Source organism: Streptococcus parasanguinis (genome assembly GCF_901875555.1).
In the GTDB taxonomy this organism is placed as follows: domain Bacteria; phylum Bacillota; class Bacilli; order Lactobacillales; family Streptococcaceae; genus Streptococcus; species Streptococcus parasanguinis_H.
Window position 1 is genome coordinate 1 of sequence record NZ_CABFMD010000002.1, and the last position, 57,550, is coordinate 57,550.

Genomic DNA, 57,550 nt, shown 5'->3' on the forward strand with positions numbered 1-57,550 from the left:
TACCAGCTGTACCGAACTCTAGGTTGGTATAGAAGGCATCTTCTTTGGTTTTTTCATCCATTGCGACCAACTCATCACGAAGGTAAGCTGGTAATGCAGCAAAGTCGAGCCATTTTTGGTAGTTTTCTTGATAGGTCATGCAAGCGTCTCCTTTTTGCTTATAATTTAATCGCTTACATTATAGCAAATTTTTTCAGAAAATTCTAGCGATAATTGTAAATCTTTTCAAAAAAAAGAGGCATTCAACCATCGAAAAAGCCAAGACAGATCTGTCTTGGCTTGGAAGATTATTTTAATTTTTCAAGTGATGGAACAACTGCACTGGTAATGAGTACTGTCGCAATGACTTCGATCAGGGAGTTGGTAGAGACAATCAAGGCTAGGAAATGTTGAATCCCACCACCGAAGCTTTTTCCGAAGAAGAAATAAATCCCACTTAGAACGAAAATAGTATTGGTCATGGAACCGACAATTCCAGCGATCATAAGTCCTGTACGATTGCGGATCCAGCGATAGACGAAATAAGGGGTGACCCCGATAAGAATCCGAGGGCCTATGGCAATGAGAAGGGAGTAGAGATTCCCATGAGGGACAAAGGGACTAAAGAGATAGCTGGCTGGTGTTATAACCAGGGTGTTCATGGTGAGGCTAAAGAGTCCCATGAGGAGTCCTAAGATAGCTCCAGTTCGTGGACCGTATATGATAGAGGCGATCACGACAGGAATATGAACCAAGGTTGGTTGAATGCCTGATGGAACAAATTGCAGAATGAAGGACGTCACAAAGTGAATGGTGATCATTACTGCAAAAAAGATGGCGATTCGCGAAATAGAAGATGACTTTCTCATAAACAATTCTCCTTAACAGTTTCTACAATAGTTTCTACAGACGCTAGAGCTCCAGAACCTTTATCCCCACAAGCAAGAACAGTATCACGCGGCTGGATAATCTGGTAACCGTAGTCTTGTAAGAGTTTTAGATTTCGTTGGGTGGCAGGATGTTCTAGCATTTTTGTATTCATAGCAGGGGCTAGTAATTTTTTTGTTCCTAGAGGCAAAGCTAGAGCTGTGCTTGTGACCATATTATCTGCAAGTCCAATGGCCAATTTGGCAATAGTATTGGCGCTGGCAGGGGCGACCAAAAAAAGATCGGTCTCTTTTCCGATGTCGATGTGTTCGATCCTTTTAGGATCGTCTTCCAGCAAAACATCTAGTCCAACTGGTTTTTTTGAAAGAACTTGTAAGGTCAAAGGGGTGATAAATTTTTGGGCTGCAGATGTCATCAAGACCTTGACCTCAAGGCCTAATTTGGTCAATTGACTAGTAATATCTGCTGCTTTATAGGCAGAGATACTGCCGGTAACAGCTAAGGTGATCTGTGTCATAAATTTCCTTTACTCGATTGAATCTAAGACCATTTCTGCAATTTCAGATTTGGTAGAAGCCTGTAGAACTTGATCATTCGTCACTAAATAAGCTTGATGCTGACCATTTTGGATCTGTGTAAGATCATTGGCAACGATCATGCTGGCACGGTTCCTCAACAGACTCTCACGCGCCACTTGAATCAACTTTTCAGTAGGAACTGCAACCAAGAGTTTAAAACCAATCAGTTGAATAGCGGGATTCCATTCTTTTACGAGGGAGATGATCTTTGGTGTTTTCTTTAAAAAGAGAACCTGGTAGTCATCTTTTGAAGAAATTTTGGTCTCCTGATTTTCTTGGTGGAGAAAGGTCGTTAGATCTCGCGCTTTTGCGACTTCATCAAGTCCTGTCATGTAAACCGGTGTGTAATCTGAAACGGCCATGGCGTGGATCAAGACCTGATGTTGCGGAACCTCCTGTTTCATTCGAGTGAGTAGCTCTTCGACATTCCTGATCAACGAGATTCGAAGATCTGGATGAGGTGCAGGCTTCAGAGCAGTAGGCGTAGTGATCAGGGTAACATGGTGGCCTTTTGCCAAAGCGGTCTCCGCAAGAACTTTTCCCAAAGATCCAGTCGAATGATTGGTGATCGAACGAACGCTATCAATGGCTTCACTGGTCCCGCCAGATGTGATTAAAATATGCATACGCCTATTTTACACAAAAAGGATACGTAAGTAAAGATTTGAACGGCCTTTTGGATATTAAGATGGAAAAAAGCCCCTTTGTCGCTATCAAAATAGTTAGGTGCTCCTTGTATTAAGTGGTACATTTAGAAGGACTAATCAATAAAAAGCGAACAAAAAATTCAAAATTTATAAAAAGAATGTTATTTTCGCGAATTTTAGGTATAATGGAGGTATCAAATAAAGAGGAGTATCCCCTAATGAAAACAGATATCGAGATTGCTCAAAGTATTGAATTAAAACCAATTGTGGACGTCGTTGAAAAAATCGGTTTGGATAGTGACGATTTGGAATTGTACGGGAAATACAAGGCGAAATTAAGTTTTGATAAGATTCGTGAAGTTGAGAAAAATCCTGTAGGGAAGCTCATTTTGGTGACAGCTATCAACCCAACCCCAGCTGGTGAAGGAAAATCAACTATTACCATCGGTTTAGCGGATGCTTTGAATAAAATCGGCAAGAAAACCATGATTGCCATTCGCGAACCTTCCTTAGGTCCGGTTATGGGGATCAAGGGAGGAGCTGCTGGAGGTGGCTATGCCCAAGTTCTTCCAATGGAAGATATTAACCTTCATTTCACAGGGGATATGCATGCCATTACAACGGCTAATAATGCCCTTGCAGCTTTGATTGACAATCATTTGCATCAAGGAAATGAACTAGGAATTGACCAACGTCGCATTATCTGGAAACGGGTCGTGGACTTGAATGACCGTGCTCTTCGTCATGTGACGGTCGGTCTTGGAAGCCCCCTAAATGGGATCCCGCGGGAAGATGGATTTGATATCACCGTTGCTTCTGAAATTATGGCCATTCTTTGCTTGGCAACAGATATCGAAGACTTGAAACGTCGCTTGGCTAATATCGTTATCGGTTACCGCTATGATCGCACGCCAGTCTATGTCCGTGACTTGGAAGTAGAGGGCGCCCTTGCCTTACTTTTGAAAGATGCGATCAAGCCAAACTTGGTTCAGACCATCTATGGAACTCCTGCCTTTGTTCACGGTGGTCCATTTGCCAATATTGCCCATGGATGTAATTCTGTATTAGCAACGACGACAGCTCTTCATTTAGCAGACTATACGATTACAGAAGCAGGATTTGGTGCTGACCTTGGTGCTGAAAAATTCTTGGACATTAAAACTCCAAACTTACCTACTTCACCAGATGCTGTCGTCATTGTTGCAACCCTTCGTGCTCTTAAGATGAATGGAGGAGTTAGCAAAGATTCTCTTGCACAAGAAAATGTAGAAGCTGTACGAGCTGGATTTGCTAACTTGAAACGCCACGTTGAAAATATTCGCAAGTTCGGTATTCCTGCTGTAGTGGCCATCAACGAATTTGTCACTGATACAGAAGCAGAAATTGCTGCCCTGAAAGAATTGTGTGACGAAATCAACGTGCCAGTTGAGTTGGCTAGTGTATGGGCCAATGGTGCTGATGGCGGGGTAGAGCTAGCTGAAACACTGGTCAAGACCATTGAAACAAGTCCAGCAAACTATACACGTCTCTATGACAACAACCTTTCTGTGGAAGAAAAAATCGAAACCATCGTTACTGAAATCTATCGTGGAGTCAAGGTGAACTTTGAGAAGAAAGCTAAGACCCAAATTGCCCAAATCGTCAAAAATGGTTGGGATAAACTTCCAATTTGTATGGCTAAAACTCAGTACAGTTTCTCAGACAACCCAAATGCTTTGGGAGCTCCTGAGAACTTTGAAATTACCATTCGTGAAGTGGTACCAAAACTCGGTGCAGGCTTTATCGTTGCTCTTACAGGTGATGTGATGACCATGCCAGGACTTCCAAAACGTCCAGCTGCTTTAAATATGGATGTGGCGGCTGACGGAACTGCGGTTGGTTTATTCTAATTGCTTTCTATCAAAAAACAACTTCTGTTCAACTGAGCGGAAGTTGTTTTGTTCTTGTTTAAAAAATTGTTATTAGGCAAGGAGTTGGTGCTTGATCTTGCGATAGGTTACGAATAGCTGCAAAGTCATAGGGATCCAAATAAGGGGCTCACAGAAGATAACCCCCATGTAGCCGGTGTACGGAATAATGAAAACAACGAAGAAAATTTTACCAAACAATTCAATGAAACTAGATGTGAGAGGCGTCAACTTTTTGCCCATACCCTGTAGGGCATTTCTCAGGATAATGAGACTCGCTAAAATAGGGTAAAAACAAGAGCTGATCTGAAGGTATAGACTAGCATTTGCAATGAGATCTGGATTTGACGAGCCAGAAATAAAGCTGGTTAAAGACGGACTTGTAAAGAATAGAAGAGCAGCAACTAAGACAGACCAACCCCAAGAAAGAAGGTTGGTAATGGTAATGCCTTTTTTGATCCGCTGGAATTGCTCTGCGCCAAAATTCTGCGAGATAAAGGTTGTGATACTTGAGGCAATCGCTGTAATCGGTAAAACGGCAAAGGACATGATGCGACGGGCTGCGACCTGGGCACTGATAATGGTTGTTCCAAGCTGATTAATAGCGGATTGGAGGATCACCGTACCGATCGAAACGATGGAAGTCATGAGGCCCATGGCAAGGCCCTGACTTAGTAAATCCTGATAAAGCTCCTTGTCCCAAACAAAATCTTTGCGATGTGGAAGAAGAAAAGGGACCTTCTTACGAATATAGAGGATACAAAGAAGGGCCGAAATACCTTGAGCGATGATGGTCGCAATCCCTGCTGACTGGACGCCCCAATGAAGTTGGGTGATAAAGTAGAGGTCAAGAAAAATATTTAAAACCGCAGCGATCATCAAAAAATATAGAGCTGCTAAGCTATCGCCCACAGCGCGAAGAAGTCCTGCACAAAGGTTGTAGGCAAAGGTGACTGCCACGCAGTTGACGATGGTTGAAATATAGAGATAGGCTTGCGCAATAATACTAGAAGGGGTTCCTAAAAACTCAAGCAAGGGATAGAGTCCAAAATAACCAAGAAGCATGACCACTAAGCTCAAACCTACCCCAATCAGCGCTGTAGCTGCGACTGACTTTCGTAATTGATCCAAGCGATTGGCCCCGTAATTACGAGCGATGATAATTCCCATTCCGTTTCCCACACCAAGGGCAAAGCCGATGATCAAATCAAAAATTGCAGCAGTAGACCCTACAGCTGCCAAAGATTTGGAGCCTAAAAAATGGCCGACAATCATGACGTCTGAAGCATTGTAGAGTTGCTGGAAAATATTGGATAAAAGAATCGGAAAGGCAAAACTCAAAATGGCAGGCAAAATCGGACCGTGAATTAGGTCCACACGTTGAATTCTTTTCATAGTGTCATTATATCAACTTTGTCTAGCAGCGACAAGCCTTGATTCTTGAATGCCCTTACATTTTTTGGTATAATCAAAGAAGAAATGGAGGCTTTATGAGCTTAACAAGTCAGTTGATCACTCCGGATTTTCCGGATTTAGACAAGGTCGAACGCTTAAATATCGAAGCTTTCCCCGAAGAAGAACGAATTCCTTTGGATGAATACCTGCGCTACACTCACAATGAAGATGCGCACTTCTTTGCTTTTTACAATGAGGAGGAATTCGTTGGATTTGCATTTGCAATTTCAAACGCCAAGGCTTTTTATGTCAGTTTTTTCGCCATCATGCCACATTTACGTAGTCATGGTTATGGTAAGGAGATCATTGACAAACTGGTCGAATTTTATGAACGAACCATGCTGTTAGAGGTCGAGCGTTTGGATGAAGAATGTGACAATCTAGAGCAACGAAAGGCTCGAATGGACTTCTATCATCGAAATGGCTTCAAAACGGCCAATGCATTCTTAGAATACGATGGTCTCAGCTTTGAAATTCTTTATCGTGGCGATCATTTTGATGAAGAGGCTTATCGCGATATTTTCCATAAACTTCAGGAAGAAAATTACTTTGACTTCCGTATTAAATACCGACGATTTAGTGATCACTAGAAAAAGATGGAGAATCTCTACGTAAAACTAGAATCTCCATTTTTATTTAATTTTGATGTGAGTACCTCAAGAAGTATGCACATTAGTTGCATCGGTTCCATAATTTTGATAAAGTAAAACTTATTACTTTTTAAGGAGAACACATGTTACGAAAAGGTTCCCTGACAGGTTTATTACTGTTTGGTATTTTTTTTGGTGCTGGAAACTTAATTTTTCCACCAGCTCTAGGAGCATTGTCTGGACATCAATTTTGGCCAGCTATTGCTGGATTTGTCTTATCAGGAGTAGGGATTGCGATTATCACTTTGATTATTGGGACGCTCAATCCTAAAGGGTATATCCATGAGATTTCACGAAAAATTGCTCCTTGGTTTGCCATCGTTTATCTGGTAGCCTTGTATCTGTCTATTGGTCCATTCTTTGCTATTCCAAGAACAGCAACTGTTTCCTACGAAGTTGGAATCGCCCCCTTGTTAGGAAAAGCCAATGGAGGACTTGGTCTCTTCATTTTTACCTTGATTTATTTCTGTTTGGCCTATTTGATTGCCTTATATCCTTCTAAAATCCTAGATAGTATTGGTCGGATTTTAACACCTGCCTTTGCTATCTTGATCGTTGTACTCGTTGTCCTTGGTGCTCTCAAGTACAGCGGACACTCGCCTCAAGTGGCAGCAGATGCCTACCAAGCATCTGCCTTTGGGCAAGGTTTCCTTGAAGGGTATAACACCTTGGATGCCCTGGCTTCAGTAGCCTTTAGCGTCATCGCAGTGACTACTCTTAATCAACTTGGTTTCACCAGTAAAAAAGAATACATTAAAACGATCTGGATTGTTGGCATTGTTGTAGCCATTGGCTTTAGTGTTTTGTACATTGGCTTGGGTTACCTTGGAAATCACTTCCCTATTCCAGCAGAAGTGATGGCTTCCGATGCCAATAAGGGTGTTTATGTCCTCTCAGAAGCAACCAAGGCTATCTTTGGCCCAGTTGCTCAAATTTTCCTTGCAGGGATGGTGACGGTGACTTGCTTTACAACAACAGCCGGTTTGATCGTTTCAACAGGGGAATTCTTCCATCATACCTTCCCTAAGATTTCTTATAAGGTCTATGCAACTCTCTTTACCTTGATTGGATTCTCCATTGCCAATCTTGGTTTGAGTGCCATTATTGCCTATTCAGTGCCTGTCTTGATGATTCTCTATCCTATTACCATTACCGTTGTGTTGATTGTGATTGTGAATAAATTTGTGGCTCTTTCAAAACCAGGGATGCAATTGACGATTTTTTTGGCCAGCTTGGTATCTGTTGCCAGTGTTCTAGCAAGTACCTTTAAAATTTCTCTATTAGAAAAGGGAATTGCTTTACTGCCTTTTGCAGCTCAATCTCTTCCATGGTTGGTGCCAGTAGCCATAGGGATTCTTTTATCGTTTGTATTACCCAATAAACAAACTGCAGAAGAATAAGTCATGATATAAGCTCTAAAGTTTTGTGCCTTAGAGTTTTTTTGAAACTAGTATCCAATTCCAAATTTTAGTAAAAAAACGTAGCGGAAATTTTTATTTTAGGTCAGTCAATGCTAAACTAAATGTAGCATATCAATATACGGAGTTGCCTATGAATCAACTATTTTTTTCACTGATAGTTTTTCTAGCGGGTATTCTGTCTTTCTTTTCTCCCTGTGTCTTTCCTTTGCTACCGGTATATATTGGGATCTTGCTAGGAAGTGATCAGGAAAAGGCTATCCGATTGTTCGGAAAAAGATTTCGCTGGCATGGCTTGCTGAAAACCCTTTGTTTTATTGCTGGTATTTCTGTTATTTTCCTCCTCATTGGTTTTGGAGCGGGCTTGCTTGGAAAGATTATGTACACCAATTGGTTCCGTTACCTGATGGGAGCCCTTATCATTGGACTGGGTCTTCATCAGATGGAAGTTTTTCACTTTCATTTTCTTGAAAAGCAAAAATCAGTAGATTTTGGAGCCAACAAACAGAAGAATGAGTTGTTTTCAGCATTTCTCCTTGGCCTTGGATTTAGTTTTGGTTGGACCCCTTGTATCGGTCCGGTATTGGGATCAGTTCTTGCTTTAGCAGCATCAGATGGGCAGGATGCTCTTATGGGAGCTGTTTATCTCTTTGTTTATACATTGGGAATGGCCCTTCCCTTCTTACTTTTGGCCTTAGCATCTAGTCTGGTCCTACCTTACTTTAATCGTCTCAAACCCCATTTGTTGTTGCTGAAGAAAATCGGCGGAGCCATCATTATTCTGATGGGAATTCTCTTACTCTTGGGACAATTGAACAGTTTGTCATCTATCTTTTCATAAAATGATCGGAGGTTTAACACATGATGAAAGGTATTAAATACGCTTGTTTCTCAGTACTTTCTCTAACTTTGCTGGCAGCTTGTTCCATGAATCAATCTAGTGAGAGTAGTATGAGCAATCAGCCGACAATGAATACAACAACGAATAAGAATCCTTTGGTGGGAAAAGACGCCAGTGACTTTGAGTTAAAGGATATGAAGGGGAATACGGTCAAACTTTCAGACTACAAAGGGAAGAAGGTTTATTTGAAATTTTGGGCAACCTGGTGTGGTCCTTGCCGGCAAAGTATGCCCGAATTAGAGAAATTAGTCAAGGATACGGATAGAGACTTTGAAATTCTGACCATTATGGCACCAGGACTCCAAGGTGAAAAAACTGAAGAAGAATTCGTCAAATGGTTTGATCAACAAGATTACAAGTCAGTGCCTGTCTTATACAATCCAAATGGTTCTGCATTTGCAGATTATCAGGTTCGCTCCATTCCTACAGAAGTCTTTATAGACAGTCATGGGAAAATTGGACATGTACAATTAGGGGCTATTTCAAACGAAGATGCTAAGAAGATTATCAAAGAGTTCCAATAAAAAAATGAAGCACGGAGCTTCATTTTTTTTTTAGTTTCTTAGTTGCTTGCACCCGAAGTTGCATCAGCATCTCCGTGGCCTCCGTCACCATGCCCTCCGGCATCTGAAGCACCCGAAGTTGCATCAGCATCACCGTGACCACCAGCAGGAGCATATGGTCCGCTACCACCTACAAGGCGTTGCCCGGTTGTTTGAAGGTACCAGTCTAACCATGGTTTGAAGTTGAAGACAATCTCATTGATCCCTGCATAAGAGCCATCTTCATAGTACATAGCTTGGTAGTTGTGAGTATTGATCACCCCTTCAGGTGAGCCTGGGACAATGGTACGCACATATTCTTGGTTTCCGTTACGAAGGGTACCGATCACCCACTCAACGTTCTTCATACGAGCTGGTGGAAGGGATCCGTGAACAGTTGACATCCGGCTACCAGATTGAGGTGGAACCCGTTTGGCAAACATGGTATCAGGGTCCTGATGGGCATTGTTGTAGTATAGGAATTGGTTGTTATCATCGGCATAAGTCAATTCAAATGGCATGGCCTTCAAGAACATGTCGATTTGATTGACAGTCAGGATACCATGGTCTAGTTTGACATACGTATCGCCAGATACAGCACCGGTAATTTCAGCAACTTTTTCAACCCATTCTGGATCGTCAGGATCGACCTCTGTAACAGTCGTTGCGATTGGTTTTCCGCATTCCAAGTCTTCTGGTTCAATTGGTTTTGGTTTTTTCAATTTCGATACAACCTCTACGTATTTGATAAAATTATCCAAGCAGGTTTCAAGGAATTTGACGGTCCCCTCGTTGATGATATTGCCTTGATCATCAAAAGCTTCCTTGGCTTTGCCAAGAAGGAATTCGTTACCCGGAAGGGTGTAGGCATTAACACCTGGAGCATCCAAGATCTTACGTAGGTGAACCTGAGCGCGTGATGTTCCTTGATCGTAATAAGAAGCACCGACGATCATAACAGGTTTGTTTTCAAATGGATGCACCTCGAAAGAGAGCCATTCAAGGACAGACTTGAGTGCTGCAGAAATCGTATGGTTATGCTCTGGCGTAGCGATAATCACCCCGTCTGCACGATTAATTTTATTGTATAAGAGACGCAATTGGAAACTTTCGTCCCATTTTTCATCTTGGTTAAACATTGGAACTTCGTCGATTTCTAGAACTTCCAATTCAAATTTGAGTTTAAATTTGCGTTGAATGAATTCCAAGAGTTTTCGGTTATAAGATTGATCATAATTTGATCCTACAAGTCCAACAAATTTCATTCTTTTCAGTCTCCTATCTTACAAGTTTTCCCAGTTAAATTCTTCAGCATCTTTGCGAAGTAATTCATGAGCATTACGCAGTTTGTCAGTAATCTTTACAAACAGACGGAAATCGTCAAAGATGGCATCTAATTTCTGAATGATGTCCAAATCTACCAAATCTCCATAGTTGTCAAATGCTTGCAAAGAATGTGAAAGTAAGAATTCGTCAGGAAGGACGTTTGCTTTAATTTCTGGAGCATTTAAGATTTGACGAAGTTGTAGTTGGGCGCGTGATGATCCTAAAGTACCATATGATGCACCAGTGATCATAACCGGTTTGTTTAACAATGGAAAGACTCCGTAAGAAAGCCATGCTAGAGCACTCATCAAGACTGCTGGAATGGAGTGGTCATATTCTGGAGTACCAATAATCACTCCATCAGCCTCTTCGATTTTGGCAACAATTTCCAAAACAGCTTCAGGAACTTGTTTGTCAGCTGGTTTATTAAAGACAGGAATATCTTTGATTTCAACTAATTCAATCTCAGCTTTATCAGCAAAATGTTTTTGCATATATTGAAGTAGTTTACGGTTTGTAGAACGTTTTGAGTTTGTTCCAACGATCGCAATAAGTTTAGTCATGTAAGATCCTTTCTGATAGCGAAATTATAAATAAGTTTGAAGCCCATTGGTATAGGCAATCTTGCCTGATTGCGATACCAAAAGAGCATCGATACCAGGCAGTGAGTTAACAATGTCTAAAATGGAAGCTGGTGCTTCCCCAAACAGCCGTGTGGTCCAGATTTCTCCATCTACAGATCGATCGGAAATAATAGTGATACTGGCCAAATCTGTCTCGACTGGATAGCCTGTCTGACTATCAAAAATATGGTGAAATGACTGACCATCGACTTCTAAATGGCGCTCATAGATCCCTGAGGTAACCACAGACTTGTTTTCAATCGATAGAACCAGTAGATGCTGACCTCTCGATTCAACAGGGTTTTGAATACCAATCCGCCAAGGCCGTTGTTTAATAGGGTGTTGACCTAGTGTAAGTATATTGCCACCTAAATCAATCAAAGCATCACAGATACCTTTCTCTCTTAGAAAAGTAGCAATCAAATCAGCACTATAGCCTTTTGCTAAAGCACCTAAATCGATCTTCATTCCAGGACGCTTTAGAAAAACTGTTTGGCTTTCTTGGTCTAGTTGAATCTGTTCGGGATCAATTTTTAAGAGAGCTTGCTCGATTTCTTCTGATTCAGGCCGTCTGGCGTCAGAAAATCCTATCCGCCAGGTCTGTACAAGAGGACCAATCGCTATGTTCATATGGCTATCTTTTGCTTGGCTATGTATCGTTCCTAATGTAATCAGTTCAAAAAGTTCTGGATGGACCTGAACAGGTCTAATACCAGCCTGATGATTGACTACCATCAGTTCGGAACTAGTATCATTTGCACTAAAGCGATGTTCATAGGTACGGAGAAGTTCAAAGCATTGGGCTAGGATTTGCTCCGCCTGTGGGTGAAAGATCGAAACGGTGATGGTGGTCCCCATCAAACGTTCGGATCGACTGCTTAGTTCCACTAAAAATCTATCCTTTCCAATTTTCACTTACTTACAGTATATCAGAAAGATACCGTTTTCACAATCCTTTCAAGCAAATTATTTGACATTTATTGAAGAATGTGAAAATTTGATTTAAAAAAATTGAAAAAAAAATCACAAATACTGAGCAAATCCATTGTAAACGATACCATTATTATGATATACTCAAGAGGTAAATTAAATTAAAGGTAGGATTTATTCTATGAGTAAAATCGTTGTCGTAGGGGCGAACCATGCCGGAACAGCTTGTATAAACACTATGTTAGATAATTTTGGAATTGAAAATGAAATTGTAGTTTTTGACCAAAACTCTAACATTTCATTCCTTGGTTGCGGGATGGCACTTTGGATCGGTGAACAAATCGATGGTCCAGAAGGTCTTTTCTACTCTGACAAAGAAAAATTGGAAGCAAAAGGTGCAAAAGTCTACATGAACTCTCCTGTTCTTTCAATTGATTATGACAACAAAGTGGTGACAGCAGAAGTTGACGGTGAAGAACACAAAGAAAACTATGAAAAATTGATCTTTGCGACTGGCTCTACACCGATCATTCCTCCGATCAAAGGAGTAGAAATCGTTCCTGGTAACCGCGAGTTCAAAGCAACTCTTGAAAATCTTCAATTTGTTAAATTGTACCAAAACGCTGAAGAAGTCATCGAAAAATTGAAAGATAACAGCAAACACTTGAACCGCATCGCCGTAGTTGGTGGTGGTTACATCGGTGTTGAGCTTGCTGAAGCTTTCGAACGTCTTGGTAAAGACGTTGTCTTGGTGGATATCGTGGACACTGTCTTGAACGGCTACTATGACAAAGACTTTACAGACATCATGGCGAAAAACTTGGAAGACCACAACATCCGTTTGGCACTTGGACAAACTGTTCAAGCAGTTGAAGGAGATGGTAAGGTAGAACGTCTTGTAACCGATAAAGAAACCTTCGATGTAGATATGGTCATCTTGGCTGTTGGTTTCCGTCCAAATACAGCTCTTGCAGATGGTAAGATTGAACTCTTCCGCAACGGTGCCTTCCTTGTCGATAAGAAACAAGAAACGTCACTTCCAGGTGTCTACGCAGTAGGTGACTGTGCGACGATCTATGACAATGCACGTGGTGAAATGAGCTACATCGCTCTTGCATCTAATGCGGTTCGTTCAGGTATTGTCGGTGCTTACAATGCGACTGGTCATGAATTGGAAGGAATCGGTGTTCAAGGTTCTAACGGGATCTCTATCTACGGCCTTCACATGGTTTCAACTGGTTTGACACTTGAAAAAGCAAAAGCTGCCGGCTTTAATGCCACTGAAACAGGCTTCAACGATCTTCAAAAACCAGAATTTATCAAACATGATAACTATGAAGTAGGTATTAAGATTGTCTACGATAGAGACACTCGCCACATCCTTGGAGCTCAAATGGTATCACGTGATAGCGCCATCTCAATGGCCATCCACATGTTCTCACTTGCAATTCAAGAACACGTGACGATTGATAAATTGGCTTTGACGGACTTGTTCTTCTTGCCACACTTCAACAAACCATACAATTACATCACTATGGCAGCTTTATCTGCTGAATAATGAATAAATGAAAAACAAAGCTAGCGCTGCTAGTTTTGTTTTTTTCTACTTTTCCATGTATTCAGAGGCAGTGAAATAAGGTATAATGAATAGGATAAGAGTTTGAAGGAGTTTAGGAATGTCCGTAAAAGAAGAAGCTATCAAAAATGAATTTCAATTTGCCTCTAGCTCAATTGTAGCGCATGTTGTTCGAGGAGTTCTTGTTGGAATCATTGTGGGCTGTGTTGTCTCGAGTTTTCGCTTTTTAATTGAACATATTTTTCATCTGGTGCAAGGTCTGTACAAAGCCATGCCTTCTCAACCTTTTTATCTTCTGATGATGGTGCTGGGGTATGGCTTGATTGTCCTTCTGGCTGGTCGCCTGATTCGTACCAATAAAGATATCAAAGGGTCTGGGATTCCACAAGTAGAAGCAGAACTCAAGGGGTTGCTTGCTGTCAGTTGGTGGAATAACTTGTGGAAGAAGTACATTCTGGGCGTCTTAGCTATCGGTAGTGGACTACTTTTAGGACGTGAGGGGCCTAGTATTCAATTAGGAGCTATGGGAGGAAAAGGTGTCGCTCGTCATTTACAGGTTAGTCCTGTTGAAGAGCGCTCCTTGATTGCAAGTGGTGCGGCTGCAGGACTTGCGGCAGCCTTTAATGCCCCTATTGCTGGACTCTTATTTGTCGTGGAAGAAGTCTACCATCATTTTTCCCGCTTCTTTTGGATTACGACTCTGGCAGCAAGCCTGACCGCAAATTTCATTTCTCTAAATGTGTTTGGCCAAACTCCTGTCCTTCACATGCCACAAAATATTCCGCCCCTCCATCTGTCTCAATATTGGATTTATCTCTTTCTAGGAGTCTTTTTAGGGGCTGCAGGGTATGTTTATGAAGTAGTGGTCCTCAATATTGGACGTTTTTACCGCCTACTCGAACAGCTCTTTCATGTCCCTTCGCATTATTCTTCTTTATTTGCCTTTCTCTTCATCCTTCCGATCGGCTACTTTCTACCACAAATTCTTGGTGGAGGAAATCAATTGGTGATTGATTTGGCACGCTTACCTTATCCTGTATTGACCATCGTGTTTTATTTTGTTCTTCGATTTATCTGGAGTATGCTAAGTTATGGTAGTGGCCTTCCGGGTGGGATTTTCTTGCCTATTCTTGCTTTGGGTTCTCTTTTAGGAGCCATTGTTGGAACCTTTCTTCAAGAAATTGGGTTTATCAGCTCTAATCAATTGCCTCTCTTTATTATCCTGGGGATGAGTGGGTATTTTGGGGCTATTTCAAAAGCCCCACTGACAGCCATGATTCTTGTAACAGAGATGGTGGGGGATATTCGTAGCCTGATGCCACTGGGTATGGTCACCTTGCTCGCCTACATGATCATGGATCTTCTCCATGGTGCGCCCGTCTATGAAGCCATGCTGGAGCAATTACTGCCAGATAAAGCGTCAGAAGAAGGAGACTTGACTATCATTGAAATTCCGGTCTCTGAAAAACTTGCTGGGAAGCAAGTTCATGAACTTGAGTTGCCACATGATATCTTGATCACTGCGCAAATGCGTAGTGGAAAGAGTTATACTGTGAATGGCGCAACCCGCTTGTACCTAGGAGATAGTATCTTTGTGGTCGTAAAAGAATCTGAAATCGGACGGGTCAAGGATCTCCTTTTGTAAATAAAGTCATTTCTCCGCGTTTATTTTCTATTATTAAATTTTCAGACAATTATTGAAAAATGAGAAAAATTCTGGTAAAATAAGATCGAGATTGAACAAGGAGAAACTTTTCATGAAAAAATATAGTCTACTCTTATTGAGTGTTGCTCTTTTAGCGGGGTGTGCGAACTCTACTGGCAAGCAGTCCAGTCGAAAGACGCAAACCAGCTCAACAGTGAAGTTGTCAAAAGCTGACCAGAAGACCTTGGACAATGCGACAGCTGAATACAAAGACTTTGTCCAAATGCAAATTGACCAATTGCTCAAGGATTCTGAAAGTTTTCGTGATACATTAAAATCTGGAAATTTGGAGGAAGCGAAAAAACAATACCCATTGATCCGCATGGCCTACGAACGCTCAGAACCGATTGCTGAAACCTTTGGGGAGTCTGATGTGAAGATCGACTACCGTTTGGTGGACTATGTGGATGAAAAGAAATCAGAAGACGGCTGGTCTGGCTTCCACCGGATTGAGCGTATCCTTTGGGAAAACAATACTACAGATGGCACAGACAAATATGCAGACCAACTGGTGAACGATATCAAGGAGTTGAAAGCTAAGATCGCAACCGTTGATGTGACTCCTGATGTGATGCTAACTGGGGCGGTAGACCTGCTTAATGAAGTGGCAACGCAAAAGATTACAGGTGAAGAGGAAGTGTTCTCTCATACAGATCTTTACGACTTCCGTGCTAATATTGAAGGGGCTGAAAAGATCTTCTCTCTCTTTAAACCCTTGATTGAGAAAAAAGATGCTAAGTTGGTTAAAACCTTGGAAGCAGAATTCAAACATGTCAATGCTTTGTTGGATAAGTACATGACCGATGATTCAAATTATAAGTCTTACACAGATTTGACCAAGGACGATACCAAAGAATTGGCAGAAGCGGTTACCAAACTTGGGGAACCTTTGTCTCAAATGGGTGTGATTTTAGATGGGAAATAAGGAAAATGGCTGACGAAAAATTTTTAGATAAAAAAATGGACCGTCGTGAATTTCTTAAAAAAGCAGGTATTGGAGGGGCTGGTCTAGCGCTGGGTCTCTCTGGTGCATCTGCTTTTTTCGCTAATCAAGACAGTTCCAGTAAAAAAGCTTATGACGGTGATGAAGACATCTCCTTTTATGGCAAGCACCAAGCAGGGATTACGACGGCCATGCAGAAGGCTTGCTACTTGGTGGTGTTAGATCTTCACACGACGGACAAAAAAGAAGTCATCCAGCTCTTTAAAGACTGGACCGATTATAGTAGTAAATTAGTCGAAGGGCAGTTGGTTCAAAAAAATGGTGCCAATGGGTTCTTACCACCAAAAGATACAGGAGAAACTGTCGGACTGAACCCCTATCGCTTGAGCCTGACGTTTGGTGTCTCTGCTAACTTTCTCAAGAAATTAGGTTTGGAATCTAAACGTCCCAAGCTCTTTCGTGATTTGCCTCCATTTCCAAAGGAGCAGTTGCAGGACAAATACACTGGTGGTGACATCGTCATTCAGGCCTGTGCCGACGATGAGCAAGTAGCCTTTCATGCGGTCCGAAATCTCATCCGCAAAGGTCGTAATAGCATCACTATGAAGTGGAGCAAGTCCGGTTTTGCGGCGATTGGTGACAGGAAAGAAACACCGCGCAACCTCTTTGGTTTCAAGGATGGAACAGCAAATGTCACGACTGAGAAGGACTTTGATAAGGTCGTCTGGACTGACAGTAAGGACTGGATGAAGGGTGGTTCCTACATGGCTCTTCGTCTAGTCCAAATGCACTTAGAAACTTGGGACCGGACCAATTTGCAGGAGCAGGAAAATACCTTTGGTCGCTACAAGGAGTCAGGCGCTCCATTTGGGAAAACCAACGAATTTGATGAAGTAGATTTATCTAAACTACCAGTCGATTCACATGTCCGCTTGGCAAAAGAGCTAAATCTCCCTATTTTACGGCGGTCTTATTCCTATTCGGATGGAATCGATGAGAGAACGGGGCAATTTGATGCAGGCTTGATTTTTATCGCTTTTCAAAAAGATCCAAACAGTTTTGTTAAAATCCAAACCAATTTGGGTGCAGTCGATAAAATGAACGAGTACATCACCCATATCGGAAGTGGACTCTTTGCTTGCTTTGCAGGCGTAGAGAAAGGAGGTTACCTTGGTCAAGCACTCTTTGAATAAACTCTTGATCTTATTAGGCCTTCTTGCCTTGTTCTGGACTTATCCAGTGGCTGCAGAATCTTATAGCGATCTCTTTATCAAGATCACAGATGCAACAACCGCTGTAGAAAATAAGAACCAGGATAAGGCCAAGGAATTGATCGCTGAGATTCAGGATAATTTTGAATCCAAAAATTACCATGATTCCAAGGCAGGAAAAAAAGTTAGCCAAGCTCTAGCTATAAAAGGGGAGGTAACCAAAGAGGATCTCACCAAGATTTCATCAGCCTTGCTAGCTTTTGAAAAAGAGCAAAATCCGGTCGATTTAGAGGCAGAAAAAGACAAACTCGTGAGTCGGCTCGCTCCTTACTTTAAGAATTTACAAGATGCCATTACAGCTAAGGATCTGGATAAAACCCGTCAAACCTATGCAGATCTCAATAATACCTGGACACGAAATGAAGCAGTGGTAAGAGATCATAGCACAGCCTACTATGGCAAAATCGAGACGGCCATTTCGCTCTTACGTAGTAGCATTGAAACAGAGCCTACTGACTTCACCAGCATCCAGTCCTCCTATGATGACCTCAAAAATGGGATTGATGCCTTTGTAAAAGGAGAAGCGATTAGCAGTGCTAGTACGGATTTGACACTGAAAGATGGGATCAAGCTTTTGGAGAAGGCGCTAAGCCAATTCCAATCCGGCGACGATCAATCTGCTACAGCAACTATGAAGCAGTTCATCACCATCTGGCCAACCATTGAGGGGGATGTCAGCACGACCAATCCAAGTCTCTACACGCGAGTAGAGAGTGAATCCCCGGTCATTATGGTTAAGGGGAAAGAAAAGACCTATCAAGAGAAATTACAAGCCTTGATCAGGGACCTGTCTGCGATTGATACGACAGCTTCTTACAACGCTTTTGATGCTATGTTGATTCTTCTGCGTGAAGGTGTAGAAGCGCTTCTGATCGTCATGGCGCTTGTAACGACCCTTAAGGCTGCCAAGATGAGGAAAGGCCTCAAATGGGTCTACGGTGGAGCTTTTGCGGGTGTTCTTGCCAGTGCAGCGATCGCTCTTGTTCTGCAAGTAGCTTTTCCAGCTGTGACTTCGGGGTCTAACCGGGAAATTATTGAAGGGGGCGTTGGGATTTTCGCTGTAGTCATGATGATCCTCATTGGAATTTGGCTCCACAGCAAGTCCTCTGTCAAACAGTGGAATGCCTTTATGGATCGTCAGATGAAGACGGTAACGGCTACAGGAAGTTTTGTTTCTATGTTTGCCCTCAGTTTCTTAGCAGTCTTTCGTGAAGGGGCTGAGACCATTCTCTTCTATGTTGGAATCATTCCACGGATTACAACTGCTCATTTCATACTAGGAATCGAGCTTGCCATAGCCGTTCTCATTATCATTGCAGTGGCGATGACCAAGGCCAGTCAAGCCATCCAACCTCATCGGATCTTTTTCATTCTGACGTGGTTGATTTACGCCTTGGCCTTCAAGATGCTCGGTGTCAGCATCCACGCCCTGCAGTTGACTAATATCCTACCGAACCATTTGGTCAATGAACTTCCAACCATCGATTGGGCAGGGATCTATCCAAGCTGGGAAGTTCTTCTTTCTCAACTACTCTTTGTGGCTCTGATCGCTCTTATCACGGTGAGACAACATGGCAAAGAGTAGAGCAGATAAAATGACCATTGTCGAGCACTTGGTCGAATTTCGAAAACGTTTGATCGCAGTGGTCTTGTGTTATATTATCGTCTTCATCCTAGCCTTTGTATTTGGAGGAGAACTCTACCAAGTATTGACGGCTAGCCTGCATCAAAAATTGCTGGTATTGGGGCCAAATGATATCCTCTGGATCTATGTATCGCTGGCCAATCTTACAGCCTTTAGTCTGACACTGCCCTTTATTGTCTACCAGATTTGGCAATTTGTGAGACCGGCTTTGAGGGAGAAGGAGGCGCGAGCAGTCTTTGCCTACATCCCAGCTAGCTTTATTTGCTTTGTGCTGGGGCTTGCATTTGGTTATTTCTTTGTCAGCCCAGCGATTTTAGAGGTCTTGATGCGCTTGGGAGAAGGACTGTTTGATACCCAATTAACGGCACAAAATTATTTAACCTTCTTATGGCACACCACCTTGCCTTTAGGAGTCTTGTTTGAGTTACCAGTTTTGGTCGCTTTTCTGACCTCAATTGGGCTTTTGACACCACAGTTTTTAATCACCTATCGTCGTTACGCTTACTTTGTCCTGCTGGTCTTAGCCGTCGTGCTAACCCCTGCAGACTTTATCAGTGACTTGGCCATGACACTCCCTTTGATCCTCTTATTTGAAGTGAGTGTCGCCATCAGTAAAGTCATCTATTCGAGAAAAAGGAGAAACTAATGGGAATTTTACGTGATATTGGAGCACCAGGTTTGATCATCATCATCTTGGGTGCCCTCTTGATTTTTGGACCAAAACGCCTGCCTGAGTTGGGCCAGTCTATCGGTAAAATGTTTGCTGAATTTAAGACAGCTGTCAATAAAGGTAGTGAAGAAGCCGATCAAGACGCAAAAGAAGATAAGAAAGAAAAAGAATAATCAGACAATTTTCAAAATTCTATTGAGTTCGATTGCATAAAAAGGTATAATAAGACAAGTACTTGCAATCGATGAAGGAGGAAACCATGATTATTACGATTTTGTCACTCATTTTTTATTTCAGCTATATCGGATTCTTATGCTGGTTGGTCGTAAAAATTGTTGAAAAATTGTTCAATTTCTTGTTGAACCGTTAATGAAGAAACAATCCATTTCACAACAAGTGAGTGGATTTTTTGTATCCAATTCATTTGGAAAGAATAAATCAAAGAGGTCCTAACGGTCTCAGATTGAATATAAAGTCATATAAAAAAACTTTCCTTAAGTGAGTACGGACGTCAGCGAACTTCTTCGAAGTTCCATGACTAATTATTGAGCCTAAGGTCTCAATAATTCCGAGTGCCTGAAACGTTATTGTTTCAGGCACTTTTCCCACAGCGGAAAGTTTCGATATTTTATCACCTTATTCTACTTTATAATAGTTTATTTACATTCTAAGAGACCCTTTTGGGCTCTTTTGTGTATCTAATTCCCCTAGCTAGTGACGAACTTGATCTTCAAACTGTATTTCGGTATGATAGTAGGGAGTAGAATTACGGTTTAGTTGTGTAGGGCTGACTGAGTAATATACAAGTGGCTGTAGATAAGAAGGAGAAGGAATGAAGAGATTTAAAAAGATTGCAATGTTGTCTGTGATTTTTGTCGCAATTTTAGGATTTTTTGTCTATAAATACTACCAAGATAAACAAGAAAAAGAAGATTATTACAATAATGTGTACACTTATAGTGGTGACTACGAAATTGGTGATTATGTATTTCTAGGAGATAAGGGAATCGTAGCAAAATGGGTTAGTTAAGATCCGGAAGAAGATAATCAAATTCGTAAGTACCTTAAAAACGATCCACAAAGTAAAGTCGAATATAATAACGATGATGTTATTATAGCAGGTGCTCGTTTTATCATTAGACAAAATATTAAAACGATGTCACGAAAAAAAGGTGGAAGTACCTATCTTTTATTAATATATGATACAAAAGATAAAACTTTAAAAAAGAAAGAAGTTGATGTATTAAAATGGCTTCGCGAAAAAGGTGATGGCTGGGGATTAAGTACAGTTGGTCCATATTTAAATATACTACCTAGCGGAAAAGAAGTGTTGTCAATCAATATTCAAAAGAATACAGAAAAAAAGGTGAATGGTATTCCGGTCTCTAAGACAGAGATTAAACCATTTTATTTAGATTTGGAAACGGGTAAATTCACTGATTATCAGAAGGACAGTAAAAAAATAGAGGGATTATATTATTTACTCAATGAAAATTATCAAGGTATCACTTTACCAGGGGATAAATTATTAAATTATGGGCTAGATTTAAACTATAATACTGTAAACATCAAAAAAGAATTATTTTTCCGAAATAAAGATCTACCAATTCAGAAAGAATATCCGAATGCTTATAAAATCTTAAAAGAAAAGGACAGTGCTTATTATCCAACTTTTAATGGTGATCGTAGTTCAAAAGAAATTCTTGATCATTTATCCCCACTTATACCAGAAGGTAACAAAGTTTTAAATTAGGTAGACTCAATCATTGTTTTAATAGCTTCGAAAGGTTGTTTTCATGATTCGTAAAGAAAAAATTAATGGTCACGTCTACAATATTTCCTTAAATGACAAAACGCTTCAAAAAGGATGGTATTTGATTGTGACAGACCAACACCAAGAGTACATAGTGAAAAGGAATTGCAGCCTTTCTACAAAGAGATCCTTTGCCATTTATCAAACAAACTATTCATTTAGTAAACATACACATAACCAAAACGTGAGAAGTAGGAAAGGTCTATCATACCTTGGAGCAACTGTTGTGATAGCTACGCTCATTCGTTTACTTACTCCGTATCAATTATGGTTAGGTCCTACCATTAAAGCAACAAACTATTTTCAAGGCACGGTACATTTACTATCTTTGGTTTTTGCGGTGACCGTCTCATTTATTTTTGTTGCTGTGTTTAGGAAAATGAAATTAAAAGCCTTTCTAAAAGGTAAAAAGGCGGATTTGAAGTATATTGGTAGAGTTAAAACACTGACCCCATTAAAAGTAACGAAAGAAGGAGTGGATTTTTGGTAATGAAGAAACGAATATTTCAAAAAGGCTTGGGTTATGGAATATTATTTCTCGTTTTCATTCTTCCGATGTTTTTATTTGCTTATTTTGTCCAATTGAGGGTATTCTTGATTGTACCGATTGTGCTTTATTTGGTTCTATTTTTCAATGGTGTTATTGTGAGTGATCATGATCGGATGACTGAATTTGAAATTTCAAGCGAAAGTATAAAACAAGTGGAGGGATAGTATGCGTAAAGAATTTCTCGTTTATCAAAACAAAGTATACTCTAATTTTGTGAATTATATAAATGATTACATCCTACTTTCGGAAGATCCAGCGATGCTGGAAGAAGGTTATATTCCCTATAGTTCCTATGTATGTGATGCCGGAGAAGGCGTATACGGGAAGATTGTGCCTTATAGTGAAGTTACGCAAAGATATGTGGTTTGTGATCGTGTTTTGTATAAAGAACATGAATTTACAATTGCTGGTCAAAAACGGGATGATGATGATTTTACTGCACCCGATTCTTATGTGCGAATCTTAGTTTTTGATAAAGAATTTCTAATTGAAAACAATTTAGCTGATGATGCTGTATTAATGGATGATAAATATGGTCAGACCATGTATGCATCAGGAAAAATCCCTATTAGCGAAGTAACCATTCTACGTCGCAGAAAGGATTTGCCAGTAGACCGAAGGAGAAAAATATGAAATCAGTTAGTTTTACAATAAAAAGCAAGCAATCACTAAGGATTGGTGAGGTGCTTCAAGCAGAACTCTTTGAATGTTACAGCGTTTCCGCTAAGGATGCAGGATTAAAGCCATCTGCAGACTCTCTTATTTCGGATTTCCATTCTGTTCAGTTTGGAGTCAAAGGGAAGTCTAGTTTAGGTTTCCGTCTAGCTTTTGACGGTCAAGCCTATCAGGTATCTGTTCCAGATTTGGCGACAGCTTCTGACTGGACTGGGGCCTTGATGTTCTTGAAAACCTTGCTCCTTATCTTAGATGTAAGTGTGTGTGAACATGATGGCGTGGACTATGATAAAGATTCCGTTCTTGATTTTCATTTCATGGATATTTTCTTATCAGCTCTTTCGGAATTGACTAAGGAAGTAAAAGTTCATCCTATCGTGGAAATCATGGGAGTGAAACGTCCCATTTACATCAATGAACTCTATCTAGGACAAATTATCCATGTGCCGGATGATCAACTCTTAAATAGTTATGACCAGCGCTTGCGCTTTACCCAACAGCTAAATGCTTATTACTCTGAGCAGCAAGTTTTTAAAGTAGAGCAAAATGGTGAGGATATCATTATCCCTATCAATTATCTAAATAGTGAAGCGCGGACAGTCCTACCAGCATACCCTGAGTTGGAACCTCAATATTTGCAACAGTATCGAGGAAGTAAGGTTGCAGTAGCACGATTATTCATTATGACAGCCGATGATGAAAAACTAGCCGAGGTTCCTTATCGACAATTCTTAGAGTCGTTGACCGAGGGCATCTATATGCTGGATGCTAAATATGTTCTCGTAGACCCGATTTCACCTGAGATGTTGCAGAAGTCATCACAAAACTAATATTCTAAGAAAATGATTATTTTGAAAATGTAGATTAGACTCTTAAATTTGCTGGGAAGCTAACTAATTATCCCAATAAGGTTTAGAGGTAAAAATAAAGAAAGAATAAGTTTGTATGCGACAAATAAAAGGAAATGGGTTTATTATTACTGAAGAAAATGGCAATTATACGATGTCTTGGATGACAGGAGGTTTGCAAGATAGAGAAGTTAGCTATCCAGTTAGTAAAGAGTTGGTAGATAAGGCTTTGAAGTCAGAACAGGATGCTTATGAGGTAGAACTATTTTTAGCGACTGGAGAATGGGTAACAAAGAAAAGCAAGGATGTAGCTAGACAAAATTATTTTAGGTCATCACCTGTTCGTATTTTAGTAAATCCGTCATCTATTAAAGAGCTATTCTCTGATAAAGAATTTGAAGAATTGTTATATAAGGCTATATCTGAAAAACTAAACCCAACAGAACTCGATTCTATTGGTGTAGTTGAAAATCATTTAGAGCTTCTTCTGGTGGATCCAGTGGGCTGGCAGGAAGAGATAGAAGCAGTCCATTTGGAAATTCTGCAAGAAAAAATTAACAATTACATTCACTTTCTCGAAAGCAAGCAGTATGTGGAGCGATATGGCGATAAGTTTGATAAGAAAATCATCCATATCACCTTCCAATATTCTCCGTCGGATAACGGCTTAGCCTTCCTCGCAGCTGTTCAGAAGTCTTTGCAAGGAACAGATATGAGTTTGAAGATAGAAGTACCGGAGTAATACTAAACCCTCGTTTAATCGAAATAGTTTGTGTAAAAAACTAAGAATTGATTGATCTCTAAAAATAGATAGGAGTATATGAATCGAATGAAATATCTAAAGGCCCTCAGCTTTCGAACTAAGGTGATTATGGGTTTAGCTTTGTTAGCTCTCTTTGCCTCCTCAGCTTATTCCTACGCCTGGCCTAAATATGTTCAGTGGAAGGAAGACCATGAAGTACAGATTGTTAAAACAAAGGTTGAAAGAATAGAAACTTTTGGATCTCAGAATCGCTATGTTTTTCATAAGACAAGTAGACCTAATGGTTCATATGTTTTATCTAATCATTTTGTTACAAAGAATGCTAAATTTGTAGGCAGAGGATCTAATCAGCCGGTTGAATTATCATTTGATGTCTATGATCTTAATCATTTGAAGAATCCACCGAAAAAGATTGATGTGGTCAAACTTTTACAAACCTATGATCAGAGATACAAACTGGACTTTCAGGCAAGAAGAGGATATTCGGATAATGGTAGAGATTATATGGTTCTTTCTTTGGTAAATAAGGAAAACGATAAAGATAAGAAAGAAGTTGCTTTAGATTTAGAAAGTGAGAAGATTATGCGGGCACTTTCTGAAGATAAGACGGAAACTAAATGGATCCCCTTTTCGTTTTCTTACACCAATCTAGACGACATAACTACTGAGTATGGTTTTATAAGTTATTATGATTTATCATATAATGAAGATGATGACGGTAGAAAGAATACTAATCTAAATTTTCTAAAGGAATACCCTAGTTACTATAAAGATATGAAAGGGTTAGCTAGAGTAGAAGTTAGACAAGGAGACTACAATGATCCGGAAGCTATTTTCCAAGATATGCGCCATTGGTTTGCGCCAGTTGGTCAGGATAAATTAGATGTTATTGCAACAGATCCAAAGACAAATGAGCAAACTCCGATCAATACGTATCAGGAATACAAGGAGTGGTACGAAACACATCGAGATCACTTATAGTTTTTAGAATTTTAACAGTTAGGACAGAACACATGCAGTATTATTTTATTGGTGGCCTAGGTAGCAATTGCTACCATCTGGCGCCACTTATCGATGAGCTCGGCTTTCTGGTAACCTTTCTAGATCCCTACAGGGAAATGATTCAGACAGAAAAAGAGCTTCGTGCTTGGTTTCAAGGTCAGATTGGGCAAGCTGAAGAGATCTGTTTATTGGGGCATTCTTTGGGGGGAGATTTGGCTCGTTGTCTGGCTGCAGCGTTCCCTCAGATAAAGGCTCTGATTCTCTTGGATGGGGGCTATCTGGATATGGAAAAGATCCTGCCTTTGGAGGAAGAACTAGAGGGTACATCGTCCTTCATGCAGCAGCAAGTCTTTTCGACATTGGAAGAAGCCGTGTTAGCAGAATTCGGTGATGGAGCAGATCCTACGCCTATAGCGCGAAAAGCAGTAGAGGCTAGTTATCGCTGGAATCCAGCGAGTGAACAATATGAATTAAATCTGGATCTAGAAAAGGTCTTGGCCTTATTGCGTCTACGGCGTCAGATCAAGGCTGACCAGATTTCACTTTCGGACAAGCCCGTCCTCTTTATTGGCCCTCGATACCAAGAAGAACCTGAATGGAGGAAAGCAGCTCTGAATCAACTTGATCCCAAGATCCAGCAAGTCTTGCTAGAAGGCTTGGGGCACGAACTGTATACAGAGGCGCCAGAAATTGTAGCTAGAGAAGTCAACAATTGGCTCCAAAATGTTCATAAATAGAACCTGTTCCTCTTTTTGAAACAGGTTTTTATCTTGTAATTTCCGAACGTTTTTTCCTATAAAATCATTCCCATTGCATTAGGTCCGTATCTTTGGTATAATCTATCAAGGAAACGTCAAGAGACGTAGCGATGCGCTTGCGCATAGGTAGGTCAGTTTTTAGAAAAGAGATTTTTCAATCTATGTTAAATGAATTTCCTATTTTCGACTATGAAGATATCCAGTTGATTCCCAACAAATGTATCATCAATAGCCGTTCTGAGGCGGATACGACCGTTCAGTTTGGCAATCATACCTTTAAACTTCCTGTTGTGCCGGCCAATATGCAGACTATTCTAGATGAGGATGTAGCAGAACAGTTGGCGCGTGGTGGATACTTCTACATCATGCACCGGTTTGACGAAGCAGGTCGGATTCCCTTTGTCAAACGAATGCACGATCAAGGCTTGATTGCTTCGATTTCGGTCGGTGTTAAGGAATATGAGTATGACTTTGTGAGTCAATTAAAGGCAGATGCACCCGAGTACATCACCATTGATATCGCCCACGGCCATGCGGATAGTGTGATTCGGATGATCCATCACATTAAGAAAGAATTGCCAGGTACCTTTGTCATTGCTGGAAATGTCGGCACCCCTGAAGCTGTCCGTGAATTAGAAAATGCGGGAGCTGATGCGACCAAGGTCGGGATCGGTCCTGGTAAGGTTTGTATCACAAAGGTTAAGACTGGATTTGGTACAGGTGGTTGGCAATTAGCAGCTCTACGCTGGTGCTCAAAAGCGGCGCGCAAGCCGATCATTGCGGACGGTGGAATTCGGACCAATGGTGATATTGCCAAATCCATTCGTTTTGGGGCTTCTATGGTCATGATCGGTTCGCTTTTTGCAGGCCATATTGAAAGTCCTGGTAAAACGGTAGAGATCGACGGTGAGTCTTTCAAAGAGTACTATGGATCCGCTTCAGAGTACCAAAAAGGTGCTTATAAGAATGTCGAGGGTAAGAAAATTTTATTACCTGCTAAGGGGCATCTCCAAGATACCTTGACAGAAATGGAGCAAGATTTGCAAAGTTCGATCTCGTATGCAGGAGGCCGGAAATTAGCGGATCTGAAGCACGTCGACTATGTGATCGTGAAGAATTCTATCTGGAATGGCGATGCACACTAATTCAGTTACTTATTTATTTCACGAATGGGCGTGATGTTTCTACAAGGTGCCGGAACACCTAACAATAAGTAAGTCGGGATTATTTCTCTTCCTAGAGAGATTTCAAGGCTTGCTTAGCAGGCCTTTTTGTGTTTTGTGAATGAGTAGAGGAGTGTTTAAAGTAGGAGGAAGTATGAAATTACTGGAAGAACGCATCTTAAAAGATGGCAATGTTTTAGGGGAAAATATCCTCAAGGTGGATTCCTTTTTGACCCACCAAGTGGATTTCAAATTGATGAAGGAAATTGGTCATACCTTTGCGGATCATTTCAAAGACGCTGGTATCACCAAAGTTGTGACCATTGAAGCATCTGGGATTGCGCCTGCTCTTTATGTAGCAGAAGCGCTGGATGTTCCCATGATCTTTGCTAAGAAAGCGAAAAATATCACCATGAATGAGGGCATCTTGACGGCTGAGGTTTATTCCTTTACCAAGCAAGTCACCAGCACCGTTTCGATTGCGGGTAAATTCTTGGATCCAGCAGATAAGGTCTTGATCATTGATGATTTCCTTGCGAATGGCCAGGCGGCTAAAGGCTTGATCCAAATCATCGAACAAGCGGGTGCTAAAGTGGAAGCCATTGGAATTGTGATTGAGAAATCCTTCCAAGATGGTCGAGGATTGTTAGAAGACTTGGGATATCCTGTGGTATCTCTTGCGCGTTTGGATCGTTTTGAAAACGGTCAGGTTGTATTTAAGGAGGCAGACATCTAATGCAAAAGCAAGAAAGCCATTCGCAAGCGGCTATTTTAGGCTTGCAACATTTATTAGCCATGTATTCGGGATCTATTCTGGTGCCGATCATGATCGCGGGAGCCTTGGGCTATAACGCTCATCAGCTAACTTACCTCATTTCTACAGATATCTTCATGTGTGGGGTAGCGACTTTCCTTCAAGTCCAGCTCAATAAGTACTTTGGGATCGGTCTTCCGGTTGTCCTTGGGGTTGCCTTCCAGTCCGTGGCACCTCTCAGTATGATCGGAGCTAGCCATGGTAGTGGTGCCATGTTTGGTGCCTTGATTGTTTCAGGGCTTTATGTCATCCTTGTCTCTGGTTTCTTTTCAAAGATTGCCAACCTCTTCCCATCGATCGTGACGGGGTCGGTCATTACGACCATTGGTTTGACCTTGATTCCTGTAGCGATTGGAAACATGGGAAATAATGCAGCCAAACCAACCGTTCAAAGCTTGATCTTGGCCTTGATTACGATTCTCATTATCTTGGTTGTCAATATCTATACGACAGGCTTTATCAAATCCATCTCTATTTTGATAGGGTTAATCGTAGGGACAGCTATTGCGGCCTCTATGGGCTTGGTGGATTTCACACCGGTATCGCAAGCACCAGTGGTTCACGTTCCAACACCATTCTTCTTTGGAGCTCCTAAGTTTGAAATCACTTCAATCTTAATGATGTGTATCATCGCTACAGTTTCTATGGTGGAATCAACAGGGGTTTATCTTGCCCTTTCAGATATTACCAAAGATCCGATTGATAGCACGCGCCTCCGTAATGGCTATCGTGCTGAAGGGTTGGCCGTTCTTCTCGGTGGTATCTTCAATACCTTCCCTTACACTGGATTCTCACAAAACGTTGGTTTAGTGAAATTGTCTGGTATCAAGACCCGTCTTCCAATCTACTACGCAGCCGGTTTCCTCGTTCTTCTTGGTCTCCTTCCTAAGTTTGGAGCTTTGGCGCAAATCATCCCAAGCCCAGTTCTTGGTGGAGCGATGCTGGTCATGTTTGGTTTTGTATCTATTCAGGGGATGCAGATCCTTGCGCGTGTTGATTTTGAGCACAATGAGCACAATTTCCTCATCGCAGCTGTATCGATTGCTGCTGGGGTTGGCTTGAACAACAGCACGCTCTTTAACGGCCTTCCAACTGGATTCCAAATGTTCTTTGCAAACGGAATCGTGGTCGCAAGTGTCTTGGCGATTATTCTCAATGCAATTTTGAATCGCAATAAATAATTATTTCAAATTTACCGAAGTTCCTTGGATCTTCGGTTTTTTGACTTTTAAGGAAACATATAGTAGAGTGGAAGAGGAGAAAATTTTTTTTGATGAGAAGAGAGTTAGAATCATGTATTTAACCTATCACTTTAAAGAACGCCTGCGCTTGTTTATAAGCTTATTTTTACCGATTTTGATTTACCAATTGGCCAATTATTCTGCTAGTTTTGTTGATACAGCCATGACAGGTCAGTACCGGACCCTTGATTTGGCTGGGGTTTCTACAGCTACCAGTCTGTGGAATCCATTTTTTACTTTCCTGACCGGGATTGTCTCTGCTCTGACACCGATTGTTGGGCATCACTTAGGCAAGGGAAATAAAGAACGGATTGCTGGCGATTTTTACCAATTCCTCTATATGTCATTTGCGATGGCCATTCTCTTAATAGGCTTTGTCTGGGGGATTGCGCCAATGATTCTCAAGCAGATCGGCTTAGAAAATGTTGTTGCTCAAATAGCCATTCGCTACTTATATTTCCTTTCTCTAGGAATCTTACCCTTGTTGCTCTTTAGTATCGTGCGGACCTTCCTTGATACCTTGGGCATGACACGACTATCCATGTACTTGATGCTCTTGCTTTTGCCTCTCAATGCCTGTTTTAACTACATCCTGATCTATGGGGCATTTGGTTTTCCTGAGATGGGAGGAGCGGGAGCAGGTCTTGGAACCTCTCTGGCCTACTGGGTCTTACTGGCTATTGCAGTTTTGATCTTGTGCAAGCACCCTAAGGTAGCACCTTTCCAATTGTGGAAGTCGCAACCTTATGATTTTAAAGGGATGAAAGAAGTATTGCGCCTTGGGCTTCCAATCGGTGGAATTGTTTTTGCAGAAGTCATCATCTTCTCGCTGGTTGGCCTGTTAATGGCAAAATTCCCATCACTCACTATTGCTAGTCACCAATCGGCCATGAATTTTTCTACCCTGATGTATGCCTTTCCGATGAGTATCTCAAGCACCATGGCCATTATCGTGTCTTACGAACTGGGAGCTGGAAGACCAGAAGTTGTCAAACAATATTGCAGATTGGGCCGCCTGACAGCCTTTGGCTTTGCCATTGTCACTCTTGTCTTTCTTTATACCTTCCGTTTCCAACTGGCAGGTCTATACGGCAAGGATCCAGTCTTTGTGCAACAAACTGCAATTTTCATGACCTATAGTCTCTTTTTCCAAGTAGCTGATACCTTTGCAGCACCCCTTCAAGGGATTTTGCGGGGTTATAAGGATACAACCGTTCCATTCTTATTAGGAGTTTTTAGCTATTGGTGTATTTCTATTCCTTTAGGGATTTTCCTTGATCATGTGACCAACCTTGGTCCCTATGCCTATTGGATTGGTCTTATTTCTAGCCTTGTCGTGAGTGGTATTTGTTACCAGATGCGACTATGGCAGATTCAAAAAAAATACTAGGTATCCTAAAAAAATCTACCAGAAAGTCAATCTGGTAGATTTTGTTTATTTAGTGCGCATTTCACCTTGAGGGAAGTAAGTTCCTTCAGGCATATCATTAATGATAACGTGAACAGCTGACTGAGGAGCGCCAGTATTGCGGACAACAGCCTCCGTTACTTCTTTAGCGAGGGCTTTCTTTTGTTCCAAAGTGCGTCCTTCAAATAGATCAATTCGTACAAATGGCATGGGGCCACCTCCTAAATTTTTTATAGGACTATTTTATCACATTTTGGGATACAAAGGTTAGCAAAATTATGGTAAAATGATAATGGAACACATTTTAGAGAGAACAGAAGGAAAATGGCACAATTATATTATAAATATGGGACCATGAACTCTGGGAAAACCATTGAGATTTTGAAGGTGGCCCATAATTATGAAGAGCAAGGTAAGAGCGTCGTCATCATGACCTCGGCAATCGATACCAGAGATGGAGTAGGAGTGGTTTCTAGCCGGATTGGTATGAAACGGGAAGCCGTTGCGATCGAAGACGAAACCGATATCTTTGGTTTTATTCAGAACCAAGCAATCAAACCTTACTGTGTCTTAATCGATGAAGCTCAGTTTTTGAAACGACACCATGTTTATGACTTGGCTAGAGTTGTGGATGAACTGGATGTGCCTGTGATGGCTTTTGGCCTTAAAAATGATTTTCGAAATGAACTCTTTGAGGGGTCTAAACACCTCCTCTTGTTGGCAGACAAGATTGAGGAGATTAAGACCATCTGCCAATACTGTTCCCGCAAGGCGACCATGGTCTTGCGCACCCAAGCGGGTAAACCTGTCTACGATGGAGAACAAATCCAGATCGGTGGACATGAGACCTATATCTCGGTTTGCCGCAAGCATTATTTTAATCCGGACATACCATCCGAAAGCGTCTAGAACGTTTTAGAGAGGATAAAAATGTCTATTTGTTTAAAATATATTACAATAGAGAATTATTTTGACGTTTTAAATCTAGAAGTTCATCCAAACCAAAGGAATTTTATTGCATCCAATTCCATTAGTTTAGCTGAAGCCTATGTTTATGATAAAAATGGTGATTTTATAGTTCCCTTAGCAGTTTATGATAAGGAAGCATTAATTGGTTTTGTTATGATTGCCTATGACCAGAAAATTGGGATCAGCAAGGGAAATTACTTGTTATTTCGTTTTATGATCGATCAACGATTTCAAGGTTTAGGCTATTTTAAACCGATTATGGATGCAGTCATTGACTTTGTTTCTACAGAGCCAGCTGGAAAAGCAACAAGTCTTTGGTTATCTTATGAACCAGAAAATAAACATGCAAGATCTTGCTATCTCCATTATGGATTTAAAGAAACTGGCCAAGTAATAGAAGACGAAATTGTAGCAATCTATGATCTAACAACCAAGAATTAAGGAGCAAATATGAATATCTATGATCAACTACAAGCTGTAGAAGACCGTTACGAAGAGCTAGGAGAATTATTGAGTGACCCAGATGTGGTCTCTGATACCAAACGCTTTATGGAGCTTTCAAAAGAAGAGGCTTCCACTCGTGACACGGTAACAGCTTATCGAGAATACAAACAAGTCCTTCAAAATATCGTCGATGCTGAAGAAATGATCAAGGAAGCAGGCGGCGATGCAGATTTGGAAGAAATGGCCAAGCAAGAGCTCAAAGATGCCAAGGCTGAAAAAGAAGAGTACGAAGAAAAACTGAAGATCTTACTTCTTCCAAAAGATCCAAACGATGACAAGAACATTATCTTGGAAATCCGTGGAGCAGCAGGAGGAGACGAAGCACAGTTATTTGCGGGCGACCTCTTGCAGATGTATCAAAAATACGCGGAAAGCCAAGGTTGGCGCTTTGAGGTCATGGAAGCCTCTTACAATGGCGTTGGCGGGATCAAAGAAGTAGTAGCCATGGTCTCTGGTCAATCGGTCTATTCAAAACTTAAGTACGAATCAGGAGCCCACCGGGTACAACGCGTTCCTGTGACGGAAAGCCAAGGTCGTGTTCATACCTCGACAGCGACCGTTCTCGTCATGCCTGAAGTGGAAGAAGTCGAGTATGACATTGATCCCAAAGACCTTCGGATTGACATCTACCACGCGTCTGGTGCTGGTGGACAAAACGTCAACAAGGTCGCAACAGCCGTTCGTATCGTTCACTTGCCAACCAATATCAAGGTAGAGATGCAGGAAGAGCGGACGCAACAAAAGAACCGTGATAAGGCCATGAAGATCATCCGTGCGCGTGTGGCTGACCACTTCGCTCAGATTGCCCAAGATGAGCAAGATGCAGAGCGGAAGTCAACGATTGGTACTGGTGACCGTTCAGAGCGTATTCGAACCTATAACTTCCCACAAAACCGTGTGACCGATCACCGGATTGGCTTGACCCTTCAAAAATTGGATACTATCTTATCTGGTAAATTAGATGAAGTGGTCGATGCTTTGGTCTTGTATGATCAAACACAAAAACTAGAAGAGTTGAACAAATAATGTTGTTGGGATCATTATTAGCCCAGTATGAAGACGCATTAATAGCCGTTGGAGAGGAAGCAGAAAGCCTCTCCTTCGCGTATCGAGATTTAAAAAACTGGACCTTTACAGACTTTGTCCTTGCCTTGCAAAAAGAAGTGGAAGTAGAGGATCAGGCCTTGCTTCTATCCATCTTTGAGCAGTTGAAACATCACATCCCTGCCCAATATATTATTGGGAGCGCAGAATTTTGTGGCCATGTTTTTACAGTTGATGAGCGCGTGCTGATTCCACGCCCAGAGACTGAGGAGTTGGTCGCTCTCATACTTGAGGAAAACGATGGGGAAGCCTTACGAGTTCTGGATATTGGAACGGGAAGTGGTGCCATTGCGATTAGCATAGCCCTTGCTAGACCTAACTGGCAGATTCAAGCTAGTGATGTGTCAGAGGAGGCCTTAGCCCTGGCTCAAGAAAATGCCCAGCAGTTAGAAGCAGTCGTTTCCTTTAAGTCTTCAGATGTACTAGATAATCTAGAAGGTCCCTATGACCTGATTGTGTCCAACCCTCCCTATATCTCGCGGGACGATGTAGAAGAAGTTGGAGCTAACGTTTTAGCCTCTGAACCCCACTTAGCTCTCTTCGCAGACCGTGATGGATATGCTATCTACGAAAAGATTGCCCGGCAAGCACCAAGTGTTTTAACACCAGAAGGAAAGATCTATCTAGAAATTGGCTATAAGCAAGGAAGCAAGGTAAAAGAGCTTTTTCAAGAGGCATTTCCCAACAAACAAGTTCGAGTTTTGAAAGACCAATTTGGACAAGATAGAATGGTAGTAGTAGACAATGGATTACATTGATAAAGAATTAGAAGCAGGACGTGCGGTTATTCTGCCAACTGAAACAGTCTATGGTATTTTCGCTAAAGCTTTGGATCAAGTGGCAGTTGATTATATTTACGAATTAAAACGTAGACCTAGAGAGAAAGCCCTGAATTTGAATGTGGCAGATGAAAAAGATATTCGAATTTATTCGAAAAATCAACCTAGCTATCTAACAAAACTGATTGAATCATTTTTACCTGGGCCTTTAACTATTATTCTTCAAGCAAATGAAAAGGTGCCTGACTGGATTCATTCAGGAATGTCTACGGTTGGCTTTCGGATGCCAGCCCATCCAAAGACATTGGAATTAATTCGTAAATATGGTCCTTTAGTTGGTCCTTCTGCAAATCTATCTGGACATGCTAGCGGAACAAAGTATGAAGCTATTGTAAAAGAATTTGATCAGGTAATTCCTGGCTTTGAGGATGATGACTTCTTGACAGGTCAAGATTCAACTATTTTGGATATCTCTGGTTCCAAAGCGAGGATTTTGCGCCAAGGTTCGATTACAAAAGCTGACTTGCTTGCACAAGTGCCCGAACTTTCTTTTGAGGAAGATGACCTTCCTCTGTCATAATGTATATAAAAAATTATTTAATAAGGAGTAGACCTATGATTTTTGATAAAGAAGATTACAAAGCCTATGATGCAGACCTATGGAATGCGATCGCTAAAGAAGAGGAACGCCAACAAAACAATATCGAGTTGATTGCTTCTGAAAATGTCGTCTCTAAGGCGGTTATGGCAGCGCAAGGGTCTATTCTAACCAATAAATATGCAGAAGGTTATCCAGGTCGCCGTTACTACGGTGGGACTGATGTTGTAGACATCGTCGAAAGTCTGGCAATTGAACGCGCTAAGGAAATCTTTGGTGCTAAGTTTGCTAACGTTCAACCCCATTCAGGTAGTCAGGCCAACTGTGCTGCCTATATGGCCTTGATTGAGCCTGGAGACACTGTTATGGGAATGGATCTGGCTGCAGGTGGGCATTTGACGCACGGAGCTTCTGTAAGCTTCTCAGGACAAACTTATAACTTTGTATCTTACAGCGTAGATCCAGAAACAGAACTCTTGGATTTTGATGCTATCTTAAAACAAGCCCAAGAAGTCAAACCAAAACTCATTGTTGCTGGTGCCTCAGCCTACTCTCACATTATTGATTTCTCAAAATTCCGTGAAATTGCAGATGCAGTAGGAGCTAAGCTCATGGTTGATATGGCCCATATTGCTGGTCTAGTGGCAGCAGGTCTTCACCCAAGTCCAGTTCCTTATGCCCATATCACGACAACAACCACTCACAAGACCCTTCGTGGTCCTCGTGGTGGCTTGATCTTGACTAATGACGAGGAGTTAGCTAAGAAAATTAACTCTGCCATCTTCCCTGGTATTCAAGGAGGACCTTTGGAGCATGTCGTTGCAGCTAAAGCCGTTGCTTTCAAAGAAGCGTTGGATCCTGCCTTTAAAGAGTATGCCACTAACGTGATTAAGAACAGTCAGGCTATGGCTGATGTCTTCTTGCAAGATCCTGATTTCCGTGTCATTTCAGGCGGAACTGAGAACCACCTTTTCCTTGTCGATGTGACTAAAGTCGTTGAAAATGGGAAAGTGGCGCAAAACTTACTGGACGAGGTCAACATTACCCTCAACAAGAACTCTATTCCTTATGAAACCTTGTCTCCATTTAAGACCAGTGGGATTCGGATTGGTGCAGCAGCCATCACTGCTCGCGGTTTTGGTGAAAAAGAAAGTCGCACCGTTGCTGAACTCATGATCAAAGCGCTGAAGAATGCAGATAAAGAAGCAGTCTTAGAAGAGGTGCGTGCTCAAGTCAAAGCCTTGACAGATGCTTTCCCACTTTACGAGGACTAAATCATCTTATGGATATTTACGTAAAGAAAGCCATCATTCATCAATTCAGCCCAGATGATACCGATCTCTATCTGGCAGATAAATTCCTCAATATCACACCTAAAATTGAGGAATACCTGCGCAAGAAGATTGAGCGAGTTTATTCCGATGAAGCCAAGACCGGTATTTTCGAAGAGGACAATCCTTTTCTTGAGATGATTTCAGATGATCTGTTAGAAACATCTGTCGCAGTAGCGAATCGCTGGAAGGAAGAATTTGTCATCTCTGAGAATCAAAAGACCAACGATTTGGTATTCGTCCAATTCTCGAAAGAAGGAGTGGAGCATTTTGCCTTTCTCCGAATCGCTTTACGAGAAACCTTGACCCATCTTGGCGGTGAAGTGGACAATCCGATTAAGTTGACGCAAAACAATCTGCCTGGTTTTGGGACTGGTGCTGATGAGGCCTTGGTCATTAATCTTCAAAGCCGCAAATACCACTTGATTGAAAAACGGATCAAGTATAACGGGACCTTCTTGAATTATTTTTCTGAGAATCTCTTGCAGGCGCAACCCAAGATTTCTCCTAAAAAATCGATCAAGGCACTAGAAAAAACAGCCCAGAAGATTGCGGAAAGCTTTAATACAGATGATTTTCAATTTCAATCAAAGGTTAAATCAGCTATTTTCAATCATATCGAGGAAGAAAATAAACTCTCTCCAGAGAAATTAGCAGATGATCTCTTTGACGATAATTTGACAGCTCGTCTCAGTTTTATTGACCAAGTCAAAGAAGCGGTACCTGAACCTGTCACTTTTGAAGAAATTGATGCAAGTCGCCAGTTGAAGAAGTTTGAAAATCAGAAATTGTCATTGTCAAATGGAATTGAACTGATCGTTCCGAATAATGTCTATGAAGATGCAGAATCTGTTGAATTTATTCTAAACGAGAACGGGACCTATTCTATTCTGATCAAAAACATTGAGGATATACAGAGTAAATAATGATTAAACGCATAGTGAAAATCTTCTTATTCATCTTACTTATATTTGGAATCTACAAGGGGATCCAGATCCACCATGATGTCAAACAAGTCATGCAGTATCGCTCTCTGGTTAGAGAAGTCCTTGCTGAGGAGGATACCACAGCCAATGAAAACCTCATTCTGGCTATGATCTATACAGAGACAAAAGGTCGAGAGGACGATGTCATGCAGGCTAGTGAGAGTGCAAGTGGTGAGACCAATACCATTAGTGATAATAAGGCCAGCATTCGCCAAGGTATTCAGACTCTTTCAGATGAGTTAAAAGAAGCCAAGAAAAAAGGGGTTGATAGCTGGACAGCTGTTCAAGCCTATAATTTCGGGAAAGATTACATTGATTATGTAGCTAAACACGGTGGAACAAATTCCCTAGAGTTAGCACGCGCTTATTCGCGGGATGTAGTAGCTCCGAGTCTTGGCAATGTAACTGGTGAAACTTATCTTTATTTTCACCCTATCTCTCTTTTAAACGGGATGGAACTCTACATTAATGGGGGGAACATTTATTATTCTCGTTTAGTAGAAACCAATATGACAATTATGAAGCTATTTTCATGGTTTTAATCAGTCAAGTCAGAGAGAGTGGGACAGCTTCAACAGTCTGGGAGAATGTTGAAGGTTGCAGATAAAGGAAACATAGTTTCCGTCAACATAGGGCATCTTTGGAACTTAAAAAGCGAACAAAGACTTAGGATACTTGCTTCGCAAGTTCTATTCGCCACCTCAAAGCAGTGCTTTGAGCACTCAACCACTGCGTCTTGCTCGACAATCCAAAAAAAATTGAGAGGCTAGGACTTTTGTCCCAGCCTCTCTTATAATCTATAAATCTATTTGTGTATTTTATCTCTTTCATTCTCAATCTTTTGAAATCATTGAATAGCTATGATAAAATACTAGTTAGTTTTAAATTATCTTGAGGAGTTCCTATTGAACAAAAAATCATTCTACGGACTGCTTGTGGGGTTGATTCTCCTATGTATCGCTTTTTGGGGAAAGTCTCAACAAAAAACGCAGCTGGACCACACGAATTACCTACAAAATACTCGTCCTACCTTATTTTTTCATGGTTATGGCTCGAGTGCCAATGCAGAAAAACACATGACAGATGCGGCAAAAAAAGCAGGGGTTACAGAGACTGTCATTACTGCAAATGTAGCTACCGATGGACAAGTAAAGCTGACAGGGACCATTCCCAAAGGTGCGGTCAATCCAATTATCAAAGTGGAATACCAAAACAATCGCACGCCCGATCCAAAAGTCATCAGCCATTATGCCTATCAGGTAGTTAAAAAACTTCAAGAAACCTACCATTTTAAAGAGATGAACGTCGTCGCTCATTCTATGGGAAATATGTCCGTCTTATATTATCTTCTGGAACATGGAAGTGATGAGAATCTGCCAAAAATTGTCAAGCAGGTCGCCATTGCCAACCATGTCGCTGGACTCGAAGGAATGAATTTACCACAAGGTTTGGTACTAGATGCGCAAACAGGTAAGCCTTCATCAATGAATGAGCAGTACCAACAGCTTTTAGCTCTTCGGGAAGTCTATCCAGAAAATCAGATCGATGTACTGAATATCTATGGAGATATCGGTGGCGAAACAGATGGGTCTGTTCTCAATATTTCTTCAAAAGCCCTTCGTTACCTAGTAGCAGAACGTGCAAAAAGCTACCGTGAAGAAAAGATTGATGGAAAAGGGGCTCAGCATAGCCAACTTCATGAAAATCCAATAGTTGATAAGCTATTGATCCAGTTTCTTTGGGGAAAATAAATATGTCATCCTTTCTTAAAAGAAATGTAAGCTTCTTTTAAGAAAGAAACGATATAATAAACATTGAAGTGAATAACTCTTTTATTGGCTTCTTTTTTTCAGCTCTAGTCAGGTGAAATAGTCGATAAAATCTACTCAGCATGGATATGAGATAGAAAGAAGAGAGAAATGAAATTAAGAAAAATTGCTTTATTTGTAGCGTCGACAGTTGCCCTCTTTAGTGGAATTCCACATGTTTCTGCAGATACTAATGTCCAGAAAGTCATTGATGAAACTTATGTCAAGCCAGACTATGTTTTGGGTTATTCTCTAGACCAAAGTCAAATTGAGCAAACCTTGAGTTTACTGAACTACGATAGTTCAAAAGACAAAGAAGAGTGGAAGACCATGACACCAGAGGTTTACTCTTCGATTATGAACGTTGCTAACGATGATAGTCTAGAACTCTATTCCTCCGTTAAAATTCAAAAATTAGGTAAGAATAAGGCTCTAGAAGTGAATATCGTAACGCCTCAAAACATCACCAAGGTTACTGCAAATATGTATCGTAATGCAGCCGTTACACTTGGATTGGAGCATGCTCAAATTACAGTCGCATCTCCTGTCCAAGTGACTGGAGAAAGTGCCTTAGCTGGTATCTATTACTCGCTTGAGAAGAATGGCGCCAAAGTTTCTCAAGAAAGCAAAGATCTGGCTCAAGAAGAGTTAAAGACTTTATCCGGGATCAACGAGGAAAACGCCGGCAAGAAAAACTTCGATGCTGATAAATTGAACGTGGCATTGACCGACATTAAAACAGCAGTAGCCAATGCCAAACAGAACAATCAGGATTTGAGTAAGGATGATATTCGAAAGATCGTCGAAGAAACCCTGAAAAATTATAAGCTAGATACAACTGTGACAGGTAACCAGATCAATTTGATCGTGAATTTCGCAGTGAACCTCTCAAAGAGTAGCGTCATCAGCAGCAAAAATTTCACCAAGACCTTGACAGATCTCAAAGATAGTATCGTAGACAAGGCAGGCGATACCTTTAACAACATCAATCTTAATTTTGATACAAATGCCATTTTAAAAGATAGTGGCAACTTCTTCACAAATGCATGGAATGCCATTGCTGGCTTCTTCGGAGCCATCTGGAATGCCATTGTCAAATTCTTTAGTGGATTGGTTGGATAAATATTGCACAAAAGCACTGCTGACAAGAAGTCAGAGTGCTTTTTGCGTTTGATTACCCTTTTTAGAACTGCTAAATTCTTATTTTAAGCTCGTGAATCAAGTTCCCCCGGACCTTTAACACACTTTGCTATTTTTATGCTCGTGAAAAAAAGGTCCTCCGGACCTTTAACTCGCTCTATTGTTTTAAAGCTCGTGAAAAAAAGGTCCCCCGGACCTTTTTTTATTCCCACTCTACAGTTGCAGGTGGTTTACTTGTGATATCATAGACGATGCGGTTAACATGGTCAACTTCGTTTACGATACGAACTGAGATTTTTTGGAGAACTTCCCATGGAATTTTAGCGAAGTCTGCTGTCATTCCATCGATCGAAGTAATGGCGCGGATAGCGATAGTGTAGTCGTAAGTACGACCATCCCCCATAACACCGACTGAACGAACGCCAGTGTTAACAGTGAAGTATTGCCAGATGTCGCGGTCAAGACCAGCTTTAGCGATTTCTTCACGAAGGATAGCATCCGATTCACGGACTGTTTCCAGTTTTTCTTCAGTAATTTCCCCAATGACACGGATGGCAAGTCCAGGTCCTGGGAATGGTTGGCGCCACACGATATTATCTGGCATACCAAGTTCAGTACCGAGGGCACGAACTTCATCCTTATAAAGAGTGTTGAGTGGCTCGATCAGTTCAAACTGCATGTCTTCTGGAAGTCCACCAACGTTGTGGTGAGATTTGATGGTTTGAGCAGTATCTGTACCAGATTCGATGACGTCAGTATAAAGAGTTCCTTGGGCCAAGAATTTCACATCTTTGAGCTTGCTTGCTTCGTCATCAAAGACATAAACAAACTCGTTACCGATAATCTTCCGTTTTTTCTCAGGGTCAGACACACCAGCTAGTTTATCAAGGAAGCGTTTGGCAGCATCCGCTTTGACGATGTTGAGACCAAACTTGCCACCAAGCATCTCCATAACTTGGTCTGCTTCCCCTTTACGGAGCAGGCCGTGGTCTACAAAGATACAGATCAATTGATCACCAATCGCTTTTTGAAGAAGTACCCCAACAACAGAAGAATCCACACCACCAGAAAGTCCAAGAAGGACACGTTTGTCTCCGACGGTTTCACGGATTTTTTTGATCTGCATGTCAATGAAGTTGTCCATAGTCCAGTCACCTTTAGCCCCACAGATGTTCAAGGCAAAGTTACGCAAGATATCATAACCGTGAACAGAATGACGAACCTCAGGGTGGAACTGGATACCGTAGATTTTCTTGTCTGGATTTTCAATGGATGCATAAGGACAGTCAGCAGAAGTACCAGTACGGATGAAGTCAGCTGGAATTTCTGTCACAGCATCCCCATGGCTCATCAAAACGACTTGTTTATCTGGTGTGCTTGCAAAAAGAGCAGAAGATTCTGTCAAACTGAGTTCAGACTGACCATATTCACGGTTACCAGCGTTACCTGCTGGAACGACCTTCCCACCCAATTTGTGGGTCAACAATTGCATCCCGTAACAGATTCCAAGGATCGGAATTCCCAACTCAAAAATTTCAGGATCAATATCAAAAGATCCTTCCTCGTATACAGAGTTTGGTCCGCCTGAAAGGACGATCCCAACTGGATTGATTGCACGCACTTCAGCAGCAGAAATCTTATGGCTCTTCAATTCTGAGAAGACACCAATTTCACGAATCCGACGTGAAATAAGCTGATTGTATTGGCTACCGTAGTCAAGCACGATGATTTTTTCAACATCATGCAAATCAGTTGATAGGTTTGTCATCTTATCCCCTTCTTAATGAAATTTACTTTCCTCTATTCTAACACAAAACCCCTCGCTTTACCATTCTCTGATTGAATCTTTCGGAAAATTACGCTACAATAGACCTAATAGAGAGAAAGAGCAGTACAATGATTCCAGCTTACATTCAAATTCATGATCAGATTAAGTCTGAGATTGATCAAAAAATATGGAAAATCGGGGAGCGTCTTCCTAGTGAACGCGACCTAGCAGAGCAATTTCAGGTCAGTCGAATGACCCTTCGTCAAGCCATCACCCTTCTAGTCGAAGAGGGGGTTCTTGAAAGACGAGTGGGAAGTGGCACCTTTATCACCAGCACGCGCGTCCGGGAAAAAATGCGTGGGACAACCAGTTTCACCGAAATCATGAAATCGCAAGGCAGAGAACCGTCTAGTCAAGTAATTTCATACCGTAAAACCATTCCTAGCCTGCAAGAAGTAGACAAATTGGGTATTGATAAGACCGAAACCATTATTCGGATGGAGCGCGTTCGGTATGCTGATGGGATTCCTGTCGTTTATGAAGTGGCCTCTATTCCGGAGAAATTTATTAAGAATTTCAATCGCGAAGAGGTGACCAGCCATTTCTTCCAAACCTTGGAGCGTCATGGTTATAAGATCGGAAAATCGCACCAGACGATTTATGCTCGATTGGCCAAAGATAAGATTGCGGACTATTTACAGGTTTCAAAAGGTCAGGCGATTTTAGGGCTAACCCAGGTTTCCTATTTTGAAGATGGTACAGCCTTTGAATATGTGAAAAGCCAGTATGTAGGCGAGCGGTTCGAATTTTATTTGGAAAATAACTAAGTTTGCAATTCGTAAAACTAAAAAACTTTCAAATGCTAAAGTGGATTCCACTGGCATTTGGGAGTTTTTTTCGTTAGGAATCATTCTTTCTAAATAGTGATAGTAAAGCCAAAATTAAAAGTTTTTAAAAAAATTTTATTTTTTCTTCAATTTTTGATTTTTTTTACGAATATATAGATAAGAGGCCCAGATTAGGCCTAAAAAAAGAGATATAAGGCAGGAAAAAATGAAAAAAATTAAAATCGATGTGGTAGCTGTTCCCCTGAGTGGGCACCTGTACCCGACTTTAAATCTCGTCAAACCTTTATTGGATGATCCTTCGATGGAGATCCGGGTTTTCACGGGACCTCAGAAAAAGGCTGTTGCAGAAAGTCTTGGGTTCACAGTGGTTCCGATTCTTGAGGACAAAGTAGAGGAGTTTGAACGTGCGGCGAATAACGATAAGAAACTCAATCTATTTTCAGCTTATCGTCAATTGTCCGAGAGTCTTGATTTGATCAATCATGTCTCGGATCAATTGTTAGAAGAATGGCGCGTCAACCGCCCAGACATTGTAATTGCTGATTTTATCACTTTATCAGCTGGTTTTGTAGCAGAAGAGTTGGAAATCCCTTGGATTACGACCATGGCAACTCAATTTGCAATCGAAACTCCCTATGGTCCTCCTTGCTTTTTTGGAGGGATGGGAATTGCACGAACCAAGAAGGAAGAAAAGATCCAAGCCCTATGTAGAAAACTCACGCGTATTGGGAAATACTGCGTGGCTTTCCTCTTACGCAAACGCTTAAAACGTTACAATTTCAAGTTGTATAATCAAAATGGAGTGGAGACCATCTACTCTCCTTATGCCATCTTTGGAATTGGCATGATGGAGCTAGAGTTGAAAACACATTTCCCTCATCAATATGCGTGGCTGGGTCCATTAGGAACTTCTCTTGAAAAAGCAGAAGACTACCCTTTGGACCTCAGTCCGTATGAGAACAAAAAGAAGATCCTCGTGACTTGTGGAACCCAGCTGCCTTGGGCGAAGGAAAACTTGCTAGAGCAAACCAAGCAGTTGGCCAAAGACCATCCAGAATGTCACTTTTTTGTCACCTTGGGAGATGGGGCAAAAGACTTTTCTGAAGAAGAAGTAGCACCAAATGTGACGGTCGTCTCTTATCTGCCATATAAGGAATACATTCCGCAGATGGACTATGTCATTCACCATGGAGGAGCTGGAATCTTTTATCAGTGTATCGAATTTAAAAAACCGGCCTTGATCTTGCCACATGACTATGATCAATTTGACTATGCCATTCGAGGAGTAGAAGCCGGGATTGCCTTTCAAGCTCATCGCAATCGCACCGAAGAGATTCAAGCAGGTTTTAACGCCCTGTTAGAAAAAGAATCTTGGGAAAAGTTAGAAAGACTAAACAAACTATCAAAAACCTACAAACCGTTGGATACCTTAGAGTTTGAAATTCAACGATTATTAAGACGTGGAACGGATGGAAAACTATGAAAATTCTTGTAACAGGTGCGACTGGTTTCCTTGGAAAATATGTGATTGAGGAATTATTGGATCACGACTATTCCATTGTAGCCTTTGGCCGAAACGAAAAAGTTGGCAAGGCTCTAGAAAGCGAGCGTGTCCAATTTGTAAAAGGGGATTTGAGCTCTATTGACGAACTAAGACAAGCCTTTCAGGACATTGATGCTGTTGTTCATGCAGGAGCCTTATCCACGGCTTGGGGACCCTGGAAAGATTTCTATCAGGCAAATGTCATCGGCACCCAATATGTTCTTACCTTGTGTCGCGAATTTGCGGTACAACGCTTGGTTTACGTCTCTTCTCCCAGTATTTACGCGGCTGGAAAAGACCAATTAAACATCAAGGAAAGCGATGCTCCAACAGAAAATCACCTCAACAATTATATCCGAAGTAAATTGGCTTCTGAAAAACTATTTCCTGACTATCCAGATGTGCCAAGTATCATCTTGCGTCCAAGAGGACTATTTGGAGTAGGGGATACCAGTATTTTACCTCGTGTCTTACGCCTCAGTAGAAAAATTGGGATTCCGTTGATTCGAGGAGGAGAGCAGCTCATGGATATGACCTGTGTGGAAAATGTCGCCCTAGCCATTCGTTTGGCTCTGGAAGCAAAAGAAGCACAAGGACAGGTTTATAATATAACAAATGGAGAACCAAAGACCTTTAAGTATTTGATTGAAACCACACTAAAAGGATTAGGAGAACCCATTCGCTATCAGAAGATTCCAGCAGGTCTAGTAGCAGGTGTGGCCTACAGCCTTGAAGGAGTCTATCGATTATTTCATCTGAAAGCTGAACCCCCCTTGACTCGCTATACCTATTATCTCCTTCGCTATAGCCAAACTCTCGATATTCAGAAGGCCCAAATAGAACTTGGCTACTATCCAAAAATAACCATTGAAGAAGGGATTGATAAGTATGTCCAACATGATCGAGCACATTGATTATTTTCCAGCAGGTTTTTGTAGCAGTCATTCTGGACTATTATTCAAAGGGATTCCGAATGAAAAAATGCAATTTCCAGCAGGTGTCTTTTTGATTCATCATCGTGAAAAAGGCTATATTTTGTACGATACTGGCTATCATTATGAGATTAAGAAAAAAGCACGGTATTTCTGGTACCGTCTAGCAACGCCTATGCAGATGAAAAAAGAAGACCAGATCGATTATTTATTGCAAGAGAGTGGCATTGATCCAGCAGCCATTTCCTATGTCATTCTTTCGCATTTGCACCCGGATCATCTCGGCGGAGCAGCACTTTTTCCAAATGCTCTTTTCTTTGTAACTCAGGAAGTCTATGAAGTGTACCAGAAGCCGAAATTCAAAGATCTGATTTTTAAAGAGTTTCTGCCAGCTGATTTCAAAGATCGGGTGACTTGTCTCAAAGCAGATCAAAGGCATCCAGCTTTCCCTTACCGCCCGACTGCGGACCTATTTGGTGATGGGAGTATTCTCGTATCATCTATCGATGGGCATGCGAGAGGGCAGGCGTGTCTGTATATGGATGAGTTGAAACTCTATATAGGTGCAGATCTATGCTGGGGAGTAGAGCTCTTGCCTTACACACGGCAAATGCGTCTCATTCCTTCCTTGGTTCAGGATGATAAGAAGGCTTATTTAAAAGGAGCTGATTTGCTGGAAACACTATTACAAGAGGGCATTCAAGTTGTGGTCAGCCACGACCCGCAAGATCGGATTGAAAGGATTTTAAATGAAAAAAACAGTCTTTCTGAAAACCTTTATTGAAACCAGATGGTGCCATCGATTCCGTTCAAAAGAGGCCTTGAATCGTTACCAAGATATGCAATTGGCACGCTACCATGCTTTTATCACTTCTCACTCTCCCTATTTTCAAAGCCATTCTCCTGAATCTTTTGGGACGATGGATAAGAATTTCATGATGACGCATTTCAATGAACTCAATACCTTGGGGATGGATCGAGATCAGGCATTAGAGATGGCCATACGTGGAGAACAAACACGAGATTTTACCGAGATGAATGGAGAAGTAGCAGTAGGTTTGTCTTCTGGAACCTCCGGTCACCGAGGGGTTTTTGTCACCACAGAAAAAGAAAGAAGTATGTGGGCTGCAGCCATCTTAGCGAAGATGCTGCCAAAAGGAAACCTGTTTGGTCATCGCATTGCTTTTTTCTTACGAGCGGACAATGAACTCTATCAAACCATTAATTCAGGCCTGATCCGCTTGGAATATTTTGATATCTTCAAGGATAGTAAGGAGCATTTAGAGCGTCTCAAAAACTATCAGCCAACCATTGTAGTGGCGCCTGCTTCCACCTTGATTGAGTTAGCTAACTATGTCACTAATCAGCACCTTGCTCTTCACCCTGTCAAGGTTGTCTCTGTCGCGGAGATCCTAGAGGATAGAGATGCTCAGACAATCGCTAAAGCCTTTCAACTAGATAAGGTTGATCAGGTCTACCAAGCGACAGAAGGGTTTTTAGCTTGTACTTGTTCAGAAGGTCATCTTCACCTCAATGAAGATATATTGTATATCGAAAAAGAGTATCTAGATGATCACCGATTTTATCCGATGATTACAGATTTCAAACGAACGAGTCAACCCATCTATCGCTACCGACTCAATGATATTTTAGTAGAAGAAAAGTCTCCCTGTCCTTGTGGATCCGTTTTTACTCGAATCGCGAAAATCGAAGGACGATCGGACGATATCTTCTATTTCAAAAAAGTTGATGGAAACAGCCAAACCATCTATCCAGATTTTATTCGCCGGTGCATTTTATTCGTTGAAAATATTCAGGACTATCAAGTGACTCAGCTGGCAGATGGATGTATTACCATCGCCTTGAGTCATCGTTCCGACTTTATTGAGAAAGCGATCTTTGCCCAATTTGAACTCTTAGCTCAACAAAAACAATTCATCCTCCCAAGTATTCAATTTATCGATTACCAATGGGACCCAACACGTAAATTAAAACGTGTTCAACGACTTCAATAAAAGGAGAATCCTATGACTACTGTAAAAAGACATCTGCAAATCAAAGGCTATGGAACAGCGCTTCCAGCTCATACAGTGACCTTCAAAGACCAGACTCGTTACCGGGTAAAAGAAGGAGAAGAAACACAGATTGATCTAGCATCGCGTGCGATTGAAACTGCTTTAAAACATGCAGGGCTTGAAATGACAGATATCGACTGCCTGGTTTCGGCTAGTGCGGTTGGCGTTCAGCCTATTCCTTGTACGGCTGCTTTGATCCATGAGCGCGTGGCTAAGGGACTAACGATTCCAGCCATGGATATCAATACCACCTGTACTAGTTTTGTATCAGCCTTAAGCACCATTTCCTATCTGATTGAAGGTGGCGAATACCAACGGGTTCTCATTGTATCCAGTGAAGTAGGAAGTCTTGGCCTTAATCCTAAACAAAAAGAAAGCTTTGAATTGTTTAGCGATGGAGCCGCAGCTTTTATTTTTGAAGCGACAAGCGAAGATAAAGGAATCATTGCCAGTATGCAACGTACCTGGTCTGAAGGAGCCCATGATACCGAAATTCGTGGTGGTTTGACAGCTTATCATCCGAAATTGTACTCTGAAGCAACCAAGACTGATTTCATGTTTGACATGAAAGGGAAGAAAATCCTCTTACTTTCTGCTCGTGTTATCCCAGAAATGTTCCAAGAATTCCAGGCAAAATCAGGCATTTCTAAAGATTCTGTAGACTATATTATTCCTCACCAAGCAAGTCGCGCCTTGCCACTCGTCATGGACAAATTGGGCGTTGGCAAAGATAAATATCTCAATATTGTCAGCGATTATGGCAATATGGTTTCGGTAGCCGTGCCTTTCGGTTTAGCCTATGCGCTTGATCACGGCTATGCGAAGGAGGGAGATACCATCTTCTTGATGGGAACTGCAGCAGGGATGACAGTCAATATGGTAGCACTAAAACTCTAATGATCAATCCTCTTATTTCAAGCTCAAAAAGCATCGAGTCCCGCTAGTCTTTAGCGGGCTTTTTTGATATAATGAAAGGTATGGAAATTGAGAAAACCAACCGAATGAATGCGCTCTTTGAGTTTTACGCAGCGCTCTTGACGGACAAGCAAATGAACTACATCGAGCTTTATTACGCTGATGACTACAGCTTGGCTGAGATTGCAGAAGAGTTTGGAGTGAGCCGTCAGGCGGTCTATGACAATATTAAACGTACAGAAAAGATTTTGGAGGACTACGAAATGAAACTCCATATGTATTCCGATTACATTGTTCGTAGTCAGATTTTTGATCAGATTTTAGAACGCTATCCGGAAGATACTTTTCTACAAGAGCAGGTTGAAATTTTATCAAGCATTGACAATCGGGAGTGATTATGGGCAGTCTCGTCATTTATCAAGGAATACCTTGCAAACTATTAGTCGCAGAGGGAGTATTTCCTACTCGACTACAAATTATCTCGCCCAATGATATCTCCAAAGCTATGCAAATAGGTTTTAGCTGTTGGGGATATCCAAATGAAATCATGAAAGAAGTCACACCCGAAGAACTAGAATGTTTGGAACATTTCGGACGATTTCCACTGAATTGAATAAATAGGAGAAAAATATGGCATTTGAAAGTTTAACCGAACGTTTACAGAACGTCTTTAAAAATCTTCGTAAGAAAGGGAAAATCTCTGAAGCGGATGTCCAAGAGGCGACCAAAGAGATTCGTCTAGCCCTCTTAGAGGCCGACGTTGCCCTTCCAGTTGTAAAAGACTTTATCAAACGCGTCCGCGAGCGGGCTGTAGGTCATGAGATAATCGAAACCCTCAATCCTGCCCAACAAATCGTGAAGATTGTCGATGAAGAATTGACAGCCATTTTGGGTTCTGAAACAGCAGACATTATCAAATCTCCAAAAATTCCAACCATTATCATGATGGTCGGTCTTCAAGGGGCTGGTAAAACAACCTTTGCTGGGAAATTGGCTAACAAATTGGTCAAGGAAGAAAATGCAAGTCCTTTGATGATTGCGGCCGATATCTATCGTCCAGCAGCCATTGACCAGTTGAAGACGCTTGGTCAACAGATCAATGTCCCTGTCTTCTCACTAGGTACAGAAGTCCCTGCAGTAGAGATCGTTCGTCAAGGTTTGGAGCAGGCAAGAGCCAACCACAATGACTATGTCTTGATCGATACGGCCGGTCGTCTGCAAATCGATGAAAAACTCATGGGCGAGTTGCGGGATGTCAAAGCCCTTGCTGAGCCAAATGAAATCCTTTTGGTCGTCGATGCTATGATCGGTCAAGAAGCGGCCAATGTGGCGCGTGAGTTTAACGAACAACTCGAAGTGACCGGGGTGATCTTGACCAAGATTGATGGGGATACCCGTGGTGGTGCAGCCCTTTCTGTCCGTCAGATTACTGGGAAGCCAATCAAATTCACTGGTACTGGTGAAAAAATCACCGATATCGAAACCTTCCACCCAGACCGCATGTCTGGTCGGATCCTCGGTATGGGGGATATGTTGACACTGATCGAGAAGGCTTCTCAAGAATACGATGAGAAACGCTCTCTTGAACTCGCTGAAAAGATGCGGGAAAATACCTTCGATTTCAACGATTTTATCGATCAGTTAGACCAAGTTCAAAACATGGGACCAATGGAAGACTTGCTCAAGATGCTTCCAGGTATGGCTAATAACCCTGCCATGAAGAACCTCAAGGTCGATGAACGAGAAATTGCTCGCAAACGCGCCATCGTATCATCCATGACACCAGCTGAACGGGAGAATCCAGATCTCTTGAACCCTAGCCGTCGTCGTAGGATTGCTGCTGGATCAGGAAATAGCTTTGTCGAAGTCAACAAATTCATCAAGGACTTTAACCAAGCCAAACAGATGATGCAAGGTGTCCTCTCTGGCGATATGAACAAGATGATGAAACAAATGGGGCTTAATCCAAATAATCTACCGAAGAATATGCCTGGTGGCATGCCTGATATGTCTGCCCTTGAAGGCATGATGATGGGACAAGGCGGGATGTCTGACTTATCAGCTCTTGGCGGAGGCGCTGGGATGCCAGATATGAGCCAAATGTTCGGTGGTGGTCTCAAAGGAAAAGCCGGCGAATTCATGATGAAACGGGCGATGAACAAGATGGCCAAACAAATGCGCAAAAATAAGAAAAAACGGAAATAATTCTATCTAATAAGAGCCTGGAACACACCGTTCTAGGTTCTTTTAGAAAATACCACTAGAGGAAAAATGTTAAAAAAACTATTTCAACAACTCATTCGTTTCTTTGGAAGACTCTTTTCTTCGCACAGCAAGCCCTTTGAATTTCCTAAAGGATCGAAGAAACCTCCCATTAGACCAATCATCTTTGTACCTGGTAGTTCAGCTAGTATCCAGCGTTTCAATGGAACCATCCGCATGCTCCATCGCTATTCTAGAAAAAAGCAGAGTCTCCTAAAAATTAGGGTTAATCAAGATAATTCCATCCAGATGGAAGGCAGACTGAACAGCAAGGACCGCAATCCGATGATTGTGATTGGCTTTGAAAACAATCGAGATGGATATCCCAACATCAAACAGCAAATTGAATCACTAAAAACAGCCTTTCAGCATCTGTTAGATCACTATTATTTTACCGACTTTCAGGCTGTTGGGCACTCAAATGGCGGTTTGGTATTGACCGGATTTCTGGAAAGTGGATTTTTGGAGAAGAAAAGGCTCAAGCTAACAAAACTTGCTATTATCGGGAGTCCTTATCTATTTAATCAAGACATGTACGAAGATTTTCAAAAGTGGAAACATCGGATTGGTAAAGAAGTACAAGTTCTCAATTTCGTAGGTGATTTTGCAGGAAAAACAGATGGGATCGTACCGCTAAAGAGCGCCCAGGCTGGAAAGAAGATTTTTAACGAAAATTGCTATACTGAAGTTTATTTAACTGGTCGTAAGGCCCATCATTCCGCATTGCCAACCAATCCAGAATTGGTAAAACAATTAAGTTTATTTTTAAATCTATAGAAGATTACATAATTTAACTTATGTAATCTTTTTTATTCATTTATACTGTAGTATTGAACAACGACCTCAGAATGAAGGAACTGACAAAGAAAATCATTCATAGAAGTTAAAATATCTTGCCAACCTAACTAAATCGACTAGAAATGATTTTTGGTTTTAAAGAGATATCAGATAACAAGAAACATCTCCTAGATTTAAATAACCTTGCAAATAGATGAAGAGTTTGAGAAAAATGAATAGCAAGGAAAACTTCACATAAACAAAACTAGATTATGAGAATTTTGTAAAAAATTTTTTGGTTACAATATACACCATGCGCCTTATTAGGTTCATAATATTCTCTATATCATCTTTCCGAAAAACTATAATTTTCTTGAAAAATATATCTTGCTATGCTATACTACTAGTATAGAAAGATTTGGAGAAAAACATGAAACGCGAGATCTTATTAGAACGTATCGATAAACTCAAACAAGTCATGCCTTGGTACGTCTTAGAATATTACCAATCAAAACTGGCCGTTCCATATAGTTTTACGACCTTATACGAATACTTAAAGGAATATGATCGATTTTTCACCTGGGTTTTGAAATCTGGTATATCGGATGCTGACACCATGGCCGAGATCCCTTTAGATGTTCTGGAACACATGACCAAGAAAGACATGGAGTCCTTTATTCTTTACTTACGTGAACGTCCTCTGCTCAATGCTAATACGACGAAAAACGGGGTTTCTCAAACGACCATTAACCGTACCTTATCAGCTATCTCTAGTCTCTATAAGTATTTGACCGAGGAAGTTGAAAACGAGCAAGGGGAACCTTATTTCTACCGTAACGTCATGAAGAAGGTTGCGACCAAGAAAAAGAAAGAAACCTTGGCGGCCCGAGCTGAAAATATCAAACAAAAACTCTTTTTAGGGGACGAAACAGAAGGTTTCCTGAATTATATCGATCAGGAGTACCCGCAAACCCTCTCAAATCGCGCCTTATCTTCCTTTAATAAGAATAAAGAGCGAGATTTAGCCATTATTGCACTTCTTCTTGCCTCAGGTGTTCGTCTCTCAGAGGCGGTTAACCTCGATCTACGTGACCTCAATCTCAAAATGATGGTGATCGATGTCACTCGAAAAGGTGGAAAACGAGACTCGGTTAATGTTGCTGCCTTTGCTAAGCCTTATCTGGAGCAATATCTTGCTATTCGAGACAAACGTTACAAGACAGAAAAGACCGATACAGCCCTATTCTTAACCTTGTATCGAGGGGTTCCAAACCGGATCGATGCTTCTAGTGTTGAAAAGATGGTCGCCAAGTATTCTGAAGATTTTAAAGTCCGTGTGACCCCTCACAAGCTTCGCCATACATTAGCAACGCGTCTCTATGATGCGACCAAATCACAGGTTTTAGTCAGCCACCAGCTGGGACATGCCAGCACACAAGTTACAGACTTGTATACCCATATCGTTAATGATGAGCAAAAGAATGCTTTGGATAGCTTGTGAGTTTACATAAGGTAAATTATGTAATATTTATAGTGTTAGAAAAAGAGCGTAAATCTTTGATAGAATTTTACGCTCTTTTATTCTTTCTATAAAAATTCGATCCAATAATTCCGGTGGGGCTCAATAATAACTGGTTTTCCCCAGAATGATTTTAGATAGGCCAAGTTTGCAGGGGTGACCGGTCTTTTTTCACCATTGTACTTCTCAGCACTCTCTTTCGTTAAAAAGCATTTAACTGCTTCATATGGCGTGCCATCGCTCGCTATTCGATCAATTCCTAAATAAGCAATTTCATCACCGGCTTTTGGAATATCTGTAAACAGTTTACCAATAAAATAAACCATCTTATCTTTCATTAATTCATAAGCCTTACTATTTTCCAGTCTGTTATTTGCTGCAGCGTACATAATACAAAAACTATCTACGATATCTTTCAAAGGTATTAATTCTTCTTTGCTGACTATAATTTCGTCGGGAGCAAGTCCACCAATGACTAAGTTTGTATAATATGGTTGTTGGATGACATTATCTAAAGCCATTCCTAATGGTAGTTGGACAGCTTGATAACCTAATGGTTCTAGCTCCTGCTTTTTCCGGTCAAGGTGTTCTTGTGTAATACTGATATTCAAATCATATGGACTGGAAGATTGTTGCTTGCTAAAAAAAGCCACTACTATACGATCTAACTGTTCAAATAGACCAAGTTTTTCTACTGGAATTTTCATCATAGAACATAACTCCTTTTTGAAACATGCTATTATGGAGCATTATACTCTTATTATGTATAACGAGTCAAGTATTTTACACAAAGCAACACAATTTTGTATATCTTATCTTTCTAGTCTTTTAGTCAATAAAATTTGATAACTAAAGATTAACTTTCCAATTTTTTAATTATTTTCACATACTATCTCTAAATATCTAAATAATAGAGCGGCTTTCGTTTAATTTTTGAAAACAATCTTTCCGTTACAGATAGTGTACTTGAACTGCCAAGTGAAATCACAATATCTATAACTTTTATTTTCTCTTAATAGTAAACCTCTATTATTACAAGCTCATTTGCGGTAAGATGAGTATAGGTCATTTATGTTAGTTCCTTTTAGTCAAATGTGGTGTTTATCTAAGCCTGACATAGATGGCTTTTTCTGTCTAGCTAAATTTTACAAATTGAGTATTAAAAAAAGTGAAAGAATCGACTGTCTTTCACTTTTTTACGTTCATTTTATAAGAAATATTTAAACGAGCTTATTGTTTTCGTTGACCGAAATCGTGAATCATTTGTTCCAATTCTTCGCGACTTGGGGTCGTTAACATATAGAGGTAGTCTCCTTGCAATTCAGCAAAGGCTGCGGGCATATTCTTCTTCACGCGGAATTGGTCTTTGTATTTGGCCAAGACTTCTTCTTCAGAAAGTTGATAGGCGGCGTTGGCACGACGGGATGTTGCCAAGCAATAGAGAGGCTCGAAGTTTGAGGCTGGGAATGGATCACCAGCTACAACATCCGCATACCCCTTGTATAGGTCAATTGAATGCGCGTAGTTATACACATCAATGGTAAAGCCACCTGCTGGACGGTTATTGTACTCGATCGCAATATAGTCATCGCCTTCACGGAAGAACTCAATATGGAAGAAACGTTCCTTCATGCCAAAAGTCTTGACGATGGATTCACCGTATTGGCGTAGTTTTGGATCCATATCTTTTAGGACATAGTAAGAATTGTCCATCTTGTACAGAAGCAAGTCAAGCGGTGTGTAGGCATAATCAAAGGTTGTTGAAAAGACAATATTGCCATCGTGATCAATCAAACCATCAAAGGTACAAATCTCGCTAGAAGTGACAAATTTTTCGAAGAAGTAGACGGTATGGCCATCCCATTCAGCTTTGAAATGATCGACATCTTCTGGTGTTTCAATTTTGAAGGTCGCTGCTGCTCCTACTCCATTGTCAGGTTTTGCGATCAACGGCAAGCCAATTTTTTTCACAGCTTTATCAATATCTTTTTCTGCTTTGACCACGGCTCCTGGAACGACTGGAACTCCTGCTTTTTTGAAGAGTTTCTTCATTTCAGATTTGAATTTTGTTTTCTTCAAGTCTTTTGGTTTGGCCCCAAAGACGTTGAATTGCTCCCGAAGTGCCGCATCCAATTCCAACCAATATTCATTGTGAGATTCAATGCGGTCGATTGGACCGTGTTTATAAAAGAGAAAGGCAACTGCACGTTTGACTTCATCCAGATTTTCCAAGTTTTCAACACGGAAATATTCTGTCAAACTCATGCGCAAAGGTTCATCTAATTGCTCGTATGGTTCTTGACCGATACCCAAGACAGTAATGCCTTTATTTGCAAGTTCAATGGTAAATTGTTGGAAATTTTGTGGGTAATAAGGTGAGATCACAATATAGTTCATAATTGACTCCTTTTTGGCATTAAAGATTCATTTGATCGAGGAAGTAAGGCATTTGCTTGCGCCACCATTCCCAGTCGTGGGCTACATCATAGCCCCATTCAGCGAACCAGGCAGGAATGTTTTTGTGATCGAAAGCTTCCTTTAGTTTATAGTAGGATGGCAGACCATCTTGCTCCCAAGCGCCTAAACCGGTACAAACGACGATCTCTGCTTGACGATAGCGGTCAATAAACCAACCATCATTTTGATTCCAAATATAGTCAGATGGAGAATTTTGGTAGATCGCTTCATCTCCTCCAAAGTCACCAACAAAGAAACGGGCATCGTAGACACCACTCAAAGCAACAACTTTATTGAAAACATCTGGATGCTGCAAGAAGAAATTAAGCGCATGGTAGGCACCCATTGAGCAACCTGTTGTCATCATTGGATCAAACCAACCTGTTTTGTGCTTGATAAAAGGAATGGCTTCTTGGATAACGTACCTTTCATAAGCTCGGTGCATTTCTGCTCGATCATGAGGATTCTTCCAGTCACACAGCCAGCTTTCGCTGTCCACACTTGATAAGGTAAAAAATTGAATGCGTCCTTCTTCGATAAAGCGAGCACAGGCATCAATCATGCCGAAGTCATAGTATTCGTTGTGACTACCACCTGAGGAGGCAAAGACCACTACAGGAATCCCTGCATGTCCATAACGGTTTAGATACATTTCGCGGTTAAGTTGGCCACTCCAGTGGCTTAAATGTTCAATATTCATAAGTTTCCTTCTTTCTCTGATAGGATGTGCGAGAGAGGGTTAATCCCAGTTCTCAGCTAAAAATCGAAGACAATCCGGTAAATTCTCTGCCCAGGCCAATTCATGGTGAACTGCACCTGATTGAATCCGTATGGAAATATTTTCTAAAGCTACCCCTTGTTGGATAATATCATGGTAATAGCGCAGAGACGAATCGATATAGGCCTGCTTGATATTTCCTGCCATCAGGGTCTTATCTGTATCATCGGCTTCTTCTGTACCCACATAAATGTAAATGCGCTGATCGCTATACAATTTTTTGCGCTTAATATAGTGGTCAAAGGCTTCTTGGTGCAGCCAGTTGGCCGATGAGAAGACTCCCAGACAACCGATCTGATCTTGGTATTCTAAGCCGAGAAATTGGGTGATATTGCCTCCTAGAGACGAGCCAATCATAGCTGTATGCTCTCGGTCTGAAAGGGTACGATATTCTTGATCGATAAAAGGTTTGACCACTTCCATAACAAACTCTCCGTACTCGACACCCTTGCCACCAAATTGCATGCCAGGAATATTGGATTCCTTGTACTTCCAGGCAGAGTATTCGTTCATCCGTTGGAAACCATCGTTATCAATCGCAACGACAATCATACGACTAATATCAGGATTGCGCTTGATGGCTGGAATCACCTTCCAGGAATGACCTGCGTAGGCTTCCTTGCTATAGAGAACATTCTGGCCATCATGAAAATAGACAACAGGATAGCGTCGATCGGTATCTGTTTCATAATTCTTGGGCAATAGAACCCGAACACGACGGAGTTTTCCGGTATAAGGCACTTTCAACTCGTGTGTCTTCATATCTAAATAAAAATAGGATTTGTTCATTGTCAGAAAACTCTCTATATTCTAAATTTTACTTATTATACCATTTTTAGAAGAAAAAGTCTGGATTTCTCCAAACTTTTTCCATTCTTTAGCGATTTTCCATAAAATCAGCCAAATCAGTCAACGAACGTTCGGCAATTTTCTCATAACGTTCTTTCTTATCCCGAATGCGTTGCCCTTCCAGCTCCTTGATGATTCCAAAGTTAACATTCATCGGTTGGAAATGCTTGCTATCGGCATGAGTGATATAGTGGGCCAGACTTCCGATGGCTGTTGTTTCTGGGAAAATGGCTGCTTCTTCTCCTTTAAAGAGGCGAGCTGCATTGATCCCAGCTACCAAACCTGAGGCAGCGGATTCAACATAGCCTTCCACTCCAGTCATTTGACCTGCAAAGAAGAGGTTAGATTGTTTCTTCGAACGGTAAGTTTGCTCGAGGAGATTTGGCGAGTCCATGTAAGAATTACGGTGCATGACGCCATATCTCACAAACTCCGCATTTTCCAAACCTGGAATCATTTGGAAGACCCGTTTTTGTTCGCCCCATTTGAGATGCGTTTGGAAACCAACGATATTGTAGAGACTTCCTGCTGCATTGTCTTGGCGAAGCTGAACGACTGCGTATGGGGTCTTAAACTCCCCATCACGAGGGCCTTTATAATCATCTGGGTATTCGAGTCCGACTGGCTTCATAGGACCATAGAGCATGGTTTTGATGCCTCGTTTGGCCATGACTTCAATGGGCATACAGCCTTCGAAATACTTTTCTTTTTCAAAAGAGTTGAGTGGGGCTTCTTCCGCATTGACCAAGGCCTCATGGAAATCCATGAACTCTTGTTTGGTCATTGGGCAGTTGAGATAAGCTGCTTCTCCCTTGTCATAGCGTGATTTGAGATAAACCTTGTCCATATCGACAGTATTGACATCGATGATCGGAGCCGCTGCATCGTAGAAATAGAAGCCATCCCCACCATTGAGCGC

At 41.3% G+C, this 57,550-nt stretch carries 60 protein-coding genes and 1 riboswitch (1 of these 61 cut by a window edge); of the genes, 46 read left to right on the forward strand and 14 right to left on the reverse strand.

The genetic code is table 11. The features are described from left to right. Positions 1 to 287 precede the first annotated feature (287 nt). From JX304_RS00455 to JX304_RS00465, 3 genes are read right to left on the reverse strand one after another with little or no spacing between them, the layout of a single operon-like run. On the reverse strand, positions 288 to 848 hold the full coding sequence (locus JX304_RS00455) for an ECF transporter S component (RefSeq protein ID WP_205010777.1): 561 nt from the start codon (positions 846 to 848) through the stop codon (positions 288 to 290). Further along, complete coding sequence (gene coaC / locus JX304_RS00460; protein ID WP_205010778.1) at positions 845 to 1,384, reverse strand: phosphopantothenoylcysteine decarboxylase; 540 nt, start codon at positions 1,382 to 1,384, stop codon at positions 845 to 847. The genes JX304_RS00455 and coaC overlap by 4 nt, the downstream gene beginning before the upstream one ends. A 9-nt stretch (positions 1,385 to 1,393) precedes the next feature. After that, on the reverse strand, positions 1,394 to 2,071 hold the full coding sequence (locus JX304_RS00465) for a phosphopantothenate--cysteine ligase (protein ID WP_205010779.1): 678 nt from the start codon (positions 2,069 to 2,071) through the stop codon (positions 1,394 to 1,396). 239 nt (positions 2,072 to 2,310) lie between these two features. On the opposite strand from JX304_RS00465, the gene JX304_RS00470 reads away from it, so the two are divergent. Further along, on the forward strand, positions 2,311 to 3,981 hold the full coding sequence (locus tag JX304_RS00470; RefSeq protein ID WP_205010780.1) for a formate--tetrahydrofolate ligase: 1,671 nt from the start codon (positions 2,311 to 2,313) through the stop codon (positions 3,979 to 3,981). Between the two features lie 72 nt (positions 3,982 to 4,053). Here JX304_RS00470 and JX304_RS00475 read toward each other — a convergent pair whose 3' ends face one another. Further along, on the reverse strand, positions 4,054 to 5,394 hold the full coding sequence (locus tag JX304_RS00475) for an MATE family efflux transporter (RefSeq protein WP_205010781.1): 1,341 nt from the start codon (positions 5,392 to 5,394) through the stop codon (positions 4,054 to 4,056). Between the two features lie 95 nt (positions 5,395 to 5,489). Between JX304_RS00475 and JX304_RS00480 the strand changes: the two genes are divergently transcribed. From JX304_RS00480 to JX304_RS00495, 4 genes are all read left to right on the forward strand, one after another. After that, positions 5,490 to 6,044, forward strand: a complete 555-nt coding sequence (locus JX304_RS00480) for a GNAT family N-acetyltransferase (RefSeq protein ID WP_205010782.1) — start codon at positions 5,490 to 5,492, stop codon at positions 6,042 to 6,044. Between the two features lie 143 nt (positions 6,045 to 6,187). Further along, positions 6,188 to 7,504, forward strand: a complete 1,317-nt coding sequence (gene brnQ / locus JX304_RS00485; RefSeq protein ID WP_205010783.1) for a branched-chain amino acid transport system II carrier protein — start codon at positions 6,188 to 6,190, stop codon at positions 7,502 to 7,504. A gap of 151 nt (positions 7,505 to 7,655) precedes the next feature. Further along, complete coding sequence (ccdA2, locus tag JX304_RS00490; RefSeq protein ID WP_205010784.1) at positions 7,656 to 8,363, forward strand: thiol-disulfide oxidoreductase-associated membrane protein CcdA2; 708 nt, start codon at positions 7,656 to 7,658, stop codon at positions 8,361 to 8,363. A gap of 23 nt (positions 8,364 to 8,386) precedes the next feature. Next, complete coding sequence (locus tag JX304_RS00495; RefSeq protein WP_205010841.1) at positions 8,387 to 8,947, forward strand: TlpA family protein disulfide reductase; 561 nt, start codon at positions 8,387 to 8,389, stop codon at positions 8,945 to 8,947. 38 nt (positions 8,948 to 8,985) lie between these two features. Here JX304_RS00495 and JX304_RS00500 read toward each other — a convergent pair whose 3' ends face one another. Genes JX304_RS00500 through JX304_RS00510 form a run of 3 tightly spaced genes read right to left on the reverse strand, consistent with a single transcriptional unit; the run spans position 8,986 to position 11,802 of the window. Then, positions 8,986 to 10,230 carry an NAD(P)H-dependent oxidoreductase gene (locus tag JX304_RS00500; RefSeq protein ID WP_205010785.1) on the reverse strand — a complete coding sequence of 415 codons (1,245 nt, stop codon included), beginning with the start codon at positions 10,228 to 10,230 and terminating at the stop codon, positions 8,986 to 8,988. A gap of 18 nt (positions 10,231 to 10,248) precedes the next feature. Then, positions 10,249 to 10,854 carry an NADPH-dependent FMN reductase gene (locus tag JX304_RS00505; RefSeq protein ID WP_205010786.1) on the reverse strand — a complete coding sequence of 202 codons (606 nt, stop codon included), beginning with the start codon at positions 10,852 to 10,854 and terminating at the stop codon, positions 10,249 to 10,251. Positions 10,855 to 10,878: 24 nt separating this feature from the next. Next, positions 10,879 to 11,802, reverse strand: coding sequence for an FAD:protein FMN transferase (locus JX304_RS00510; RefSeq protein ID WP_345770893.1), 924 nt, complete (start codon positions 11,800 to 11,802; stop codon positions 10,879 to 10,881). 223 nt (positions 11,803 to 12,025) lie between these two features. On the opposite strand from JX304_RS00510, the gene nox reads away from it, so the two are divergent. From nox to JX304_RS00605, 20 genes are all read left to right on the forward strand, one after another. Then, positions 12,026 to 13,402 (forward strand): H2O-forming NADH oxidase, encoded by a 1,377-nt coding sequence (gene nox, locus JX304_RS00515; RefSeq protein ID WP_205010787.1) that lies wholly within the window; start codon positions 12,026 to 12,028, stop codon positions 13,400 to 13,402. 118 nt (positions 13,403 to 13,520) lie between these two features. Continuing rightward, a complete protein-coding gene (locus JX304_RS00520) occupies positions 13,521 to 15,065 on the forward strand; it encodes a ClC family H(+)/Cl(-) exchange transporter (RefSeq protein WP_205010788.1) in 1,545 nt (514 codons plus the stop codon). A 112-nt stretch (positions 15,066 to 15,177) separates the two neighbouring features. Beyond that, the gene (gene efeO, locus JX304_RS00525) at positions 15,178 to 16,050 is read left to right on the forward strand and encodes an iron uptake system protein EfeO (RefSeq protein ID WP_205010789.1); all 873 of its coding nucleotides are present in this window, start codon (positions 15,178 to 15,180) and stop codon (positions 16,048 to 16,050) included. Positions 16,051 to 16,055: 5 nt separating this feature from the next. After that, positions 16,056 to 17,261, forward strand: a complete 1,206-nt coding sequence (efeB, locus tag JX304_RS00530) for an iron uptake transporter deferrochelatase/peroxidase subunit (RefSeq protein ID WP_200773268.1) — start codon at positions 16,056 to 16,058, stop codon at positions 17,259 to 17,261. Then, positions 17,239 to 18,924 (forward strand): FTR1 family iron permease, encoded by a 1,686-nt coding sequence (locus JX304_RS00535; RefSeq protein WP_205010790.1) that lies wholly within the window; start codon positions 17,239 to 17,241, stop codon positions 18,922 to 18,924. Before efeB ends, JX304_RS00535 begins: the two co-directional genes overlap by 23 nt. After that, positions 18,911 to 19,630: a twin-arginine translocase subunit TatC gene (gene tatC / locus JX304_RS00540; RefSeq protein ID WP_205010791.1), complete on the forward strand. Its 720-nt coding sequence runs from the start codon at positions 18,911 to 18,913 to the stop codon at positions 19,628 to 19,630. The genes JX304_RS00535 and tatC overlap by 14 nt, the downstream gene beginning before the upstream one ends. After that, on the forward strand, positions 19,630 to 19,827 hold the full coding sequence (locus JX304_RS00545) for a Sec-independent protein translocase subunit TatA/TatB (protein WP_009731003.1): 198 nt from the start codon (positions 19,630 to 19,632) through the stop codon (positions 19,825 to 19,827). Before tatC ends, JX304_RS00545 begins: the two co-directional genes overlap by 1 nt. Positions 19,828 to 20,486: 659 nt before the next feature. Next, positions 20,487 to 20,684, forward strand: coding sequence for a hypothetical protein (locus JX304_RS10715; RefSeq protein WP_239649383.1), 198 nt, complete (start codon positions 20,487 to 20,489; stop codon positions 20,682 to 20,684). Between the two features lie 126 nt (positions 20,685 to 20,810). Further along, entirely contained in the window at positions 20,811 to 21,407 is a 597-nt protein-coding gene (locus JX304_RS10720; protein ID WP_239649384.1) for a hypothetical protein, read from the forward strand. Positions 21,408 to 21,450: 43 nt separating this feature from the next. Then, positions 21,451 to 21,957, forward strand: coding sequence for a hypothetical protein (locus tag JX304_RS00555; protein WP_205010792.1), 507 nt, complete (start codon positions 21,451 to 21,453; stop codon positions 21,955 to 21,957). After that, the gene (locus JX304_RS00560; protein WP_205010793.1) at positions 21,957 to 22,181 is read left to right on the forward strand and encodes a hypothetical protein; all 225 of its coding nucleotides are present in this window, start codon (positions 21,957 to 21,959) and stop codon (positions 22,179 to 22,181) included. The genes JX304_RS00555 and JX304_RS00560 overlap by 1 nt, the downstream gene beginning before the upstream one ends. A 1-nt stretch (position 22,182) precedes the next feature. Continuing rightward, entirely contained in the window at positions 22,183 to 22,650 is a 468-nt protein-coding gene (locus tag JX304_RS00565; protein ID WP_205010794.1) for a hypothetical protein, read from the forward strand. Continuing rightward, the gene (locus JX304_RS00570) at positions 22,647 to 23,522 is read left to right on the forward strand and encodes a DUF4299 family protein (RefSeq protein WP_205010795.1); all 876 of its coding nucleotides are present in this window, start codon (positions 22,647 to 22,649) and stop codon (positions 23,520 to 23,522) included. The genes JX304_RS00565 and JX304_RS00570 overlap by 4 nt, the downstream gene beginning before the upstream one ends. 115 nt (positions 23,523 to 23,637) lie before the next feature. Further along, a complete protein-coding gene (locus JX304_RS00575; protein ID WP_205010796.1) occupies positions 23,638 to 24,282 on the forward strand; it encodes a DUF6572 domain-containing protein in 645 nt (214 codons plus the stop codon). Between the two features lie 78 nt (positions 24,283 to 24,360). Next, entirely contained in the window at positions 24,361 to 25,284 is a 924-nt protein-coding gene (locus JX304_RS00580) for a hypothetical protein (RefSeq protein WP_239649385.1), read from the forward strand. Between the two features lie 32 nt (positions 25,285 to 25,316). Beyond that, complete coding sequence (locus JX304_RS00585) at positions 25,317 to 26,042, forward strand: alpha/beta fold hydrolase (protein WP_205010797.1); 726 nt, start codon at positions 25,317 to 25,319, stop codon at positions 26,040 to 26,042. A 182-nt stretch (positions 26,043 to 26,224) separates the two neighbouring features. Further along, on the forward strand, positions 26,225 to 27,208 hold the full coding sequence (locus tag JX304_RS00590; protein WP_200773273.1) for a GMP reductase: 984 nt from the start codon (positions 26,225 to 26,227) through the stop codon (positions 27,206 to 27,208). Then, a riboswitch (purine riboswitch) is annotated at positions 27,198 to 27,293 on the forward strand. It overlaps the preceding gene by 11 nt. Before the next feature lie 87 nt (positions 27,294 to 27,380). Next, positions 27,381 to 27,962, forward strand: a complete 582-nt coding sequence (locus JX304_RS00595; RefSeq protein WP_205010798.1) for a xanthine phosphoribosyltransferase — start codon at positions 27,381 to 27,383, stop codon at positions 27,960 to 27,962. After that, the gene (locus JX304_RS00600) at positions 27,962 to 29,221 is read left to right on the forward strand and encodes a nucleobase:cation symporter-2 family protein (protein ID WP_205010799.1); all 1,260 of its coding nucleotides are present in this window, start codon (positions 27,962 to 27,964) and stop codon (positions 29,219 to 29,221) included. Before JX304_RS00595 ends, JX304_RS00600 begins: the two co-directional genes overlap by 1 nt. 112 nt (positions 29,222 to 29,333) lie before the next feature. After that, positions 29,334 to 30,671 carry an MATE family efflux transporter gene (locus JX304_RS00605; RefSeq protein WP_205010800.1) on the forward strand — a complete coding sequence of 446 codons (1,338 nt, stop codon included), beginning with the start codon at positions 29,334 to 29,336 and terminating at the stop codon, positions 30,669 to 30,671. Between the two features lie 45 nt (positions 30,672 to 30,716). Here JX304_RS00605 and JX304_RS00610 read toward each other — a convergent pair whose 3' ends face one another. Beyond that, complete coding sequence (locus tag JX304_RS00610; RefSeq protein WP_001117401.1) at positions 30,717 to 30,899, reverse strand: 4-oxalocrotonate tautomerase; 183 nt, start codon at positions 30,897 to 30,899, stop codon at positions 30,717 to 30,719. Positions 30,900 to 31,013: 114 nt separating this feature from the next. On the opposite strand from JX304_RS00610, the gene JX304_RS00615 reads away from it, so the two are divergent. The 10 genes from JX304_RS00615 to JX304_RS00660 all read left to right on the forward strand — a co-directional run bounded on the left by JX304_RS00615 (position 31,014) and on the right by JX304_RS00660 (position 39,890). After that, positions 31,014 to 31,598, forward strand: coding sequence for a thymidine kinase (locus JX304_RS00615; protein ID WP_205010801.1), 585 nt, complete (start codon positions 31,014 to 31,016; stop codon positions 31,596 to 31,598). A 21-nt stretch (positions 31,599 to 31,619) separates the two neighbouring features. Beyond that, the gene (locus JX304_RS00620; protein ID WP_205010802.1) at positions 31,620 to 32,099 is read left to right on the forward strand and encodes a GNAT family N-acetyltransferase; all 480 of its coding nucleotides are present in this window, start codon (positions 31,620 to 31,622) and stop codon (positions 32,097 to 32,099) included. 9 nt (positions 32,100 to 32,108) lie between these two features. After that, positions 32,109 to 33,188 (forward strand): peptide chain release factor 1, encoded by a 1,080-nt coding sequence (prfA, locus tag JX304_RS00625; RefSeq protein WP_205010803.1) that lies wholly within the window; start codon positions 32,109 to 32,111, stop codon positions 33,186 to 33,188. Next, positions 33,188 to 34,024, forward strand: a complete 837-nt coding sequence (prmC, locus tag JX304_RS00630; RefSeq protein ID WP_205010804.1) for a peptide chain release factor N(5)-glutamine methyltransferase — start codon at positions 33,188 to 33,190, stop codon at positions 34,022 to 34,024. Before prfA ends, prmC begins: the two co-directional genes overlap by 1 nt. After that, complete coding sequence (locus tag JX304_RS00635) at positions 34,011 to 34,625, forward strand: L-threonylcarbamoyladenylate synthase (RefSeq protein ID WP_205010805.1); 615 nt, start codon at positions 34,011 to 34,013, stop codon at positions 34,623 to 34,625. Before prmC ends, JX304_RS00635 begins: the two co-directional genes overlap by 14 nt. Positions 34,626 to 34,660: 35 nt before the next feature. Next, complete coding sequence (glyA, locus tag JX304_RS00640) at positions 34,661 to 35,917, forward strand: serine hydroxymethyltransferase (protein WP_205010806.1); 1,257 nt, start codon at positions 34,661 to 34,663, stop codon at positions 35,915 to 35,917. A gap of 8 nt (positions 35,918 to 35,925) precedes the next feature. Beyond that, positions 35,926 to 36,900 (forward strand): nucleoid-associated protein, encoded by a 975-nt coding sequence (locus tag JX304_RS00645; RefSeq protein WP_205010807.1) that lies wholly within the window; start codon positions 35,926 to 35,928, stop codon positions 36,898 to 36,900. Then, positions 36,900 to 37,502: a lysozyme family protein gene (locus JX304_RS00650; RefSeq protein ID WP_205010808.1), complete on the forward strand. Its 603-nt coding sequence runs from the start codon at positions 36,900 to 36,902 to the stop codon at positions 37,500 to 37,502. Before JX304_RS00645 ends, JX304_RS00650 begins: the two co-directional genes overlap by 1 nt. 414 nt (positions 37,503 to 37,916) lie before the next feature. Continuing rightward, positions 37,917 to 38,711 (forward strand): alpha/beta hydrolase, encoded by a 795-nt coding sequence (locus JX304_RS00655; RefSeq protein ID WP_430544371.1) that lies wholly within the window; start codon positions 37,917 to 37,919, stop codon positions 38,709 to 38,711. 168 nt (positions 38,712 to 38,879) lie between these two features. Then, positions 38,880 to 39,890 carry a DUF1002 domain-containing protein gene (locus tag JX304_RS00660; protein ID WP_205010810.1) on the forward strand — a complete coding sequence of 337 codons (1,011 nt, stop codon included), beginning with the start codon at positions 38,880 to 38,882 and terminating at the stop codon, positions 39,888 to 39,890. A gap of 220 nt (positions 39,891 to 40,110) precedes the next feature. Here JX304_RS00660 and guaA read toward each other — a convergent pair whose 3' ends face one another. Continuing rightward, positions 40,111 to 41,676 (reverse strand): glutamine-hydrolyzing GMP synthase, encoded by a 1,566-nt coding sequence (gene guaA, locus JX304_RS00665; protein WP_205010811.1) that lies wholly within the window; start codon positions 41,674 to 41,676, stop codon positions 40,111 to 40,113. Positions 41,677 to 41,804: 128 nt separating this feature from the next. Here guaA and JX304_RS00670 point away from each other — a divergent pair, with 128 nt between their 5' ends. From JX304_RS00670 to xerS, 11 genes are all read left to right on the forward strand, one after another. Further along, positions 41,805 to 42,503 (forward strand): GntR family transcriptional regulator, encoded by a 699-nt coding sequence (locus JX304_RS00670; RefSeq protein WP_187540931.1) that lies wholly within the window; start codon positions 41,805 to 41,807, stop codon positions 42,501 to 42,503. Between the two features lie 226 nt (positions 42,504 to 42,729). Beyond that, a complete protein-coding gene (locus tag JX304_RS00675) occupies positions 42,730 to 44,007 on the forward strand; it encodes a glycosyltransferase (protein WP_205010812.1) in 1,278 nt (425 codons plus the stop codon). Further along, positions 44,004 to 44,981 (forward strand): NAD-dependent epimerase/dehydratase family protein, encoded by a 978-nt coding sequence (locus JX304_RS00680; RefSeq protein ID WP_205010813.1) that lies wholly within the window; start codon positions 44,004 to 44,006, stop codon positions 44,979 to 44,981. Before JX304_RS00675 ends, JX304_RS00680 begins: the two co-directional genes overlap by 4 nt. Further along, positions 44,956 to 45,783 carry an MBL fold metallo-hydrolase gene (locus JX304_RS00685; protein WP_205010814.1) on the forward strand — a complete coding sequence of 276 codons (828 nt, stop codon included), beginning with the start codon at positions 44,956 to 44,958 and terminating at the stop codon, positions 45,781 to 45,783. The genes JX304_RS00680 and JX304_RS00685 overlap by 26 nt, the downstream gene beginning before the upstream one ends. Further along, positions 45,749 to 47,014, forward strand: a complete 1,266-nt coding sequence (locus tag JX304_RS00690) for a F390 synthetase-related protein (protein ID WP_205010815.1) — start codon at positions 45,749 to 45,751, stop codon at positions 47,012 to 47,014. Before JX304_RS00685 ends, JX304_RS00690 begins: the two co-directional genes overlap by 35 nt. Before the next feature lie 12 nt (positions 47,015 to 47,026). After that, entirely contained in the window at positions 47,027 to 47,971 is a 945-nt protein-coding gene (locus JX304_RS00695) for a 3-oxoacyl-[acyl-carrier-protein] synthase III C-terminal domain-containing protein (RefSeq protein WP_205010816.1), read from the forward strand. A gap of 80 nt (positions 47,972 to 48,051) precedes the next feature. Continuing rightward, a complete protein-coding gene (locus JX304_RS00700; RefSeq protein WP_003001435.1) occupies positions 48,052 to 48,384 on the forward strand; it encodes a putative DNA-binding protein in 333 nt (110 codons plus the stop codon). A 2-nt stretch (positions 48,385 to 48,386) separates the two neighbouring features. Continuing rightward, the gene (locus JX304_RS10725) at positions 48,387 to 48,602 is read left to right on the forward strand and encodes a 2-oxoglutarate:acceptor oxidoreductase (protein ID WP_239649386.1); all 216 of its coding nucleotides are present in this window, start codon (positions 48,387 to 48,389) and stop codon (positions 48,600 to 48,602) included. A gap of 17 nt (positions 48,603 to 48,619) precedes the next feature. Further along, positions 48,620 to 50,194, forward strand: a complete 1,575-nt coding sequence (ffh, locus tag JX304_RS00705; RefSeq protein WP_205010817.1) for a signal recognition particle protein — start codon at positions 48,620 to 48,622, stop codon at positions 50,192 to 50,194. Positions 50,195 to 50,260: 66 nt separating this feature from the next. Further along, entirely contained in the window at positions 50,261 to 51,028 is a 768-nt protein-coding gene (locus tag JX304_RS00710; RefSeq protein ID WP_205010818.1) for an alpha/beta hydrolase, read from the forward strand. A gap of 430 nt (positions 51,029 to 51,458) precedes the next feature. Next, a complete protein-coding gene (gene xerS, locus JX304_RS00715; RefSeq protein WP_205010819.1) occupies positions 51,459 to 52,529 on the forward strand; it encodes a tyrosine recombinase XerS in 1,071 nt (356 codons plus the stop codon). A gap of 86 nt (positions 52,530 to 52,615) precedes the next feature. Here the strand turns inward: xerS and JX304_RS00720 are convergent, their stop codons facing one another. The 5 genes from JX304_RS00720 to trmFO all read right to left on the reverse strand — a co-directional run. Next, positions 52,616 to 53,257: a hypothetical protein gene (locus tag JX304_RS00720; protein WP_205010820.1), complete on the reverse strand. Its 642-nt coding sequence runs from the start codon at positions 53,255 to 53,257 to the stop codon at positions 52,616 to 52,618. 520 nt (positions 53,258 to 53,777) lie between these two features. Beyond that, complete coding sequence (locus JX304_RS00725; RefSeq protein ID WP_205010821.1) at positions 53,778 to 54,944, reverse strand: ATP-grasp domain-containing protein; 1,167 nt, start codon at positions 54,942 to 54,944, stop codon at positions 53,778 to 53,780. Positions 54,945 to 54,963: 19 nt separating this feature from the next. Continuing rightward, a complete protein-coding gene (locus tag JX304_RS00730) occupies positions 54,964 to 55,704 on the reverse strand; it encodes an esterase family protein (protein WP_200773312.1) in 741 nt (246 codons plus the stop codon). A 39-nt stretch (positions 55,705 to 55,743) separates the two neighbouring features. After that, a complete protein-coding gene (locus JX304_RS00735) occupies positions 55,744 to 56,571 on the reverse strand; it encodes an alpha/beta hydrolase (protein ID WP_187540945.1) in 828 nt (275 codons plus the stop codon). 88 nt (positions 56,572 to 56,659) lie between these two features. Beyond that, positions 56,660 to 57,550, reverse strand: partial view of a methylenetetrahydrofolate--tRNA-(uracil(54)-C(5))-methyltransferase (FADH(2)-oxidizing) TrmFO gene (gene trmFO / locus JX304_RS00740; RefSeq protein ID WP_205010822.1) — the 3' portion only. It continues 447 nt past the right edge of the window; 891 of the gene's 1,338 nt are visible here — the last part of the coding sequence; its start codon lies off the right edge, out of view; its stop codon occupies positions 56,660 to 56,662.

Coding starts and splice junctions, on each gene's coding strand:
- JX304_RS00455 (WP_205010777.1), bottom strand. CDS start 848: ATGAGAAAGTCATCTTCTATTTCGCGAATCGCCATCTTTTTTGCAGTA.
- coaC (WP_205010778.1), bottom strand. CDS start 1,384: ATGACACAGATCACCTTAGCTGTTACCGGCAGTATCTCTGCCTATAAA.
- JX304_RS00465 (WP_205010779.1), bottom strand. CDS start 2,071: ATGCATATTTTAATCACATCTGGCGGGACCAGTGAAGCCATTGATAGC.
- JX304_RS00470 (WP_205010780.1), top strand. CDS start 2,311: ATGAAAACAGATATCGAGATTGCTCAAAGTATTGAATTAAAACCAATT.
- JX304_RS00475 (WP_205010781.1), bottom strand. CDS start 5,394: ATGAAAAGAATTCAACGTGTGGACCTAATTCACGGTCCGATTTTGCCT.
- JX304_RS00480 (WP_205010782.1), top strand. CDS start 5,490: ATGAGCTTAACAAGTCAGTTGATCACTCCGGATTTTCCGGATTTAGAC.
- brnQ (WP_205010783.1), top strand. CDS start 6,188: ATGTTACGAAAAGGTTCCCTGACAGGTTTATTACTGTTTGGTATTTTT.
- ccdA2 (WP_205010784.1), top strand. CDS start 7,656: ATGAATCAACTATTTTTTTCACTGATAGTTTTTCTAGCGGGTATTCTG.
- JX304_RS00495 (WP_205010841.1), top strand. CDS start 8,387: ATGAAAGGTATTAAATACGCTTGTTTCTCAGTACTTTCTCTAACTTTG.
- JX304_RS00500 (WP_205010785.1), bottom strand. CDS start 10,230: ATGAAATTTGTTGGACTTGTAGGATCAAATTATGATCAATCTTATAAC.
- JX304_RS00505 (WP_205010786.1), bottom strand. CDS start 10,854: ATGACTAAACTTATTGCGATCGTTGGAACAAACTCAAAACGTTCTACA.
- nox (WP_205010787.1), top strand. CDS start 12,026: ATGAGTAAAATCGTTGTCGTAGGGGCGAACCATGCCGGAACAGCTTGT.
- JX304_RS00520 (WP_205010788.1), top strand. CDS start 13,521: ATGTCCGTAAAAGAAGAAGCTATCAAAAATGAATTTCAATTTGCCTCT.
- efeO (WP_205010789.1), top strand. CDS start 15,178: ATGAAAAAATATAGTCTACTCTTATTGAGTGTTGCTCTTTTAGCGGGG.
- efeB (WP_200773268.1), top strand. CDS start 16,056: ATGGCTGACGAAAAATTTTTAGATAAAAAAATGGACCGTCGTGAATTT.
- tatC (WP_205010791.1), top strand. CDS start 18,911: ATGGCAAAGAGTAGAGCAGATAAAATGACCATTGTCGAGCACTTGGTC.
- JX304_RS00545 (WP_009731003.1), top strand. CDS start 19,630: ATGGGAATTTTACGTGATATTGGAGCACCAGGTTTGATCATCATCATC.
- JX304_RS10715 (WP_239649383.1), top strand. CDS start 20,487: ATGAAGAGATTTAAAAAGATTGCAATGTTGTCTGTGATTTTTGTCGCA.
- JX304_RS10720 (WP_239649384.1), top strand. CDS start 20,811: ATGTCACGAAAAAAAGGTGGAAGTACCTATCTTTTATTAATATATGAT.
- JX304_RS00555 (WP_205010792.1), top strand. CDS start 21,451: ATGATTCGTAAAGAAAAAATTAATGGTCACGTCTACAATATTTCCTTA.
- JX304_RS00560 (WP_205010793.1), top strand. CDS start 21,957: ATGAAGAAACGAATATTTCAAAAAGGCTTGGGTTATGGAATATTATTT.
- JX304_RS00565 (WP_205010794.1), top strand. CDS start 22,183: ATGCGTAAAGAATTTCTCGTTTATCAAAACAAAGTATACTCTAATTTT.
- JX304_RS00570 (WP_205010795.1), top strand. CDS start 22,647: ATGAAATCAGTTAGTTTTACAATAAAAAGCAAGCAATCACTAAGGATT.
- JX304_RS00575 (WP_205010796.1), top strand. CDS start 23,638: ATGCGACAAATAAAAGGAAATGGGTTTATTATTACTGAAGAAAATGGC.
- JX304_RS00580 (WP_239649385.1), top strand. CDS start 24,361: ATGAATCGAATGAAATATCTAAAGGCCCTCAGCTTTCGAACTAAGGTG.
- JX304_RS00585 (WP_205010797.1), top strand. CDS start 25,317: ATGCAGTATTATTTTATTGGTGGCCTAGGTAGCAATTGCTACCATCTG.
- JX304_RS00590 (WP_200773273.1), top strand. CDS start 26,225: ATGTTAAATGAATTTCCTATTTTCGACTATGAAGATATCCAGTTGATT.
- JX304_RS00595 (WP_205010798.1), top strand. CDS start 27,381: ATGAAATTACTGGAAGAACGCATCTTAAAAGATGGCAATGTTTTAGGG.
- JX304_RS00600 (WP_205010799.1), top strand. CDS start 27,962: ATGCAAAAGCAAGAAAGCCATTCGCAAGCGGCTATTTTAGGCTTGCAA.
- JX304_RS00605 (WP_205010800.1), top strand. CDS start 29,334: ATGTATTTAACCTATCACTTTAAAGAACGCCTGCGCTTGTTTATAAGC.
- JX304_RS00610 (WP_001117401.1), bottom strand. CDS start 30,899: ATGCCATTTGTACGAATTGATCTATTTGAAGGACGCACTTTGGAACAA.
- JX304_RS00615 (WP_205010801.1), top strand. CDS start 31,014: ATGGCACAATTATATTATAAATATGGGACCATGAACTCTGGGAAAACC.
- JX304_RS00620 (WP_205010802.1), top strand. CDS start 31,620: ATGTCTATTTGTTTAAAATATATTACAATAGAGAATTATTTTGACGTT.
- prfA (WP_205010803.1), top strand. CDS start 32,109: ATGAATATCTATGATCAACTACAAGCTGTAGAAGACCGTTACGAAGAG.
- prmC (WP_205010804.1), top strand. CDS start 33,188: ATGTTGTTGGGATCATTATTAGCCCAGTATGAAGACGCATTAATAGCC.
- JX304_RS00635 (WP_205010805.1), top strand. CDS start 34,011: ATGGATTACATTGATAAAGAATTAGAAGCAGGACGTGCGGTTATTCTG.
- glyA (WP_205010806.1), top strand. CDS start 34,661: ATGATTTTTGATAAAGAAGATTACAAAGCCTATGATGCAGACCTATGG.
- JX304_RS00645 (WP_205010807.1), top strand. CDS start 35,926: ATGGATATTTACGTAAAGAAAGCCATCATTCATCAATTCAGCCCAGAT.
- JX304_RS00650 (WP_205010808.1), top strand. CDS start 36,900: ATGATTAAACGCATAGTGAAAATCTTCTTATTCATCTTACTTATATTT.
- JX304_RS00660 (WP_205010810.1), top strand. CDS start 38,880: ATGAAATTAAGAAAAATTGCTTTATTTGTAGCGTCGACAGTTGCCCTC.
- guaA (WP_205010811.1), bottom strand. CDS start 41,676: ATGACAAACCTATCAACTGATTTGCATGATGTTGAAAAAATCATCGTG.
- JX304_RS00670 (WP_187540931.1), top strand. CDS start 41,805: ATGATTCCAGCTTACATTCAAATTCATGATCAGATTAAGTCTGAGATT.
- JX304_RS00675 (WP_205010812.1), top strand. CDS start 42,730: ATGAAAAAAATTAAAATCGATGTGGTAGCTGTTCCCCTGAGTGGGCAC.
- JX304_RS00680 (WP_205010813.1), top strand. CDS start 44,004: ATGAAAATTCTTGTAACAGGTGCGACTGGTTTCCTTGGAAAATATGTG.
- JX304_RS00685 (WP_205010814.1), top strand. CDS start 44,956: ATGTCCAACATGATCGAGCACATTGATTATTTTCCAGCAGGTTTTTGT.
- JX304_RS00690 (WP_205010815.1), top strand. CDS start 45,749: ATGAAAAAAACAGTCTTTCTGAAAACCTTTATTGAAACCAGATGGTGC.
- JX304_RS00695 (WP_205010816.1), top strand. CDS start 47,027: ATGACTACTGTAAAAAGACATCTGCAAATCAAAGGCTATGGAACAGCG.
- JX304_RS00700 (WP_003001435.1), top strand. CDS start 48,052: ATGGAAATTGAGAAAACCAACCGAATGAATGCGCTCTTTGAGTTTTAC.
- JX304_RS10725 (WP_239649386.1), top strand. CDS start 48,387: ATGGGCAGTCTCGTCATTTATCAAGGAATACCTTGCAAACTATTAGTC.
- ffh (WP_205010817.1), top strand. CDS start 48,620: ATGGCATTTGAAAGTTTAACCGAACGTTTACAGAACGTCTTTAAAAAT.
- JX304_RS00710 (WP_205010818.1), top strand. CDS start 50,261: ATGTTAAAAAAACTATTTCAACAACTCATTCGTTTCTTTGGAAGACTC.
- xerS (WP_205010819.1), top strand. CDS start 51,459: ATGAAACGCGAGATCTTATTAGAACGTATCGATAAACTCAAACAAGTC.
- JX304_RS00720 (WP_205010820.1), bottom strand. CDS start 53,257: ATGATGAAAATTCCAGTAGAAAAACTTGGTCTATTTGAACAGTTAGAT.
- JX304_RS00725 (WP_205010821.1), bottom strand. CDS start 54,944: ATGAACTATATTGTGATCTCACCTTATTACCCACAAAATTTCCAACAA.
- JX304_RS00730 (WP_200773312.1), bottom strand. CDS start 55,704: ATGAATATTGAACATTTAAGCCACTGGAGTGGCCAACTTAACCGCGAA.
- JX304_RS00735 (WP_187540945.1), bottom strand. CDS start 56,571: ATGAACAAATCCTATTTTTATTTAGATATGAAGACACACGAGTTGAAA.